Consider the following 44,756-nt stretch of genomic DNA (forward strand, 5'->3'; position numbering starts at 1 on the left):
GGCAGCGTCAGATGTGTATAAGAGACAGATCCTCCCCCTGCAAACCCGCCATGAAAGCCGCGTTGTGCGGAAGCTGTGCCCGGTGCGAGAGCAAGGATCGCAGCAACACCGAGCGCAAAAAGCGCCTTCTTGGCCATGAGAACCTCCGTAGGTCGATGAATTGCGCGAAGTAAACGGCTTACCGTCTCGTTGGTTGCAGTCCTGCCGTCAGTCCCGCGCTGGACCACGCGTATGGCGACCCGCGGCGTGCGCTCCATTCCCGCGATCCCACGGCCAACAAGCTGCTGCTCGCTGCGGCCTGGCCGCGCGGCACCAGCGACCCCGTTTGCGACGAGATGCTGGCGATGATCAGGGCAGGGCTTGCGGCTTACGTGAATGAGGCGTGAGCTTTGCGTCTGCGAAATTGATAGTATCGAAAGGCCTGCGTTGCGGTGACAGATTCGTGGATCAATTCGCGGCTGAGGGGTGGAACGAATTGATCTCGCATCCGGGTATTCTGAGCGATCTCGCCGCCTTCCTCGTCGAGGCCAAGCGGCGCACCTATGCCGGTCTCGATGACGACGCGACCATCGCGGCGCCTCTGCTCGCCGGCTCGAAGCAGCTCGAGCATCGCGCACCGCCCTACGCCTATCGCGACATCTATTTCGGCATGGAGTTCTTCGTTGGCCAGGAGACCGTGTCGCGGGACGACAAGATCATCTGGTCGATGTGCTACAGCGGGGGTGCGCGCAGCGATGTCCGTGATCACGACACGCTGCTCCGGATCTACAAATTCCTGCGACAGGCGCTGCTTGGCGTTAGCGTCGAGTTGCCCTATCGGGGACCAACTGCATTCGCCGCTGACGGCATGACCTATCGTAACGAAGCCACGGGTTCGCTCGACCGCTTCCACGGCGTCGAGGTGATCGCTCAGGGTGGCGGAATCCTGTACGAGCTGCGCTACAGTGGCGGGTTGGTGAGATAATGTAGATAAGGTAGGCCGGATGAGCGGAGCGACATCCGGGTACTCTTGGTTGAAGCTTTCCCGCATGTCGCTGCGCTCGTGCGGGAAACAGGAATAGCTTCAGTGAGCGAACAGACACCTCTACACCGCACGACATCGCCCTTCAGTGCCATCCATGCGATTGACTACACCGTCATCTTCGTGCGCGACATGGTCGCCATGCGTCGCTTCTACCAGGATCTCCTCGGCTTTTCGTTGTTGCGCGAGCTCTCTCCCAACTGGATCGAGTATCGGGTCGGCGGCAACACGCTGGCCCTGGCGCGGCCAAGCCGAACCGCAGGCGATACGCCGACGCCGAGCGGCAGCGCATCGCTTCAATTGGCTTTTAAAGTGTCCGCGCCCGAGGTCGATCTGTGCGCCGATGAGCTTGTGAGACAAGGAGTCGCGCTGCTCTCGCCGCCGACGGACCAGCCCTTTGGGCATCGCACGCTGTTCTTCCGTGACCCCGATGGTAATTTGCTCGAGGTGTTCGCGGAAATCTAGAAGTGCACCGGTACCCGTCTGGCTTGTCGCCGCTACGTGCGTCCGAGGTCAGTCTCCTTCGCCACCGTCGCGCCCACCACCTTGGTGCCGTCGAGTTTCCGCACGATCCGTTCGTCCGGACCGACGATACCCAGATCGAAACTCCCGATCCGGCGTAACGAGAATCATCCGCTGGCCGACGATCACGACCACCGTCATGTCGTTCGTCTCACCCGCGACCGCCCATTCACGGATTTCGGCGGCGTAGGGCTGCTTGCGCCAGGCGTTGGGAAAGCCCGGATCGCACCTGACCTCGAGGCCGTCTTCCGACGTTGTCAGGACGAGCTTTGACCTGCTCGGCTTCCATTGCTCGTCGAGGAGGTCATTGACGAGCCAGAGGCAGCTGAAGCTTTCGCATTCGGGCGGCCGTTCAGCGTAGATTGCGCAGCCGCGGCCGGGCCGGCAATGTGCGCACCATACATTCACGGGTTTGGACAGCGCCTCTATCGCCATCACCTTGCAGCAGAGCGTGCAGTCGCCGCACTGCCGTTTGATGGAGGAGGTCACGCGCGCGTTCCTGCAATATCCGGTTGCGCACAGCTTACAGGAGGGGACGATGAAAAGCTTCCACCTTGTCATGACCGAAAGTAAGCCTCCGCCGGAGCACACCGGCGGCGTCGTGTTCGGTCACGTCAGGTGAACTCAGCGGCCGCCACCACCGCCACCACCGCCGCCACCACCGGCATTGGCAAAGGCCTGGTTAATCACGGGTGGAGCGATCAGGACCGTCAGCAACGTCGCTAGCACGGCAAGCTTGATCAGCAATCTGAGCACTTCTGCCTCCTGATCTTTAGGCCAAGCAAATGCTGCCGGACTTCCTAACTCCGACGGTGTGATAGATTTCCAGACTGAAAATCGGCGCAGCGCGCTGGCCATAAGAGGAATTGGCTGCGTGGTATGGTGTGAGATGGATCGAGCCACGCCGTTGCAGCATCGCGCGGAAGCGGAGTGCCATGTTGAGGGTGAGTGCCATGTTGGGGAAGGCGAGCGGGGTCTTGCCAGACAACAGACAAGAAGAGCTGCTCGCTGAGTTGCATCGGAATGGGCACGACCCAAAGCGGCCAGCGAAGTTCTGACGACCATGCGACGGTCGCAGGCTCTTCATATCGATCACCGTCGTTAGACTGACGGGCATGGCCGTCCGTCCGGTGAGGCACGCGAGATCACAACAGAAATGGAACCGTGCTTACATCCGGCAGCGGGACCGTCTCAGGCTACAATTGGAGGTCGAAGCTGACCTACTTCCGCACTACGAAGAGGTTCCCGCTATAACTTTAGATAAGTTTTCTCCTCAGCTGCGACAGGCCAATGCAGGACGGGCCAGCAAGCTTGACCCCTTTCCAATCCAAGAGCCGTGGCGCGAGGCTACACCGCGCTATGCATCGAGGTGCTCGCTGGAATCGGCAGCCAAGAGGCAGTGCCGGCGGCCGCGTGTGTTTGCGGCAGGCACCTGCTGGATCGCGGCTGGGGCCTCGCGCTAGGTTCACGCGGGCGAGGACAGCGGCGACATCCGCGTCACGATGCGGCGGATCATCCGATGAGACAATCGGTGATTGATCAATCCGCCGCTTGCCGCGAAATAGCAAGGCATGGTTTCGCGGTGGTCCCAATCCCTTGACCGAGGCCGGAGATCTGAATTGCGCTAATATTGCGCAGTTCGACCGTGCCGGCGCGGGTCTCCCAGGTCCGGTCGCGGTAGCCGTTGCGTTGGGCCAGACGCTCGGGATTCTTCTCGCCGTAAGCCGCTCCGGTCTGGCCTTCGACTTCCAACTCCATCAGCCTTTGGGCGGCAAAGCCGATCATCTCGCGCAACAGATCGGCATCAGGGGTCTTCTCCACGAGCGTGCGCAGGTTCATCATATCGTCGGTCATCGGTGGTTCCTCGGTTGCGTTGGCGTGTCGCAACCCGATCCTACCGGCGAATCGCCGGTGACCACCGCAAAGCCGCCCGCCCGCTACGGCGCTATTTGGGGGCGCGCGTACGGACGGCTTTGCTCTACCGAACTACACCACCACTAGGGACACGACCTCTCTCAGATGTATCATTTGCGCCCTTGGCGCTCGGACGCGTCTGTTCCCCGCTCCGAGGCAGCCAATTATGGGCACGTATGGAGCTGTCCGTCATAGCCCCTGTAAGTCCCGGATGATGGATTATAGGTTCGATACTGCTGGCAGTTGAGGCCAGCGTTCTGGCTCACGGCACGATGCCGTCGAGGGCCGGTTTCCGTTGCTGTGTTCTCTGGTTCACTTTGCTCGACCGCAACGCCGGCAGACGGCCTGACGGCTGGCGAGTCTTCAACCGCAATGGCATTCTTCTCTTCCATGGCTTGGCGTACTTGTGCCAATTCAACTGCCAGGGCCTCGGCCCGATCGTGCTCCTGCTGGAGAGACTGCCGCAATTGCGCCGTCATGCTCTCGATCGACTGCTTGGATTGTTGCGCCACTTCGTTGGCCCCGCTGCTGCCGCGTGAAACTGCTGATCCCGTCGTCTCGGTATGGCCGTCAGGTCGGCCCGTGCATCGTCCTTTTCGAGGCTTGCTCAGCGTTCACTCGCGTTACGGCCTGCACACTCGCGCTGTCACCGTCGAAATCGAACTAGCGGAGGTGGTGGCGCACGAGATGGGACTAGGGCTCAGAGTGACTTGGGTTCGAAACGCCGGTGATACGAAGAACTCGGGTTGCGATGCTTTGATGAGCGTCGTCGCCTCTGCGCCAAGCTACGATCAGGAGGGACTTACCGGACCGCTGACAACCCGCCTACCTCTTCGCTTTTCGAGACCATACGCAGAAAGTGGTGTTGTCATCGTTTCATCTCGCTCATCGGTCAGGCTTGACGATTTGCACGGCCAGAAGATTGGTGTCGTGGTTAGCACGGTCGAGCACGAGTGGCTGGCCAAACACGGCTTCCTCGTTTCGGTCTTTCCCTCTCAGGAAGACATAATTGCTGCGATTGAGGCAGGTGAAATCGAAATCGGCGCCACCAACCCAGTGACTATCGGCTGGTATCGGCACGAACATCCGAAGACGGCAGTAGGAATACCAGACGGATACGAGCCTGAACCGGCACTGCGCTGGAACGTTTGTATCGGTCTTCGCGGAGCGGACGATGCGCTGGTAGCAGCGATAGATACAGCGGTGGCACGAGTGGTCGCGCGGCGGATACCAGCGCAGATCTATGCAAAGTATGGCATTACATACCGCTTCCCTTCCGCAGAAAGTCGGCATTAACTTCGTGAGCGAGATCGGCCCGGCCCTGTTCGGCCATGCCTAGAAGCTGGAGCTGGAAGGGCTCGTCTCCAAGCGCCGCGACCGGCCCTATAGCGGCGGGCGGTCAAAGGATTGGATTAAGGTGAAGAACCGAGCCCATCCGGCTTACACCGGGTGCTGGATCAGTTCTAAGCCGCGGCGAGGTCGGTTTAGAAACGGTTAAGCCGCCTCTGCCACGTTGTGCAGCAGACCACCTGAAGCGGAGGCACTGCCATGCTGAGCCTGAGCGAGGCCGCCAAGGAATCGGGGCAATCGAAGTCCACAATCTGGCGCGCCGTTAATTCTGGTCGATTGCCGGCAACGAGGACCTACACCGGCGACTATCGGATAGATCCCGCCGAACTGCATCGCGTATTTTCTCCTGGAGCGAGCGACGGACAGGCCACCAGCTTCTCGATGAAACGGGACGCAACCGACCTGGCAGGAGCTGATGAGACCTCGATGCAGGCGCAGATCGAACGGCTGTTCCAGGTTGGCGAGTTGATCCGTAACGAACTCGAAAATGATCGAGATGCCTGGCGCAGTCAGGCTGACAGGCTGCGCCAGTTGGTCGGCTGAACCCTCCCGCTTGGCGGGTGCCCATGCCGGCGTGCGGAAACTTCGGCCTCAGCTCGGCGTCACGCTTGCCGCAGGCGGTGCAGACGAAGTTATCCAAAACGTGATCGCCTTTGCCAAACTTTGGCGCTCCCTGTGCTCCAAGCTGGTTCGCGGAACGGGAGGAAAGGCATGACGCAGGTACGAAGTGAGGCCCTCTGGCAACGGTTCAGGAGGGTCTTCAGGACGCCTCGTGATGGGCGTGATCCCAATGCAGCATATGAGATGCCGCCCGACGACGAGCAGACGCTTACTGCCGACGATCAGCTGGATGCAACGATGTCTCCATCGGATCAGATGACAAAACTGCTCGACGAATGGGATCATGAGCTAAGAGCCAAGAGAATCGGCAGAACGTAGGGTGTGCCTTCATCGCGTTGTGGGAACAGCGCCGTGCTCCCACCTTGGTCTCGAAGCATCGCGAGCGGCCGTATCGCGGCGCGCGATCCGAGGACTGGGTCAAGGTCAAGAACCCGACCATCCGGCCTATCCGCCGGGTGCAGGATCAGTTCGGGTGAGCAGAAACACGGAACGCTGGCAGGCGTAGCACGGGCTTGTCCTTCAGCGTCCCTGCGGCCGGAGACGTTGCAGCCAGAGGCGCCGGGACCGCCGGATGCCTTGCGATCCGTCCTGCGCGCCCCGCCTTGACCGCGGCTTGCCTGGCCTGACGCGACGCCAGGGTCTCGGCGAGCTTGGCTGCCGCGTGCTCAGCGTCTGCGGCGCTCACTTCGCCGGCCTGATTGCCGTCGAGATCGACGCGGGCCGCGCCGGCAACCATGGCCTTCCGATACATGATGCGCTGGGTGTAGGCGCTTAGCACCGCGCCCAGCTTGCGGCGGCCAAGTTCCGGGCAGCGTGCCAAGAGATCGGCGGCGATCCCGACCTTCAGCGGCCGATGCGGCTGGTGTCCTTCCAGCACAAAGGTTTGCGGAAACCGTTCCGCCAGGCACGTCAAAGCGGCGCGCAGATCTTTCTTGGCGATCGTCATTCAGCCCCCAGCGGTGATGTGAGATCCGCGAGGATATCACGGCTTTCTTCTGATTCGTATGACGGAGACCCGCAGGTCATCCGGCCCAGCCGTCCGGCGCTGATCTCGACCGCTCCGGGGGGCATAGTGTGTCCCAATTCCCACACTTCGAATGAAAAGGCGGCTATTTGTCGGGCTTCGGACAGACAAGCGAGGGGCCACCATTCAAACCTTGGGGCAGCGTTCAGACAGTGAAATTTGCTATCCGCTACGGGCGACTGGGATGGCCCTGCAATTCCAACGCGTCGTCGAGCACTTGGGAATATGGAGCGCAAGCGGCGACTGCTTTTCGTTTGTAATCACCTATGGCAGCCGCACTGGCCCGGGCTTTCGCGGGCGCGTTGGCTATTTGGCGTCATGGCGTCCACTTCATCTGAGCCATGGCGCGATTAAGATCGGCGGTTCGCCCTTCAACACGTTCGCCGAGGCCGAGGAAGCCTCCAACGCCATGCTGAAGAATCTGACGGGTAAAAACTGAGGCACGTGCGCGAGGCGCTTGCTTCGGAGATGCCCCAAGCGGGCGAAGATCGCTCTCCCGTGGCGGATATCTTTCGCCAACGTCTACGCCAAATGTGTCGAGTTTCTTGCCGGCCGGGCGGCGGAGCGAATGCTGCTTGACGGTGAACCTGCCGCGCCCGCTGACGATGTCCGGCAGGCGCGCGAGCTGGCCCTGCTGTTCTGCAAGAGCGAGGAGGCAATCGATAGTTTTCTCGCGCACTGCAATGTTGCCGCGCGCGATCTGCTGATGCCCTATGGCGATCTCGTGATCGTGCTGTCCACCCTGTTGCGCATCAAGCGCACGCTAGACGGTGCCGAGATCGACAAGATCATCTGGGAGTTTGAGGCGCAGAAGGCGTTGGCGGTTGAGCACCGGCGGCGCGCAGACTGGCGCAAGGGCGAGTTGGCGGCCGAGCGCTTTCGAGCCCAATGCGCTCAGATGGATGCCGCAACCTTGCCACACTCTGCGCCAGATCGGGAACGCTAATCGGCGACATAAAGGATCGTGAGGCTACGGCGGACGTAACCGACCTCATGATCTTGAAGGCCCCGACGTGCAACATCGTCGGGGCCTTTGTTTTAGGGCGTACTCGTCAACAAGGTCGGCTCTTGGACGCGAAGCCGAAATCATATACTCGCCCCGAGCCTTAGCGGTTTTTGACGCGAAGCAGACATCAGGCTCGGGTGAAACTCAGAAATTGCTTGATCCAGATCAATCGGTGTCGGGTTCGAGATCCCCCACCGTGTGCCACATGGCGCGGTACGACTGGAACCTTGCGAAGGCAATAAGCAGCCCGGCGGAAATCGGGCGTCGGCACGCAACCAAGCCTATCCGGGTCCAAGCGCGGGATGACGCCTGCTCTCAGGGAGACTGGCTCATGAAGATCAGTCGCAGACAAGCAATGGTGCTGCTCGGGGGCAGTGCCGCTCTTCCTCTCTTCAGCACCGCATCACTTGGACAAGCGGGAGACGTGCCCGACGACAGGACAATTGCCGACGCTTACATCTATCTGCTCGGCCGGATGCTGGTGATCCGCCAGGAGCACATCGAGCGAGGGGCGCCCGGCTTCTCCTACAACACCATCAGTGCCACGCCGATCGGTGCCACAGATTTTGTGAACCCCAATTTGGATACCGCCTATTTACAAGCGTGGTTCGCGGTCGATGAGAACACCCCCATAATACTGGAGGTACCGGAAATCAGGGGTCGCTATTACACCGCGCAGGTACTCGACGAGTGGGGGGAGGTGATCGCCAATATCAACGAGCGGATGTTCCCGTCCAAACCATTCGGAAACTTCGCCTTGGTCTACCCCAATTCGAGGCCGGCAATTCCGGCTGATGCCGCCCGCATCGAACTGCACTCCAGCAAGGCAAAGCTGCTTGGCCGCGTGGAGATCAAGGACGACAGGGAGGGTGCCGAGAGGCTGTATCGGGCATTTAGGGCGACGGTACCCGGGACGCCAAGGATCACTCCCGCGCAACCCATCAAGATGTTCGACAATAAAGATTTGATGGGCGTCGAGATTTTCGATGATGTCGACGCCACGCTGGCCGGCGCGCTCGACGTCGCACCCAACGCCGCTGCCTTGCAGCAGAAAGCGCGAGCCGTGGCCGCCCACGTTGCTTCGGGCCCGCAGGCGCGCAGCGCCGTCGATGCGCAAATCCGCAAGGTGGCCCCGGAATTCATCGACTATGTCTTCACCAGGAGCACCCCCTATCGGAACCATTGGGCCGGCGGCGGCGGTTCGGTGGGCGGCAATTACGGCCCGAACTACCGGGTTCGTACGGCGGCTAACTACTTGGGAATTTGGGCCAATACAAACGACGAAGCGATCTATTTCTTCACCACGCGTGATGCCAATGAGCAGGCGCTGAACGGTTCGAACAGCTACGTCATGCACTTTCCCGCCGACAAGCTGCCAGAAACCGTCGTCAACGCCTTCTGGTCCATCATATTGGTCGACGTGCCCGGATATCGGGTCGTTCCCAATCCGCTGAACCGTTTCAATCTGAACAACTACTCGCCGCTCCGGAAGGAGACCGATGGCTCGCTGAAGATTGCGATCGGCCCGAGTCCCGTCGCTGGCGTTGCGGAGACAAATTGGCTGCCGTCGCCCGACGGCAAGCCGTTTCAGCTGACGTTCCGAACTTACGTACCGAAAGACATTGTTACTCGCGGAGAATGGACGCCGCCGGCGGCGACCAAGGTGACTTGAAGCGGAGGGCGATCATGAAACTCGCATCCATGCTACACGCCATGGCTGCGCTTATGGTGACAATTGGCCAAGCGCAAGCCCAATCGACATCGCAAGGCAACGTGCCCGTGACAGTCGACAACTTCGCGCGCGCCGAGACCGATATGTATTTCGACTTATTCACGAAGCGCGGTGGGTTCGGAAAGTTTGTTCATCTTCGCGAGCTGCCGCTGGAGAACACCGGCGTGCGCCCAAATCGCGATACGCTCTATTCCGAAGGAGTGTTCGATCTCGATGCAGGCCCGGTGACGATCGCGATGCCGGATGCGGGAAGGCGCTTCATGTCTCTGATGGTGATCGATCAGGACCACTACGCGTACGAGACAGCTTATGGCGCAGGCAGCCATACCTACTCAAGACAACAGATCGGCACGCGGTATCTGTTCGCGGGAGCCCGCATCCTCGTCGATCCCAATGATCCGAACGACTTCAAGCAGGTCCACGCGTTGCAGGACACGATCAAAATCACCCAGCCCGGCGGCCCAGGCCGGCTGGAGACCCCAAACTGGGATCAGGCCAGCCAGAAAAAAGTGCGCGATGCGTTGCTTGTGCTGAGCGAAACGCTTCCCGATCTCAGGCGCGCGGGCGGCCGCAAGGATCAGGTCGATCCGGTGCGGCACCTGATCGGCACCGCTTCGGGCTGGGGGCTCAATCCCGACAAGGATGCAACCTATCTCAATGTAACGCCGAGCCGGAACGACGGCACCGGCAGTTACAAGCTGTCGGTGAAGGATGTGCCGGTTGACGGCTTCTGGTCGATCACCGTCTACGACGCCACCGGCCATTTCCAAAAGAATGCGCAGAATGCGTACTCCCTCAACAACATCACCGCCAGAAGGGAACCGGACGGTTTCGTCGCTGTGCAATTCGGTGGCTGCGACGGCAAAATCCCGAATTGCCTGCCTACCATGCCAGGCTGGAACTACATGGTCCGGCTCTATCGTCCGCGCGAGGAAATCTTGAACGGCACGTGGAACTTCCCGGAGGCCCATTCAGTGAATTGAGCACTGTGGATTTCGCGCCAATCACCTCGTGACAAGGCGGCGCAAACTCCGCTTCTGCCCATCGCGCTGGTTAGCAAGTGTCCGCTTTAGCGCCGCTTAGGAGAATTAAGCGGACCATCAACCAACGTGGCACTCTCTCCGTGAGCAAAGTGCAACGGCGGAGGCTCCCGCGCTCATAGCTCGCGCCCCATTGCGGGTGCTTCCGGTTCTTCACCTTGATCCAGTAGCGACAGCGTCCAGCTTCGTAGGGCCGATCTCGTCGCTTCGACACCAACCCTTCAAGCCCCATGTTGCAGGCTGCTCGAAATAGATCAGGCCCAAGCTCGCCGCGTTCAAAGGGGTTGATGAAGATGCCTTCGGGACGCCGGGCCAGCAGGCGCGCCAAGTTCGCCTTGCGCCTCGACAAGGGGAGCATGCGGGGGTCGTCACCGCCTTCGGCAAGAATATCGAAGGCGCAGAACTGCACTTCGTGACCGTACTTGCGTGAGTGAAGCGCGTTAAAATCCGAGATGCCATCGAGGCCAAGCACAACCGCTTCGCCGTCGAGCACGGACTGTTTCTGACGGACCTTACGCGCGGCCTCGACGATCCAGGGATAGCGGCTGGTCCAATTATAGCCGCCGCGCGTGATCAGGCGCACGCGATCGCCGTCGCGCTCCAGACGGAGGCGATAACCGTCGTATTTCACTTCGTGGAGCCAATCGGGGCCGTCCGGGACCGTGGTGCCCTTGACGGGTAGGCAAAACTCAAATGAACGCATGTGGGAAAAATAGGCATGTTCGGCCGACTTTTCGAGGTGCGCGGCCCAATTCGAACTGTCTTTGTCGGACCTAGTTCTCGTTAGATGGCCCGTATTTTTTCGCACGGAAGGCACTTGTCCACGCGCACGTACGGCCTGTTGCCCGTCCTTGGCAGTACGGCCAATAGCATCATTAACCGGCCGCACGTCTCACAGACCGGGGCTTGTGCGATCATATTGTCAGAGCCGGTGGGCGTCGTCGAACGTTGAACACTCGGCCAGCGGCGTTGCCTCCGCAATCGCAACATTCGCACGCGCCATCCTCACAGCACGATCTAACAGAAGGCAACAACGATCATTAAACTCCGCGCACGGCGTCGCCGACCCTGACAAGGCCGTCCTCTATGATCTTGCAGTACAGGCCACCGCGATTAATTAGGTGTTTGGAGATCGTCTTGCCGGTGATCTTCTCGACGTGCCCACATGGGTCCACGAGCCCGGTCCCTTCCAACATTGCCTCGCCGAGCCAGAAGCGGCGGCCGACCAGATGGTTTAGCGGCACGCCCTCGACCGTCACGTTGCGCCGGTGCTCCTCTGGGCCGAGTTCGATCTCGGCCTCGTGCTTGAGTGCGATCAGCGTCTCTAACTCGAACAAGGTGATCTGGTCGCCCTCCTTGCGAAGGGGCGAATAAAACCCTTCCTTCATCAAGTAGCGATCGCCCTCAATGCCTTTGCCAGCGATCAAAGTGACCTCCGACATCGAGCGCATTGGGAGAAACGCGCGCGAAGTGATGTGGATGAAGCGGACTACGCCGGTCCATCCGAGTTTGACATATGTCTTCGCCCGTCCGTCGATGGTCTTGTCCAGCATGGCAACATCCCCTCAGAACAGTAGCCTACGCCCAGCCGCCACCGGCGCAGGAGAAATAGGTAAGTAATCCTTGAGGGTTAGTGACGCTTCCTGCCGCCTATTTGGCTGCGGGTCCAGGAGGGCTGGGCTCCCACGTGGAGCTGCTTGCGTAATCGCCAAGCCCGCGCAAAAAAGACCGCCCGAAGGCGGTCTTTTTAGTGCAACGCACCGGGCCAAAATCGATCGGGATCAAACATACTCGGCCCAGAGTACCTGAGCTAACCATCACGCAACGAGCGCTGCCTCACAAAAATAGTTGCAGTTCTGAAATGGTTCGGTTGTCTTGCACGCACGCGTCCGGGCAATGAAAAAACGGCTCCAGTCGCGAGACCAGAGCCGTCACCTTCCTAACAGCGCGCCTCCGATGCTGTGGGGGCTTGGGGATCGGAAGAGCGTCCTCATTCTGCGCTGCGTTTCTCGATGCCGTCGATGTCCGCACTCAAGAGCGAAAAGTCAGACGATTGCGCTGTCATCAGCCAGTCAAACACCGGACTGTCAGTCGTCATTTCAATCTGCGAAGTTTTGACTTCGGCACATCACAACAATACGCTTGTGAAAAACAAGTCCGACGGGAGGCTCGCAATGGAGACGGTGCGACGCTTGCGCGCGATGGGTTCGCTGTGCCGTCAACAGGCCGCGTACAACAGCATGAATAGATGGAAGCTCCTCGCGGAAGCAGAATACTGGGAGCACCTAGCTCAGCTTGAGCTGTCGTCCTACTTCCGAGAATGCAACGCCATTAGCTCAAACGAGATAGCACCGCCTCAAGCACTCACAGACACGAGTGATACTCGATGGGAGAATGCCGCCGAAAGAACTGCGACCACGAATGACGCGCAGTGGAGCGCATGAGCCGGTGCCGCAAGCGCGATCGCGCGAGGGTGGTCCCGACGAGCCTGGTTCAGACGACGGCGCCGTTTCGGCTTTGGATGTCTCCTAGAGGCCGCAAGCGACGCAGACAGGAGCTTAGCCGAGCCAGTCTCGTTCGAACGAGGATCTTTTCGCCTTTTCAACTAATGGTGAATTGGGTCCGCTCCCTGCGTGGGTCTACATCAGGGCTGGGTTGATCGAAACGGTCTCTCGCACCACGAGCGCCACGGAAGCAGAGCCGATAGTGCCAGTGCCCGACGGGGCCAGCGCCGACAGTGCAAGCGTCCTAGCGGCCAGAGAAAGCGAGCATCAACCTCCGCGCCCCACGCGGCGCAAGCGCTTGCGCTCGCGAGGGGGCGCGGCTGGCGTTGATGTAGAGACCGCTAACGAGGCTCCGACGGCTCTTGCTTGTCAGTTGCGTCGAGCGCGGCCAAGCGAAGCTCCAGCTCTTTGAGCTGTTCGATCAGCACATCCACGATTTCTTCGTTGTCAGAGGGCGTCAGTGAATGCACGCCGCGCAACGCCCTGGTCGTTTACACCGCTGCACGATAGAGCCCGCTAAAGCGGACGGCCCTGTGCACTAGTGGGAAGAAACGATAGCCGCCACGCTGAATGCCAATATGCATGCAGCGGCCAATGATCAGAGGGCAATGACAACCTCTTTGGGCAGGCGATCAACACCGCCCTCTATTCAGGGTTCCTGCTTCCAACGAGGCGGCCTCAATCGTCCCAGAGGCGCTCACCGCATTGACATTCAAAAATGTGGATGAAGTTCCCTGTTTCTTGATCCACGAAAGTCCGGATCAGTTTCAGTCTTTGTCCGCAACAGTGGCACGTTCTCGTTGACTTGCTGGGACGAAACTCCGCAACTTTTTGAGCACCAAACAATTCCATCCTTTGCCTCCGGCAACAGGACTTGCGATGACTAGAGCAAAACTCACACCCTGCTCGAATTTAACCTAGAACACTGTGGTTGTTCTTTTCGGGGGCTGGAAGCCGAACCTGCGTTAACAGGATGGTCGGAACTTAAGGTCGCGTCCGATGATCAGCGTCCGTGACTACCAAGAGCAGCTTCTCGCGACCCACAACGACCGTCTTGCTCGCATCGAACGAGGCGAGGTCTGGGGCAGCGACCATGCCAACCGATACGGCGTCGAGGAGCAGGCGATTGAAATCCGGCGCATCAAGGTGGCGACTACGCTCCTTGTGCAAGACTCGGGAAGCGGACACTGAGCCCTAGAACCTGTCGGTCGGCGATGGCGGGCCTCAGCGCGCTGTCAGGCCAACAGTGGTCAATTTTGGCTTCTCAATTTTGGCCTCGATTACCCTCGATCGCGGCGTCAGGACCACGATCTGATGGGGCGAGGCGGGCATGCCGTCGAATACGAGCGTGGGGGTGGGCGACTGCTCCTGAACATTTATTCCTCCCAGCAGCGCAACTTGGTGCTGCGAGATCGGAAAACCTGCCAATTCAAATGTTGGAAGCTCTGCGGCCGATGCGGCCACGTCTAGGACCACAAGTGCAATGCCTGCGAAGAGCAATTTCTTCATAGCAATCCTCCTCTGAACGAAGATACTTGCACTACAAATTCGGTGGGGGCCCTAAGCCCGGCAACCGGCACTCTGTGTGAACTTGTTCACAGGCCGCGCCAATTCCAGATGCAAGCGGATGGAGGGAATTCTTCTGCTGTTGAGCCGGCAAAAGCCGGACGCAAGATTGCCAATCCGTCTATAAAAGTTAGCACAGCTCGGTTTCAGGAAGATTTCGTTGGACAACTTGAGAGAGCGCCGCGCCAACCACAGCGGGAAATCCGATCCCGCTCTCAAGTGAAGAGCTGGCCGTCGCGCGATACCAGGCCGTCTGCTCTTGGTTCGCTTCTTGGGACCAAGCGGACAGATCATACTGCTGCACGATCTTGCTTCTCCGCCCCGTGCATCACGATCTTGAGCACATCGTCCGGCAACCGCCGTTGCGCGCCTTGGCCTCAACCCAAGGCGCTCTCATCCAGACATCGCTCCTCATCGGTCGTGAGGATCACGGGCATCGCCTTGGGAAGGATCGGCGGTCACTTGTTCACGGTTAGAGGATAGGTGAAGTGAAGAGTTATCGGTGATCTTGACCCGTCCAACACGATGCGGAGACTCTTCGGATGATAGCCAAGACCAATCACCGTCCCGGTCTTGCCACCCAAACGCGGCCCCGCTGAGGGGTTTACCTCTATGCGAGAACCAACCGCAAACTCGTCTTTGATCGAGGAGCGGTTATTCATCGCTGTCGATGCGCCTAGAATCTTTGTGCGAAATATCATCGGTGAAGCCGCTGGTCTAACACTCTAGAACACAAACAGCCGTTACGCCGCGCGTTTGGCGACGTCGCGACGGAGGGCCGTGGATGGATCGCATTGTCAGCTTCGGTCACTAGCAACTCCATCGCCCGCATCGCTTGTCGTCTTCGTCGCAAAGAACTTGGTAGGTCCAAATCGGGCATCTGAAGGTTGTCGCGTCACCCAACGAGGTCAGCGACTTGCGTTCATCCGGCCATGTAAGGCCGGACCTCTCCAACCAGTCATCATACTCAAACCTAAGCTGCTCGTTGTTCTCCACGTGCGATAGATCAACCTCGTTGAAGAAGGGAGCGAGCCTTTCCCATTTTCGGCGGACTTCATAGGAAGCAAAATCAGCAGCCTGTAGCGGCTTAATTGTCTTCGCGCTTTCATTCTCCTTCGCCGGGAAGAGAGACGACAAGTCAGGCTTTCCCTTCATGACGGGGCTACTAGCCAGATATTCCTTAGCAATTTGAATTGCTCTGTCTGGCTTGCTTATCCGATCAAGCATGGCCGCAATGGTTTTGCCCTTGAAGTAGTCCTGCATGATGATATCGCAGGTGAAAATCGCCAGCGGTATCGCCTCAACCGATCGGCCTCTCTCCGCATTGAACCGTTTCAATTCATCGATTGGCACAAGGCATCCGATCGCCGCAAACTCGCGCAGCGACCAACAGCTATTTAGCGCACTCGCTAGGTCGGCCAACAGTACGCCCAACGCTTTTGCGTTCTCTTTGCCGTTGAATTTGTGCAGCGGGCTGCCGGGACGCGGTATTTCCTTCATGTGGAAGTACGGAATTGCATTCTTCGTTAAGGCTTTGGTCCATTGGAGCTCAAAACACTGCCAAAGACGCTCGGTCCCGACATATCCCGCGATAGATAACGCAGGCAAGGAGTTGTCACCGCTATCATCGAAATAGCCGTTTAGGTCCGTCATTGTCAAAAATCGCTCCAGTAATCACCACGAGCCGACCAGCATGGCCGTTCACCGGATCGCAGGCGCATCTGTATATCGCGCCTAATGCGGGGGAATTCGCCGGGCATGGGCTGCAAGTTGCCGACGTAGCGGTTGACCACGCGGAATAGCGCGAGGATGGCGGCTTGGTTGGTGGTGCTGCTGTAGAGGTTGCACATTGCGCGCGGAGACTACCGAGAATGGCCGCAAACGCCAAGAGCACCGGGCGTCGTTTAGGTGATTGCCTGATGCAGAACTTTGCCGCATTTTGACCGAACTGCGCGTTAGACAGGTTCATAGCGGAGCATCTATTCAGCCGAGCGGGAGGCGCGACTGCTGAGGGATGAGCCGATGTCGAGGAATGATTTCGATGCACTGGCTGTGGTCGTTGATTGGCTTGATGCGTGCCGATCTGGACGACTGAATGGGTTGCTTGATCTCTACGACAAGCAGGCAACATTGGTCTGCGATTGCGAGCACGTGACTTTGAGCGGACGGAAATCCATCGCCGCCTATTGGGAGCCTAAGCTCGCCAGCGGATCGGCGTCCGCGTTCAGGCTCAATGACGTGATCCTAACGGAGGACGGCGTTCAGGTCGATTATCAGAGCTCCGAAGAGAAGCCCGTCCGCATTCGCTTCCGCTTCTCGCCGGACGGCAAAATCCGCCACACAAGCTGCGAGCCACGGTCTGATTGCTGGGCTCCGGGCAGGCGTCTCAACTAGATGCGATCGGGCCGGTATCGCTGTTGACTTCGTCTCGGAGATTCTCGCTCACGAGCAATGAGATCGCCACGGGCGGGCTCAGACCAGCTAGGAAAGCTTGCCGCTGCCGGGCGCGATGACATTGGGCACGGGCGACTGCGATCCGATCAGACAACTGGTCCTCTAGCCGCCGGGCGAGCGCGATCGCGGCATCCGCCCGAACTAGCAGCAAGTCCCTCTCGACAGGCCCATGCATAGCGCAGAACGAACCCAAATTGAGCAGGTTGGTTCCCCGTCACGCGCCGAGTTGCTCTTAATTTCGATTTTGAACGGAACCTTCTTCCTGCTAATTTCGAGACATCACGGACCGGCAGTAAGTGACGGACCGCGAGGAAGTTTTGGAGAAGCAACGCAATCAACCTGAACGGTGGGTTCACGTTCGATGAAGACACCAGACTATCGCTTTCCGATTTTCCGCCCCCGTAATTCGGTCGCTGCTGAGCTCGTGGCCCAAATAGCGCGCACGAGAGAAATATCGGAACAAGCATCCGAGCTTCTCAACATATCCGAGCCCGACACCTTCTTGGGCAGGCAGCACTACCCGCTGATCCCGTTGCCCCACGAACAAGATAATCCGCTCCCTAGCTAGAACCACTCGGCACTAAGGGCTAATATCGTCGCATCACCGGCCAAGGCTCTGTCCGTAGGCGTCGGTGGCTGAGAGACCGATTGCGCTCCCGCCTATAGCGAGGAGAGCAAGATGGATCGGTCTAGGGAGCTTCAACACTTAGAGGAAGCCGAGAAGCACATTTTGCGGGGCGAGCAGGCGATTTCTGATCAAGAGCGGCGCATAGAAGAACTTGATCGTCATGGGCATGATACGACCTTCGACCGCGCCCTATTGGAAACATTCCTCTGCACGCAAACGCAATTCGTTGCGCACCGCGATCAAATCCTTCGAGAACTCGACGACGCTTGAGGGCCTCCCGGAACAGCGTCGCTTCACCTCCGCCGCCGTGACGGACTTCCCGCTGGATTATCGGACTTGGTGCGGAAAGCCGCGACCAACCGATCAAGCTGCCATAGCTCAATGTCGTTGTGATCCATTAATCGCTTGGCTCGCTCTTTCGCCAGTTCGTCGTTCGGACAAGTCAGACCGAGACGGCCGATGATATGGCCGCTCTCGTCGAGAGTGTAGGCGTAATTTAGTCAGCCATCGACGTACCCCTGCGCCAAGAAACTTACCTCAATCGCGAGCCGCGCAAATTAACATGGGACATCTCGATGATGCCTCCATCGGCATCAGGCGTCCAAGGAAGTGGCCGTAGGAGGCCGTACGGCGCGCCGGGAGGCAGGGCACAGAACATCGATGGCGTCGGCAGCAGCGGCACGCGCTACACGCAAGCGGTTGCTTCTCAGCCCTGTCAATAAACGGAGGTAGCCTCCGCAACGCAAGTCAGGAAACCGTCAGTTCAAATATGCTGAATGTGCGCCGTCGCGCGTACCCCCCGTTTTCTGCGCGCCCCAGAGGACCCCAAGGTGCCGTAACGCCCGGTGCCTATGTTACGCCTCGATAGCTTTTCCAGCTTGCCAGTCGCTCAGCCGCATCGGCGATCTCCTGCGGCGCGCTCAGTCCCAGCTTGGCGAGCAAGCGCGCTCGCTGCTGTCCGACTTGCTTGGCGGTCCCACCAAGTCGCTCGGCGATCTGAGCATCAGTTTTCCCGGCGGCCAAGCGTCTCAGGAACTGCTTCTCGCGCGAGGTCAGCGGCAGTTTGCTCATGACCATCTGTCTGGGTTCGGCAGCCTCACGGATTCTGCCATGCACTGGCCGAGCGTCAATTCATGGTTGCGAGCAAGGGCTCGCTCGGCCAACGCGCGCTCGTGCGGAGATAGCTGGCTAAGCAAGAACTCGCGCTCCTCAGGGACATCGGTGATAGGGATGGCCGGGCCTAAGGCAGCCCGTCCGATGCCCAGCATCTGAATGGCCTGCTCTGCCGTTACGGCTTGCTCTTGCATGGTCCCCTGAACACGGCGGCGACCTTCGGGCGAAAGCTGTCCGAGCAGAAATTCACGTTCGACCGGCGTTTCGAAGATGGGTCTGTTCATAAGGCACACCCGCTTGCAGGCGAGCAGCGAGTATCATAACGCCAATTTGTGAGGACCGATTATTACAGTTTCCGCGCGAGCCAGTTGCGCTTCGTTCTGCGGGTCGGAACACAGAGGGACGCCCCGTGGTGCGTGGTCTGCCCGTCGCGCGTCAAGGACACGCCCAGCCGTTGAACGCACCAGCGCCCGTCCCTGCGAAGCCCATAAAGAAGGGAACCCTGCGCAAGGGACACTATTGGGACACCCGTTTTGGTTTCCCTTGATCCTTCAAATGGTTAAGGTGACCCTCATATTCCCACAAGGGGAAAAGGAAGGCACCGTCTTTACGGATTGGACTGCGGCACCAGGACCAGCGGCGGTTTCGGCTTGGGCCTTGGCGGTGGAGGACCGGGCGCCGGCCTGACCTCGATCGGCGGCGGAAGCGGCGCCACCTGCTGGCTCGCGATCGGCGGGCTTGAAATCGAAGGATTTGAGACCGAGGGGCTCGGTGCAGCCGGTGCAGCCAGCGGCGGCCGCGGCGTTGGCGGGGCCTTGGGCTCGACCTTGGCTTTGGGCTGGGCGCGGCGAGGATCGCGGCCGGGCAGCGGCACGTCGACCGGCGGCGACAGCTCGGGCGCGGCGTCAGGTGACACCAGACGCGGTAGTACCGCGGTCGCCGGCGGCGGCTCGCCGCGCTCGATCGCATCGAGCCGCCGCGTCTCGCGATCGATCGTCCGCACCGCCAGCCACGAGGACAGCGGCGTGAGATCGACGGTGCGTTTGAGCTTGTCCGGCGGGCCCGCCGCAAAGAGCTGGATTTCCGGAGGCGCGCCGGAAAGGCCGGTCATGATCGGCGTCAGGCTGGCGCGGATGTCGGCCTGATCGGCGGGAATGTCATAGCCGCCGGAGACGATGGCGCGGGCGTTCTTTGCTTCCAGCGTGGTCGCGCCGACACGCAGGCGGCCGTCGCGGATCGTGAACGGGATCTGCGCCGAGCCGATCGCCAGAGGGCCTGCCGACAGCGCCGCCTCGACGAGCTGCCTGAGCCTTGCGTCGTCAGCGACCTGGCCGCCATCGCTGGCCCGGATCGCGAGCTCGAAGGCGAGCGGATCGAGCCCGGTAAGCTCGGCCGACTCGAGCGTCACGGTACCGTTGCCGGCGAGCGCACCGGTCAGCGCCGCAATGCTGCGGCCCTGGGCGGACAGCGCCATCTGCACCGAGGCGCGGCCCTTGGGGACGGCGAGATTGCGATAACGCAGCACCTTCGCATCGACGTTGGCGAGCTGGATACGCGCGTTCAGCGACAGGCCGTTGGGACTGTCGCGTGCATCGATGCTTGCGGTCATCTCGCCGCCACCGATGCCGCCCTTCAGCGAATCCAGTGCCAGCGACTGGCCGTCATTGCGGATCGTGCCGCTGATGGGCCGCATCTCGATGCCGCCGGGCAATCCGCCGCGCAGGGCCTGGAAGGTGATGCGGCCGCGCCAGCCGTTGACAAGCCCTGTCGCGAGCGGCTGGTCGGCATCGCGCCCGACCGCGCCAATGGCCACCGCCAGCGCGGGGACGAGATCGAGCGTATCGAGCCCGACCTCGCCATCGATGCTCTTCTCCGGGTCCAGCGTCACCGCAAGACGCCCGCGCAGGTGCGAGCCCGCAGCCGTGCTGTCGAGATCATCGAAGGTCAGCCTGTTGCCGGACAAGGTGAGGCGCGAGGACAGGTTGACGGTTTGCACTGACTTCTCGCCCGCACCGATCCCGAGCAGCGGCGCGAGGTTCGCGTTGCGCACGCGCAAATTCACGCTCGCTTTCGGATCGGGCGAGGACAATTCGAAGCTGCCCTGGGCGTCGGCATCAAGTCCGCCGCCCGCGACCTTCGCGTTGAGCTGAAGCGGCCGGCCCCAGGTGCCGCTCACCTTGCTTTCTGCCTGCGAAGCCCCCTCGCCTGCCGCGACCACACGGTCGAGGCCGAACAGCGTCAACAGCGAGCTCGCCTGCGGCGCGGAGAGTTTTGACTCCAGCGTGAAGTCGCTGTTGCGCAGCTTGTCGAGATCGAGGCCGTTGATCGCCGCCGCCAATGTCTGCGCCGACAGCGTCGCCGTTCCCTTCAACTGCGGCGCATCGAGATCGAGCGCGGCGCGCGCATTGGTGCGATCGGCATGCTCGGCGTTCTTGTCCAGGCTCACATCGAGCTTCAGGCGCGCTGGCCCTGGCAGCGCGTCGACGCGATCGAAGCGTGCACCGAGCGCCGGCGCGATCGGGTTGATCAGGGCCGTGAGTTGAGACAGGGAATTGGCCGCCGACTTCAGCGTCAGCCTGCCGGTCGCATGCGCACGATCGAAGCTTCCGTTCGCGTCCGTCGTCACTCCGCTTGCCTGGCCGAATTGCAGCTGCTCCAGCGACAGCGTGGTCGGGCTGTAACCGAATTTGGCGGTAAACGGCCGCAGCTCCTGCCCGGCCGAGATCGCGCGGCCGACGTCGAGCGACAGTCTTGCCTCGTCCGGCCATTCGCCTTGCGGCCCGGCGAGGCCGCGCACGAAGCTTGCGGCCGCATCGAGGTCGAGCCGGTCGGCCTTCAGCTCGGCGTCAAACCGCGAACCCTTGTTGGCAGCGGTCTGCACGAAGGCGATGTGGCCCTCGACCGCGCCGCCCTCGATCTCTGCCTTCAGCTTGTCGATCGCAAGGTGGTTGGCGGCGACCGTCACGTCACCGCTCAGGCGCAACGGCTTGGTGCTGCGGCGATTGATCTCGCTGCGGCCCTGAAGCCAGGCCACCAGCGTATCCGGGTCGGAAGATTCGATGCTGAGCCGGCCGCTAAAGCTGTCGACGCCGGGGCTGGCGCCGTTGAGCGCGACCTGGGTCATGCCCGGCGCGCGCAGATCGAGCCGCTGAAAGGTCCAGGACCTGCCGTCGGTCTGCAACTCCGCGGCGATGTTTTGCAGCGGCCGGCCGCCGAGCATGATCTGCTCGGAGCTGAACGAGATCTGCGCCGGGATCGGCGCCTGCGGAATGGCGGCGAGCCCGGCGCGCAGCGCCGGCAGGATGCGCAGCGGCTCGGTATTGTCCTTGGCCGCGAGCTTGTCGGCATCGAGTTGCCGCGCCGCCAAATTCGCGCGCAGCAGGGGCGCGGCGCCGAATTTGAGGTCGCCGACGCCGGCGACCTTGAGCGCGGTGTCCTCGGGACCAAAACTCGCCTCGATCTGGTCGAACTTCGCAAGCGACGGATCGGCCTTGAGCTTCGTCGTCAGCTTCCACGGCGTCGGTGCGGGGGCTGCCGGCTTGTCCTTTGACGTCTCCTTGGGTGGAGGTACGGCCAGCGTGAGCGCGCCGTCGAATTTCGGCAGCCGGCCGTCAAAGGCGAGCACACCTTCGAGATCGGCCAGGATCGCGCGCTCGCCGGGATCGATATTGATGTGGAGACGGGTGGCGGTGCCGTCGGGGCTCGGGCCGGAGGAGATGCGGAATGGATAGCGCGTGCCGGAGACGGTGACGTTGCCGTCGCCCCGCACCGAGCCCGCAAGCGAGCGGACGTCACCGGCAAACGCGATGTCGCTGAGCTCGAGCGTCGAGCGGCTGGCGGCATCATGAAGCGCGATGCGGCCAGTGAGGTTCAGCCGCTCGATCGCGAGCGAGGCGAGATTGAAGCTGCCGCTTGCCGTCGACGGCAGGTCGACCCGGCCCTTGGCATCGAGGCCGAGATCGGCCGCCACGCCATTGACCGTGAGCTCGGTGGCGCGCCATTCACCGCGCATCAGCGAAGAGAGGCTGAACTCGACGTCGAGCTTGTCGGCGCGGAGCTTACCGAGGTCGTTGTTGCCGCCGAAGGTGACCGAGCGCAGCCGCAGCGTCGGCGCCGGCAATAGCCGCGCATCGAGCTGGCCGGCAACCCGCACCGGGACACCGATGATTCGGCTCGCCTCCGCCTCGAACTGGGGCCGGAACTGGTTCCAGTCGATGAAGTAAGGCCCGATCAGCGCGGCCAGCAGCGCAATAATGAAGGCAATCGCCAATCCGAGCAGCGTCGTCTGCACGGGTCTCCCCTCGGCCAAAACCGGCACCCGGGCCAAACCCAAGCCTACGTCTAAGCCAAATCGAAGCCTAAGCCGCGCCGGAACAGCCCCTTATATAGGGGCAAGTGTGGCGATGTCACAGCGACTGTTGCGCACGGAGGTTAACGCTACCAGCTCGCCGGCAGCCGCTTCAGGCCGCGCAGGACGAAGGTCGGCCGCCATTCGGGGTTCTCGACGTCGTCGATCCGCAAGTCCGGCAGCCGCCTGAGCAGGGTGTTGATGGCGATTTCGGCCTCGATGCGCGCCAATTGGGCGCCCAGGCAGAAATGGATGCCGCCGCCGAACGACAGCGGCTTGACGTTCTCCCTGACGATATCGAGGCGGTCGGGGCTATCAGGATAGACGGCTGGATCGCGGTTGGCCGAGCCCAGGAGGCACAGCACGGTCTCGCCCTTGGGGATCCGCTTGCCGCCGAGATCGTCGATATCCTCCAGCGTGACGCGCCCGGTCATCTGCACCGAGGAATCGTAGCGCAAGAACTCCTCGATCGCGTTGGTGATCAGCTCCGGCCGCGCCTTGAGCAGTGCGAGCTGGTCCGGATTGCGGTGCAGGGCCAACAAGCCGTTGCCGATGAGATTGACGGTGGTCTCGTGGCCGGCGCCGAACAGCAGGATGATGTTGGCGGTCAGTTCCTCATTGGTCAGCTTGTGGCCGTCTTCTTCGGCCTGCACGAGCTGGGTGGTGAGGTCCTCGCCCGGATTGCGGCGGCGCAGCTCGAAGAGCTGCTGGAAGTACATCTGCGCCATCAGGTTGCCGGCGTTGCCCTGGCGGATCTCCTCCGGAGAGAGGGGCACGGGATCCAGAATCCGCCCGCCATCGCGCGAGCCCTTGTAGAAGGCCTCGCGATGATCTTCGGGGATGCCAAGCATGTCGCAGATGATCGTGACCGGCAGGCGGAAGGCATAATCCTCGATCAGGTCCATCCGCCCACGATCGATCACCTCGTCGAGCGTCTGGTCGACGATCTCCTGGATCCGCGGCCGCATGTCCTCGACCCGGCGCGCAGTGAAAGCTTTCACGACCAGACCGCGCAGGCGGGTGTGGTCTGGCGGATCGGCCTGCAGCATCCAATGGCTCATGCTGCGGAAGACCGGCTGCTCCATGATCTTCGGACCGTAGCGGCGCTTGCTGCGCTCGACGAAATCCTTGCCGAAGCGCCTGTCGCGCATCACGAGGCTCACCTCGGCATGCCGGCTCGCCACGAAGGAACCGAACGGGGTCACATGCATCGGATCGATCGTGCGCAACCGCTCATAGTGGGGATAAGGATCCCTGATGAAATCGGGGGCCAGTGGATTGAACAGCTGGTCGCTTGCCGCCGCCTGCGCATGCTCGTTCATGGTGACCTCAAATCGTTCACGACATCGAACACGCCGGAGCCGAAATAGGCGGCGTGACCATCCTGAAATCTGAAACTCGATACGTTATTGTATTGAGTTGCATCCTGAACTAAAATGCAGCGATGTCAAGAGTGAGGACCAGGCCGACCCGCGACGACACCCGCGACCAGCTGTTCGAGGCGGCCGCGCGCGTGTTCGAGGACCAGGGCATCGGCGGCGCCAGTATCGAGGCGATCGCAGCCGCCGCCGGTTTCACGCGCGGCGCGTTTTATTCGAACTTCGCCAGCAAGGACGAGCTGATCATCGCCATGCTCGAGGACCATGTCGAGCAGTCGATCCGGCGCAATCTCGACCTGCTCGCTGAGCATACCGACCTCGACGATTTCATCGCGGCGCTGAAGGCCATGGAGCGCAACCGCCGCGACCCGCTCGGCCGCTCGCCGCTGCTGCACATGGAGATGATCCTCTACGTCGCGCGCGCAGAGAAGCGCCGGCCGGAACTCGCAAAACGCCTGCGTGCGCGGCGCAAACTGGTCGCCGACATCATTCAGGGGGCACAAGTCGGCCACGCGAACAAGGTGAAAGATCCGTCCTGGGCCGCCGCCGTGGTATTGGCGCTAGATGACGGTTTTCGCCTGCACCGGCTGATCGATCCGGAGACCACGCCGGCCGACAGTTTTTTCCGCGCCATAAGCGATCTTCGCCGCGCGATGGGGCTTGTCTCAGGCTAGGAATGCCTGGCCACAGATCGGCGCGCGGACGTTCGCTGGCCCTGATCGCGGCGGAATAGCGGAGTTTCCCCAACGGCTGCCAAGGGCGAATCTCGGACCTCGGCACCTGCACCGGGCGGGATCTCCGAACTAAGAGTTTCCTAGAGGGACTCAAAGAAGATGTAGTTCTGCCAGCTTCGCATCCGCAGAAGAATCTTCCGCAGCAATGAAAGTTCGTGAAAGTGCTCGGTGTAGATGGCGGCTTCGCCGGCCGCCCCGAGCGGAATTTGATAACCCGAGATGTCATCGACGATCTCGAGGACGGCCAGAGCGCGGTCTCCGGGCAGCGCTCCCCCGACATTTACTAGCGTCCCCGTGGTTTGAAGCTGGCCACCTGCGATCGCATCGATCACCACTTGGACCTTGGCCTTGAATACGCGGCCCGGTATGCCCTTGAACAGAACTTCGGCCTCATCGCCGGCGCGAACCCGCTGCAGGGCGTTTTGCTGGAACGCGGCTGCAAATTTCCGGTCCCTTTGGCTGTCGTTGACGAAAATCATGGCTGGACGGAAGGGCGCCGGGACCACATACACGCCCGGCCGCAGCGCGAGCTCGGTGACAAAGCCACTGGTGGGTGCGCGAACAGTGGTCTGGTCCAGATCGAATTGAGCATCAGCAAGTTCGTTGCGAAAACGCACGATCGCCGTATGTTCGCCATTAACAGTCGCGCCATACGCCTGCCGGGCACGATCTTCCGCAGCATTAGCTTCGGCCACTGTCTGTTTTGCCGCGTCGAGATTGCGCGTTGCGGTATCGAGCGTCGCCTGCGCGACGACTTGTTTCTGGAACAGCGTCGCCTGACGATCGTAGTTCTCTTGGGCCAGCTCCAGTTGCGCCTTAGCCTTTCCGGTCGCCGCCGCGGCTTGATCAACCGACGCCTTGAGCTGGGCAACATTGGCCTCGGCATCGGCCAGTCCCGCCTTTTTTTCGGCGACGGTGTACTCGTATGGCTTGGGATCGATCTTGAACAGAACTTCGCCGGCCTCGAGATGTTGGTTGGTGCGGTCTTCGACTGGCACCTCGACCACGCGTCCGCGGACGCCGGGCAATATCGGCGTCACGGTGAAGTAAATGCGTGCATTCGTGGAGAACGGGTGGTTGTAGGCCATCGTGATGAACAACAGCGAAAGCCCAAAAATGCCGCCGAGCGCCGCTGTCGCAAGTGTCCATTGATTGACCGGGATTCTGAAAAGCTTGAACGTGGCATAACAGAGCGCCACGTAAGTCAGGGTGAGCAGGATTTCCATCAGCGGCCTCCCGTCCCGACCTTGGAGAGCGCCTCCGCTATCGTATTTCGGCTCTCGGCACTGGCGGCTTCTGTCGCGGGAACTTTCACCTTATCGACAGCCGAGACTGCTTCCTGCGGCGGCTCTGAGTCGACCCTGCCTTCCTGAACGTGAACTGCTCGATCTTCGATGCCGACCTTGGCCTCGATCGCTGCCAATCGATGCTTAAGCTCCTCCAGTTCAGCCACAGCCTCCTTGGGCGAGGTCGGTTCGCCCGGCTTGTGGCCGAAGCCCCAGCCACGTTCCGGCTGATACATCATCGCCCAGATCCAAAGGAACGGCCACAGCAGGTGCAGCAGGAAGAGGCTGATCCATCCGGCGGCATGGATTGCGTCCTCGTGCGGATGATGGCGGGCCTTGGCGATCCGGGCCGGAATGTCGTGGATCGCGATGATGCCGTAGACCAGCACGATCACCACGAAAAACAGCAGACCAAGCGCGAAGTAATTCAGGAATGGGTCTTCCATGGCGATCCCCATCCGGGTCCAGAATTGCAAGGCTCCGGCAATACCTCGCGCTCGGCGCGAGAACTCAATTGATCTAGATCAAGTCAAGTCTTCCATTGCCATGGCGCTGAACGGTCTCTGCGGTGGAGTTGGCTGTCAATTTAGAACCCCTGCCGGGCAGCTATCCTTCCGTTTCGCACCGCAGCCTTGAGCGCCGCATGATCACGTTCGGCCTGATCTGCATACGCCAACGCGAATTTTCCCATGGCCGCATCGAACGCCTCGTTCGAACCACCGAGGTATCCGCTGATGGTTGCTGAAATCTCGCTCGCCTTTGCGTGGGCGCGGGCGAGTACCCAGCCGCAAGCTTGCGCGTAGACATCCAGCATTTCGGCATCAAAGGTTTCCACCAAGGGCTTGATTTTGGCATCGTGCAACTGCCGCACGTAAAACTGCCGGCCGTTGGGAGCGGTCGTCCACCCGAGAAAAATGTCTGACACGGGCTGCATCAAGCGCTGCCCCATCACGACGCGCTGTCCGTGATGGGAGTATGCGCTTCGTCCGGCGTAAGGTTCGAGCACCGATTGCGCCGCTTCCTTGAATTGCAGAAACAAGGGATCGTTGCCCTCTGACATCATCAAAGCGATCCAGCACCTCCGGCCGACGCTGCCGACACCGACCACTTTGATGGCAACGTCGACGAGGCGGTATCGATCAAGAAGCGTGCGTCGGTCGGCGGCCAGCGATTCTCGGTAGGTTTGAAAAAGCTCCTCGAGTGTTGACGCCGCCTCGAGGCTGGCGGTGCTGTCGGGATGAAAGATGAGCGGCGGCTGATCGGTAATGCGGATCTGCCCGCCCACCGAGCCTGCAAGCTTCGGAAACTCAAATTCCGAACCCGTGTGAGCTGCGGCCTTGTCGATCCGCTTCCTGACCTTTTTTTGCAAAGCTTTCGGTAAGGATGCGATGAAATCCGCGGCACTGGTTTCGGCGTACCAGATTTGGAGCGGGTCCATCCTGGAGAATTTGCGCATGTGTTCGCGGTACATGCGGGCAGAACTGATGGCGCAGTCGCGGCCCTGGGCGTCGGACAATCCGTTCGATCTCGCAGCGAGCACAATCGATGCGACCAATCGCTTGACGTCCCATTCCCAGGGCGCGGAAGAAGTTTCGTCAAAGTCGTTGATGTCGAAGATGATGCTGCGTTCGGGCGTGGCAAACCCTCCAAAATTGAGAAGGTGACAATCGCCGCAGGCCTGCACCTTCAATCCGGTGATTGGCACTCGCGCCAGGTCCGCCGCCATGATGCCGGCAGACCCGCGATAAAACGCAAAGGGAGACTGCAGCATCCGGCCGTACCGGATGGGTATGAGCTTTTTCAACCGGCCAGCGTCCGATTTGAGCAAAAGCTCGATCGGGTCCGCCCGTCCCTTGAGGCTATTCCAGCGCCCGTGCTGCTCGCGTCGGACCTTGTCACGCAACGCCTTGCCGGCCGCTATTCGCGCGTCTGGCGAGACGATATGCAGAGCAGGCAACGCAAGGGAAGTTGCGGGTTCAACGATGTGCCTCGTGTGTTCCATCTTAGGGTGACCGCATGCCAATCAACGGGTTTTCCGGCGGCGCCTAGGCAACGCCGCCTTGCTGCTGCCAAGCTCGGACGCAATCCGTGGTCCTTTCATAGAAATTGTCTGCTCCGACAATTGCCTCGATCCCGGCACGTTTCATATCGTCTCGAACCGCATCGCGAACACGGACAAAGGCGACGCTCATCCCCATCTTCTCCAGCTCCTTGATGAGACCAAGGAGTTCATCTCCCGCACTGACGTCGATGAAGTTGACGGAAGAGCAATCCAGAAGCACACGCTTGACGTCTGGCCGTGCGGCCAGTGATGCTTTCAAGGCGGAACTCATGTGTTCAATGCTGGCGAAGAAGAGGTCGCCGCCCGTTCGCCAGATCAGCAGGCCCGGAAACGTAGCAGCCTCGGGATGGTGCCGGACGTCGCGATAAGCCTCCGTGCCCGGAAGTTGCCCAAGCTCCGCTCCCCTTGGATGGCTCGCAAGGTAGACCAACGTCAGCAACGAAAGCACGACGCCCAGGGCGATGCCCTGGAGTACGCCCAGAGTCAGTTCGCCGAGGATGACAATCACACAATTGGCAAACGACCAGCGGCTTCGGGCGAACAATTCGCGCAGGTAGCTCGGCTTTGTCAGATGCAACATTGCTGCAATGACGATGGCCGCGAGCGCCGGCTGGGGCATGTTTCGGAAGAGGGGGGTCAGAAAGATCAGCGTGAAGAAGCAGAAGACCGCCGCGATGAGGTTGGCGACCTGGCTGCGGGCGCCTGCCGCCGTGGCCACCGAAGTCTTCGACAGGCTGCCTACAACGAGGAATCCGCCGAACAGCCCGCTCAGCATGTTTGCCGGCCCGTGCGCAATCAACTCCTGGTTCGGATCAATCTTGCCGCCGCTTTGCAGGGCTGCTGCCTTGGCCGCGCCGAGCGCTTCTGCATAGCCGACCAGGACGATGGCGAGCGCGCCTGGCACAAGCTCGCTCAGGGTGGAAATCTCCAGAGTCGGAACCGTAAAGTGGGGCAAGCCGGATGGGAGGTGGCCCGCCACATGCACACCAGTCGCCTCTCCGCCGAGCAATCCGATCACGATTGTCGCGGTGGCCATGACCACGAGCGCCGCCGGCACAGCGGGCGCGATGTGGCGGAGCAGGAGCATGGCGGCAAGCGACAATATGCCGGTTACGACAGGCGCGGCCGAAGCGTCCGGTAGATGCTGCAAGATATGCCAAAGCTTCGTGAAGAAATTGCCCGACGCGCCGCTGATGCCGAGCAGATGTGGCACCTGGCCGATGATGGTGACGTAGACCAGACCTTCGATGAAGCCCCGCATAACGGGCGTGGGGATGAAGCTTGCGACCCACCCCATGCGCAGAATTCCAAAAGAGAGGAAGAAGAAGCCGATCAGGACAGCCAGGGTGGAGGTCAGCGAATTGTACTCCGCAGTTCCCTGCGTTGCGATGGCGCCGACGGTCACCGCGGAGATCAGGCCGGTCGCTGTGTCGGGTCCTACCACGAGCTGTCGCGACGTGCCGAGCAGCGCGTAGGCGAGTAACGCCGGCACGATCGTGTAGAGACCCATGATCGGCGGCACGCCGACGATGCCCGCATAGGCCATTCCCTCGGGCACCATGACGGCCCAGAGCGCGAGGCCGGCAAGAACGTCAGGCAACAGCCAATCGCGGCGATAGCCTGGAATCCAGTCGAGGATCGGCAAAAATCTGTGAGTCACAGACGCAACGTCGGAGTTGGCCATGGCCCGGCCTCCCGCGTATGAACCCGTTCACTGCATTTAAAAGTAGATCGAATGACACAAAGCGGCTGAGACCCGATGAACTGGGTCTGGCCACCCGCTGCTCCCCGATAGTGACTTCGAGCAATTTAGCGTCCAAATCCGAGCGTTTCAGTCCGCCTTCCTTAATATTTCAAAGCCATTGGCCTTGAGTTCTCGCAGGATGACCGTGGTCAAATGCGAACATTCTTCAGGCTTGATCCAGCATGGACTCCTCCAGTCGGGATCGTCTTCCTTTGGGTAGTTGACAAAAGCGGAGCGAATTGCCGCCTGAATTACCTCTGCGGAATCTGGCATTGGAGGCCTCTCAACGGGACCGCCGCAAGCAGCGCCGAGTTATGCATCGTTGGTGTTCGAGCGAATTTAGAGGGCGGCTCTTGAGCCGCCCTTCATCGGTGCAATGAGGATCTACTGACAGACGTGCATCAGGCCGTCATCGCCTTTGAACATGCTGCCAGGATCGCAGACGATTCCATAACGCGCCTTGTAGCCAGCCCATCCATCAACGCCATACCAAGGGCCATTCGCAGGATAAGCCCTTTGCAGGTAGAACGGACTGGTCTGGATGGCGCCGCCGCCATAATAGGCATTGGCCGCCAAAGCCCCACTGCCGACGTATGGCCGGCCGCCATAGTAACCAGTACCACCCCAGCCCCAAGGCTGGGTGGCGGCGACGGTTGCCGTGCCAGCGGCGCTTGCAAGGCCGGCGTAGTTAACCGCCATCGGGCCTGCAATGCCGGCCGAGTCGTACTGGTACGCAGCCCGCCGGTTTTGCCGGCGTGCGACACCCGCAACGCTCACCGGAGTGAGCGGACGACCGACTCGCGCCTGGGCACTCTCGATCGACAGCGAGACCCCGCGTTGCTCGGACCAGCCGAAGGAGAGCAATGCCGCGCATGCGAAGGTCGAGGTTGCTATCGCAACGTTTCTCAGACTCACCTGCTTCATGGATTGACTCCACTATTTGCTGCCCGACTGAGGATGCGCCGTCGGTTCCAGAACGAGCATTGCGCCAGATCAAAGGTTTTCCAGAAGATTGCTTGCATGAGGCAACGATGCTGACGCACTGCCGTGCTTCGCCAAACGGACCGACCTCCAAGCCTGTTCGATCACGTCTGTTCAATTGGATCTTTCGGGAATAGAACGTTGCGTACATTCCGAATGTCGGTCGTGTTGGCGCTGCATTCCGGTGAGCCATTGATGTGATCAATCGATCCGGCTCGGAGGAGCAATGGCCATTCTCTTCGAGATCAAGCACACCACCACCTACAGCTATGCAAACCCGGTGGCGTTCGGTACGCATCGGGCCATGTTCCTGCCGAGGCCTGCAGCACGCGGGCGTTTAATAAGCTGGTCTGCAAGGACCAATCTCTCTTCCCGTATCCGCTGGATCAGCGACGGCCTTTCCAACAATCTAACGGAGATCGAGCTCGACGAACCCGGCAAGGAATTGACCTTTACGTTCGAGTTTCAAGGCGTCCATTTTGGAGCCAAGGGCGTTGAGCAATTTGCGCTGGAACGAAGGGCCGAACTCGTACCGGTGCAATACACGCAGGACGAATGGACCGACCTTGCCGGCTTCATGCGCCCGCATACCGGCGATCCCGACCTGGCCGTTGCAACCTGGGCCAGGAGCTTCGTCGCCGATGGCAGGGGGCAAACGATCGATGTCCTGCAACGGATGCTCGACGCTTTCCGCGATACCTTCACCTACGAAGCGCGGGAAACGGAGGGTACCTTGGCTCCGGGTGAAACTCTGCGTTCGAAATCAGGAACCTGCCGAGACTATGCCTGGCTCATGATCGAGGCCTTGCGCCGGCTCGGCTTCGCCGCTCGCTTCGTCAGCGGTTACATCTATGACGCCGCGCTCGATGGAGGCGACGCAGGGATGACTGGGTCGGGCGCCACCCATGCCTGGGTGCAGGTGTTCCTCCCCGGTGCCGGCTGGATGAATTACGACCCGACCAATCATATCAACGCCGGCTTCGATCTCATCCAGGTGGCGGTTGCCCGACATCCGGGCCAGGCCGTGCCGCTGGCGGGGGCGTGGTTCGGCAACGCGGGGGACTATCTCGGCATGTCAGTCCATGTCGCGGTCCACAAACTTGGCGATGTCACCGATCAATCCGAGGGATAGAAGGCAACGCGCAAGCGCGTCATTGATCGCTCACCGTTCCAATCGGAACCGTCCCCCCAACATAGGTGGCGCTGCCCTCCACTATGCGAACGAATGCTGTTCGAGGCCCGCTGCCGAGAACTTCGATCCTGCTGGCCTGAAGCGCTTTGCACGTCAGCAGCGTCAACAGAAGGCTCTCATCGTTGGGCGTTGACCGTAATGTTGAAGAATGTATCTGTCGGCACCGAGTTGGATATCACGCAGGCAGCAGGCATCCTGGACATCGCAAGGCCGGTCGAGCCCGAGATCAATCAGTAGTGCGACACCGGTGAAGGCGACGCGCGTCAAGCGTGCTGAAAGCTCACGTAGCTGACCTTGTGAAACACGAGCGGGCTGCACGCAGATTCGTCGCTGGACAGCGCCTCGCCGAGAATGATGTCCTGGTCGCCGCCAGCCGTTCGAGCCGCGCAAGTATCGAGACAGGGGCGGCTGAGAAGCGCTGAATCCGACCGGGAACCTCGCCGCACCAGCCTGGATTCCCGCGATAGTTGGGCTAAGGTGACGCTGCCTGCGCAGAAAAATTGCAAACGACATCCGGGAGGAAGTGATGCTCGACACAACGCTTGCCGCGCGCGTTCAGGTTTTCCTCGACAAGTTTGAAGCCGCGCTCGCGGCGGGCGATCTCGACGCCGCCGTGGGAATGTTCGCTCCGGAATGCTACTGGCGCGACCTTGTCGCCTTCACCTGGAACATCAAGACCATGGAAGGCCGGGATCAGGTCCGCGACATGCTCGCGCATTGCCTCGCGCATGCGAAGCCGCGCAACTGGAAGATTGCCGAGGGTGAAACGCCAACCGAGGCAGGCGGCGTGACCGAGTCCTGGATCTCGTTCGAGACCGAGCTCGCGCGCGGATATGGACTCATCCGACTGCAGAACGGCCAGATCTGGACGCTTCTAACGACGATGGCCGAACTCAAGGGCCATGAGGAAAGGGCTGGCTTCAGCCGGCCACTCGGCGCCAGGCACGGCTTCAATCCCGGCGCCAAGACCTGGAAGGAACTGCGCGACGAGGAAGTCGAGCAACTCGGCTTCAAGACCCAGCCCTACGTGCTTATCATCGGCGGCGGACAAGGCGGCATTGCGCTCGGGGCTCGACTGCGCCAGCTCGGGGTCCCGACGATCATCGCCGAAAAAAACGCACGCGCCGGGGATTCCTGGCGCAACCGCTACAAGTCGCTCTGCCTGCACGACCCCGTCTGGTACGACCATCTACCTTATATCGATTTCCCCAAGAACTGGCCTGTGTTCTCGCCCAAGGACAAGATCGGCGATTGGCTGGAAATGTACACCAAGGTCATGGAGCTGAACTACTGGACGAACACCACGGCCAAACGCGCCAGCTGGGACGACACCAAGAAGGAATGGACCGTCGTCGTCGAACGCGACGGCAAGGAGATCACGCTGCGGCCCAAGCAGCTTGTGTTCGCGACCGGCATGTCAGCCAAGCCGAACATGCCGAAAATCAAAGGCATGGAAACCTTCAAGGGCGAGCAACACCATTCCTCACGTCATCCCGGCTCCGACGGCTACAAAGGCAAGAAGGTGGTGGTGATCGGCTCGAACAATTCGGCTCATGATATCTGCGCTGCGCTGTACGAGGCCGGCATCGACGTAACGATGGTGCAGCGTTCGACAACCCACATTGTGCGCTCGGACTCGCTGATGGAGACGCTCGGCGATCTCTATTCCGAACGCGCCGTCCGCGCCGGAACGACCACGGCGAAGGCCGATCTGATCTTCGCTTCACTGCCCTATCGGATCTTGAATCAGTTTCAGAAACCGGTCTACGACAAGATCCGCCAGGACGATGCCGCCTTCTATGCCGGGCTGGAGAAGACCGGCTTCAGGCTCGACTTCGGTGACGACGATTCCGGACTATTCATGAAGTATCTGCGCCGCGGCTCGGGCTATTACATCGACGTCGGCGCCTCGCAGCTCATCATTGACGGCAAAATCAAACTGTTCGCTGGACAGGTCGAGGAAATCACGCCCAACGGCGTCAGGCTCGACAACGGCAAGGAATTGCCTGCGGACGTGATCGTCTATGCCACCGGCTACACCTCGATGAATGGCTTTGTCGCCGATCTCGTGAGTCGGGAAATGGCTGACAAAGTCGGCAAGGTCTGGGGCCTCGGCTCGGATACGACAAAGGACCCCGGCCCATGGGAAGGTGAACAACGCAACATGTGGAAGCCGACGCAGCAGGAAGGCCTATGGTTCCACGGCGGCAATCTGCATCAGTCGCGACATTACTCGCAATTCCTTTCCCTGCAGTTGAAGGCGCGCTACGAGAGCATCCCGACGCCGGTCTATGGCCTGCAGACCGTCCATCACAAGGCCTGAGGTTGCCGAGTGCACAATGGGGCGTCAGGCCGTGCGCTTGACCGGCCTGGCATCGCCCTGCGCGCGATCGAGATGGTCGTGCATCGCCTTCGCCTGCTCGGCGCTGTGATCGAGCAGCCAGCGTTCGAACGCGACAGGCGTCAGCGCCGGTGCGTAGAGAAAACCCTGCACGACGTCGCAGCCGAGCTCGGCGAGCACCTTGCGCTGCGCCTCGGTCTCGACGCCTTCGGCAACCACGGTCATGCCGAGGCCCTGACCGACGCGGACGACGGCGGTGGCGATGGCGAGCGCACCAGCATCAGCTTCGATGTCGCGCATAAAACTGCGGTCGATCTTCAGCTCTCGGATCGGCAGATGCGCCAGCCGGCTCAGGCTGGAATAGCCGGTGCCGAAATCGTCCAGCGAAAGCCCAACGCCGAGTTCGCGGATCGCCTTCATGGTCTCGAGCGCAACCGCCCGCTCCTGCATGAACGCGCCCTCGGTGATCTCGAGCATCAAGGCGTCCGGCGGCAGCTCGTGCGCGGCGAGGACGTTTCCGACATGCTTTGCCAGCACGACGTTGCGGAAATTGATCGGCGAGAGGTTGACCGACACGCTGGGGATGTCGAGCCCGGCGCAGCGCCAGCCCGCCATCTGGCGGCACGCCTCGCGGATCGACCACAGGCCGATCTGCTCGATCAAGCCGCATTCCTCGGCAAGCGGAATGAATTTGGCCGGTAAGACCTCGCCGAGGTCGGCGTCATGCCAGCGCGCCAGCGCCTCGACGCCATGGATGGCGCCGTCAATGGTGCGGATCTGCGGCTGGTAGCGCAGGCTGAGCTTGTCCTCCGCGATGGCGCGCCGCAGCGCGGCAGTGAGAACGAGCCGCTGCTCGGCGAGCCCATTCATGTCGGCGCTGAAGAAGCGATGGGTGGAGCGTCCCGCCTGCTTGGCCTTGTACATCGCCGCATCGGCCTGCTGCATCAGCGTGTCGATATCGGTGGCGTGATCGGGATAGAGGCTGATGCCGATGCTGGCGGACATCTGCATCTGCCGCGCGCCGAGCCGCAGCGGCTCGGCCAATGCCTCGGTGATCCGGCGCGCGATGCGCGCGGCACCCTCGGCGTCGCGGTTCGGCAACAGGATGACGAATTCGTCGCCGCCGAGCCGGCCGAGCATGTCGCTGGGCTCGATCTGCGCGCGCAGGCGATGCGCCAGCTCGACCAGCAGCTCGTCGCCCGCGGCGTGGCCGAGCGTGTCGTTGACGTCCTTGAAATGATCGAGATCGAGAAACGCCAGCGCGACGTGGCTGCCCGGACGACAATCGTCGATGGCGGCCGTGATCAAGTGGCGCAGCTGCACGCGGTTCGGCAGGCCGGTGAGGATGTCGTGATAGGCGAGCCGCGCGATCTCCGCGCGCGCTTCCTTGCGCTCGATCGCGAGCGCGCCGAGATTGACGCAGGCATCGACGATGCGCCGGTGCCAGCGGCTCGGTGCGCGCGGCTCCCTGTAGTAGAAAGCGAAGGTGGCGATGACCCTTCCGTCCTTCGCCTTGACCGGGGTCGACCAGCAGGCGCGCAGGCCGACCGACAGTGGCATCGCCTTGTAGGGCTGCCAGCGCGGATCCCTGTCGATATCAACAGCCAGGACCGGCTTGCCGTAGTAGGCGGCCGTGCCGCAGGAACCGACATCGGGTCCGATCGCGACGCCGTCCAGCGCGCGTGAATAGTCATCGGGAAGGCTGGGACCGCCGAGCGGATGCACGAAGCCGGCGGCATCGACGTGAAGCAGCGAGCAGACGACATCGGGCGCGATCTCCTCGACGCGCCGGCACAGCCGGTCGGCGATCTCGGTGATCGGCACCTCGTCGGCAAGCGCGCACGTGATCAATTGCTGGAGCGATCGCAGCTGCTTGGTTTCGGTGATGTCCTCGAGCAGGGCGAAGATATGCTTGACCCGGCCCTTGCGATCGCGGAAGGCGTCGATCCTGGCAGCAACCCAGATCTCCTCGCCATCCTTGCTGTAGAGCATCACCTCGGCTTCGCCGCCGCGGCCACCCGCCATCAGCCGTTTGCCGAGCCTTGCAAGCGCCCTGCGGTTGGTATGGCGGCCGGCCACGAGCTCGCTCACGGGCCGCCCCTCGGTCTCACCGGAGGCATAGCCGAACACGGTGGCGAAGGCCGCGTTGGTGTAGCGGATCTTCAGTTCGGTATCGGTGATGATCACCGCGCGATTGGTCTGGTCGGACACGGCGTTGAGCAGTCCGATCCGCACGCGGCGTTCGGCCTCCTCGGTGACGTCGCGAACGAAGACCGCGTAATGGGTTGTGCCGATGGACGAAAGCGATATCGCAGCCCTGATCCGCGTGCCGTCGCACCGCACGAGGCTGATCTCGTCGCGAAACCCCGCCGCGATTGGCTCGCCCAGGCATTTGAGCGCGAGAATGCGGGCATCGCGTCCAAGCGCGTCCGTGCGCGGGAGCTTCCAGAGTCGCTCCGCGGCTGCGTTGAAATGCGTGATCCTGCGGTCGGCATCGACGATGACAAAGCCGTCCTCGGCCAGCTCCAGCGCAGCCAGCAGGACTTCCGGAGTTCCGATCGCAGGGCAATCGTTGGCGGACATCGTTGGACCCGGGCGCGTCGCAACCAGATGCGACAAGGACGGCAAGCCTAGCGGTCCGATGGTGTCCAAGAGGTTGGCTCAACCTGGCATGGGCTCGCCAAGATGAGACATGCTTAAGATTCCGCGAAGAAGAGCCGAGGAATTGCGAAGGGAAGCGGACCTATGCGGCGCCGGTTCCCGGCTGAAGCTTGTGCAGCCGGCCTGCGACCGCCCTCACCTTGCGAGGTGCGGCCTGCCAGATCGACAACGCCGACAGTCCGCTCGCGACCATCGCGATGACAAAGGCAAGCGTGTAGTCGCCGGCAAGATCATAGAGGAAGCCCGTCACCCAGGGCCCGGCCGCGCCGCCCGCCAGCGCGGCCAGCATGATCATGCCGAAGATGCTGCCCTGATTCCTTCCCCCGAAGATCTCGAACACCACCGCGCCCATGATCGAAGTCAGCCCGTAGCCGAGAGCCCCTTGCGTAAACACCATCAGGTAGACGAGCCAGAGTGAGGCTTCGAATTTCAGCGCGATCAGCGCAGCAAAGCAGATCGCAAAGCCTGTGCAGCTCATCGCCCAGACCCATTCCCGGCCGATCCGGTCCGAGACATGGCCGAACAGGATCTGGCCGGGAATGCCGAGCAGGCTGACGGCGCCGAGCGCCCACACTGCGACGCTCGGGCTGAAGCCGATGTCGAGCAGGAACTTGGTCTGGTGCACCTGCACCGCGTACCAGATGTACAGACCGCAGAAATAGCCGAGCGCGATCCACCAGAACCGCGCCGTCCGCAGCGCAAGCTTCAGGGTCCAGTCGGTGCCGGCCCAGACGGGATCGACGATGTTGGAGACGGGCTTTGCCGCGCTTGCCGACGGCGCGGCATCGCCGTCCGGCCGCAAACCGAGATCCTCCGGCCGCTTGCGCAGCAGCAGGTTGATCGGCGCTAGCGCGATCAGCAGCAAGAGTCCCATCGCAGTGCAGGCGGTGCGCCAGCCGCTCTGCTCGATCATGTGCTGCACCCAGGGCAGCAGCGTCACCGAGCCGATGCCGACGCCGGCAAAGGCGATACCGATGGCGAAGCCACGCTTGCGGATGAACCAGTTCGGCAGGAACAGCGACTGGCCGGAATAGCCGAGGCAGACGCTGCCGGCGCCGACCATGACGCCGATGGTGACATAGAGATGCCAGGGCTGGCTCGTCAGCGGCGCCAGCAGGAGGCCGCCCGCCATCAGCGCGACGCCGACCTCCATCACCGCGCGCGGACCTGCGCGATCCATCAGCCGGCCGATCAGCGGGCTGACCACGCCCGAGACCACGAAGCCAAACGAGAAGGCGCCCGCGGTGATGCCGCGATCCCACCCGAACTCGGAGATTATGGGAGGAAAGAACAATGAAAACGCGGTGCGCGCGTTGACCCCGATGGCCATGGTGACGAACGTCACCGCGACCACGACCCAGCCATAGAAGAACGGAAGCCGCATTGTGTTGGTTTCATCCCTGGACGATCTTTCCGATCATCCGGGGATGTCCGGGTCAAGCGCTTTTCGCGCATGCCCGGGCCACGTTTGCATGCGACGGACCTTTGCGCGGCGATGCGTCTCAGGCCGCGTCGAGCTGCGAGCGGGAGACCGGCGCCTCCGGCGCGATCCGTTCGATCGGCTGCGGCCGTCCGAGCAGATAGCCTTGCGCGAAATTCACGCCGAGCCCCTTCAGCCGCTCGAACTGTTCACTGGTCTCGACGCCCTCGGCGGTCACCGACATGTCGAGGCCGCGCGCCAGCGTCACGATCGAAGAGATGATGGCCGAGCTGCGCGGCCGATAGCTGAGATTGCTGATGAAGGACTTGTCGATCTTGATCTTGTCGAACGGAAACGCCGTCAGGTAGCTCAGCGACGAATAGCCGGTGCCGAAATCGTCGAGCGCGAGCTCGATGCCGATGCTCTTGAGCCGCTCCATGAAGGCGTGGTTCTCGATGCCGCGCTCCAAAAGGACGGACTCGGTGATCTCGATCTCGAGGCGCTCCGGCGGCAGGCCGGAATCTTCCAGCGCCGCGCAGATCACGTCGAACAGCTCGGCTTCCTTGAACTGCACCGGTGACAGGTTGACGGCGACCCGCGCGTCCGAAGGCCACGACGCCGCGTCCTCGCAGGCGCGCCGCAGCACCCATTCGCCGAGCGCCACGATCAAGCCGGTCTCCTCCGCGAGCGGAATGAACTGGTCCGGCGGGATCAGCCCGCGCGTCGGATGACGCCAGCGCACCAGTGCCTCGAAGCCGCGGCGCTCGCCGCTGGCGACGTCGACGAAGGGCTGGTAGTGCAGCTCGAACTGACAGCGCGCGATGGCGTCGCGCAAGTCACCCTCGAGCATGTTGCGCGCCTCGAGGTCGGCCGACATCGCCTCGTCATAGATGGTGAAGCAGTTGCGTCCCGCACCTTTCGAGCGATAGAGCGCGAGGTCCGCCTTCTTCAGAAGCTGTTCCTGGTTGCTGCCGTGCTCCGGCGCGATCGCAATGCCGATGCTGGTGCCGATCTCGACGCGGTGGCCGGGCAGGAAGAACGGCTCGGTGACGAGCTTGGCGATCCGGCCCGCGAGCTCGGTCGAGCACACCCGCTGATCGTCGCAGCCTTCCTGGATGATCGCGAACTCGTCGCCGCCGAGCCGCGCCAGCACGTCGTTCTGGCGCAGCGCGGATTTCAGGCGCTGCGCGACCTGGCGCAGCAAGAGGTCGCCGGCGCCGTGGCCGAGCGAGTCGTTGACGTTCTTGAAGCGGTCGAGATCGAGCATCAGGATCGAGAAGGTCAGCCCGTCCTCGCGCATCTGGCGGTTGATCTCGTCCAGCCGCGCGAGGAAGAAGGCGCGGTTCGGCAGCCCCGTCAGGATGTCGGTCTGGGCCAGCTCGAGCACCCGGCGGTTGGCGAGCGACAGCCGCCGCGAGTTGCGGCTCGCGAGCACGAGGTAGCTCGCCAGCGACAGCGTCAGAAGCATGCCGACGACCAGCACCGTGAGCGCGCGGTCATAAGCGGTTTCCAGCGGACCACCGGCGGTCGGCACGGCACGCACCTGCCAATCGGTGTCGCCGATACGCAAGCCACCCGACCAGTGCACGCCCTTCGACACGTCGCTCATCGATTGCGGCGCGGTCGCCGAGGACGCGAAATCCGGCAGCGACTGCTCCAGGCTGACGATCTGCCCCGTGAAGGGCGGATAGACGTTGACGCTGATCGCGGGACTTGCCGCCGTCGTGGTCCGGATGGCGCGCAGCAGCAGCGGCAGATCGAACACGGCGACGATGACGCCCGCCTGGTTGCGGCGGCGATCGGCAACCGTGTCGCGCGAGGTGCCCTTGGCGTAGACGGGGACGACGACGAGGACGTTCGGCAACTGGCCGCCTTCCCGCGGCTCGTAGAGTCGCGTGCGCAGCGCCGCGATCCGGTCATTGTCGCGCGCGCGCTCGATCGCGGCATAGCGATCCGGAATGGTCGCGTAGTCCATGCCGTAGACCGGCGAGGTCTTCGGCTGCGTGGAATAGAAGACCGGGAAATACTCGTCGCCCTGCGGCGCGGTTGTGAAACCGTCGCCCTCGCCCTGAAGCGATTTGATGCGATAGCCGGACACACCGTCCGCGACTGCGGCGGCTTCGTATTCGGCACGCTCCTTGCGGTTGATCCGCGGCAACCATGCGACGCGGAGCATGCCGGGGTGATGCTCGAACAGCCGTCCCGCGAACGTCTCGAACTCGCTGCGAGAGACGTCCTCGTTGGCCGATTCGAACAGGGTACGCAGCGCCACGAGCCGGCTGATATATTCGTTCATGCCGTTCTGCACGACGATGGCTTCGGTTTCGGCCGCGCTCTCGAACTCGACCTTGTTGACGCGGTCCTCCCAGCGCGCGACCGCAGCCGCGCCCACCACCGAGAACGACAGGCCGAGGATTGCGGCGACCAGCGCAGGGCGATAGAGCCCGAACAACGGCGCAGGACGCCATCGCGCGATCATGCGCTTCCGATCCTGATCATTCTGATCGCGATCGCCCATCTCTCTTAAGCCGTCCCTCTGGCGTGACGGATCGAACTTCTGGTTGAGCCGTCAGAACGACGATCGGACATGGGGCTCGGTTAAGAAGTGCACAATTTCACTGCGGCGCCGGCCGCAACTGCGGAGCTTAGTTAACGTTTCCCCCGCACGTCGCTGCATCATGGAAACAATCTGCACGGATTCACCGGAGTAATACGGAGCACGATCAGCCTTGCGGTTAGCGAGACCGTGGCACTATCGTTCTTCCGTAATTCCCGCAAATCCCCTATCAGCTTCGCCATGACACGAGTCCGTTCCGCGACACGCATCATTCTGGCCGTCGTGCTGGCTGCATTCGTTGCGCCGGCGGCCCGAAGCGAGGAGGCTGGCGTCAGCACCGACGCGATCCTGTTCGGCCAGGCTGCGGCGCTCGAGGGGCCCTCCTCCGCGCTTGGCTTACGCTTGCGGCAAGGCATCGTTGCCGCCTTCAACGAGATCAACGCCAAGGGCGCAAGCTGCAACTGATCAGCCGCGACGACGGCTATGATCCCGACCGATCGGTGGCGCAGACGCTGCGGCTGATCGACGAGGACAAGGTGTTCGCACTGATCGGCGCGGTGGGCACGCCGACCGCGATGGCGACCATCCCGATCACCAGCCTCAGGAACATCCCCTTCATCGGTCCGTTCAGCGGCGCGGAATTCCTGCGCGATCTGGAGCTCAGCAACGTCGTCAACATCCGCGCCTCCTACGGCGCGGAGGCCGAGGCCTGGATCAAGCATCTCACCGAGGATCGCAAGTTCAGCCGCATCGGGATCTTCTACCAGGACGACGCCTTCGGCCGCGACGGTCTCCTGGGCGTGAAACGCGCGCTCGCCAAGCGCGGCCTCGAGCTTGCCGCCGAAGGCACCTTTGAGCGCAACACCAAGGCCGTCGCGTCGGCCTGGCGGATGCTCAGGCGCGCCGAGCCCGAAGCCATCGTCATGGTCGGGACCTACGGCCCGTGCGCGGAGTTCATCAAGCTCGTGCACCGCAGCGGTCTCAATCCGACCTTCGTTAACATCTCCTTCGTCGGCGCCAATGCGCTCGCAAAGGAGCTCGGGCCCGAGGGCGAAGGCGTCATCGTCTCGCAGGTCGTGCCGTTTCCCTGGGACGCATCGCAAAAGCTCGTTGCCGACTACCAGGCGGCGCAGAAGGCGTTCGAAGCGACGCTCACGCCGGACTTCGTGTCGCTGGAAGGCTATATCTCCGGGCGCCTTGCGGCCGCCGCACTGGAGAAGACGGGGCCGAACCCGACGCGCGCCGAGCTGCTACGGGTGATCAACGACGTCGGCCGCTTCGACATCAGCGGCAACACCATCACCGTCGGCGTGCACATGATCGACACACCGCCAAAGGTGTTTCTGACGATGATCCAGAAGGACGGGACGTTCAGGCCGATCGACTAGGGCGCCTACTTATGAACCCGCACCATGGGCCCGAGCTGGGCCATCAGCAGCCTTGCGGCACTTGGCGCCGCTTTCGGGTCAGACCTCGAGCTACAGCCTCGCCCTCCTCCGCCGGGATTTTAGCCGACCCAAGCCGAGCTGCCGCCTGAGCAGCGGTCGCAAGAACTGCAAGGCACGGCGAGAGCGCTATTTTTGAATTCGCACAATATTTGATGTGAAAGAAGATCCGTAGCGGTACCGCCGCGTTATTGTCCCCTCACGCGTTTAACCAGCAGCGGTCGGCCTGACGATCGTGTGGCGACCGTTTTCCCGCAGAAAGCCGACATGGCGGTGGCTCTTGCGCTGTTCGGCTCAGGGCCATCGGCGGATGCTCAGGTGTTTGGCTGAAACCAGCCGAATATCGCAACGACGGAGCATCCAAGCAGGCCGACTGTCTTCAGGCCCATTTCCAGTCAGTACCGGACAAGAGCGGTATCTCTATGAACAACCATCTGCCGACATTGCTCGATCACCTCTTGAAGGGCGAGCGACCCCGAGAACACGGTTGGAGATCAATCCACCTGCTCGTAGAACGCATCCTCGTCGGGCAATGCCGGGGGCCTACCGGTCAGTTCCTTGGTAACGCCCTTAAAGACTTCGGTGAGAAGTTGCGATTTCGACATCTCTGCTGCCAAGCCATCAATTCGCTTCTGTAATTCGGCGACCTTTTCAGGATTTTGCCCTGCAAGGTTGCTCTTTTCGTAGGGGTCTTGCGCCAAGTTAAAGAGCTCAATTTTCGATGGCAACGTCGTTCGCCAGACCAGTTTCCAATCCCCCTTGCGAACTGCACCGCGAAACATTTCAACGTTGTACACCACCTCGTCGCGCGGCGATGCTTTGCCATCGCTGATGGTCGGCCACATGTCGAAGCCATCAAGCGGCTTGCTCTTGCCGAGGCTCGCGCCGCCAAGTTTGGCCAGCGTCGGGTAGTAATCCACCACATGCATCATCTGGTCGACGATGGTGCCCGGCTTGATCCTGCCCGGCCAGTTGATGAGAGACGACACCCGCGTGCCTCCCTCGTACAAGTCTCCCTTTCCGCCACGATAAGGCCCGTTACTCGCAGGCAGCGGTCCCTTCACCTCGGTCTCGCCCGCCAGATGGGCCGATTGATTGCCGCCATTGTCGCCGTGGAAAACGATTATCGTGTTTTGCCGCAATCCCTTCTTTTCTAGCGCCTTCACGACCCGGCCAATCTGGTCATCCATGGCCGTGATCATCGCAGCATAGGTGCGGCGGTTAGGGTCACTGATTTGCTTGTACCTCTCGATATACTCCTGCGGAGCCTGATAGGGCGTATGGGGTGCAGTGAAGGCGAGATACAAAAAAAAAGGCTTCCTGGTGTTCTGTGCGTCGATGAAGCGAACCGCGTCATCGCCCAACAGGCTCGTCACATAGCCCTTCTCATTGACTGGCTTGTTGTCCCGATACCAATCAAGCTTGCCGTGGACGGAGTGCGTGAAGTAGTCGATCTCGCCAAGTTGCGCGCCATACTGATAGTCGAAACCGCGTTGCTTTGGCCAAAACTCGCGTTTGGCATGACCGAGATGCCATTTGCCCACAATCGCAGTTGTGTAACCGGCCTCCTTCAGCGCTTGAGGGAGGAGCCATTCATCAGTCGGCAGGCCATAGGACGAAGATGCGGGAATGACCAAGGTTTGCAGTCCGTAGCGTAAGGGATAGCGACCAGTCATCAAAGCCGCTCGCGTAGGCGTACACATGGGCTGTACGTAGAATTGTTCGAGCCGTGCCCCGGTCTTTGCGAGCTCATCAATATTGGGTGTCAGGATGTCGGAGCCGTGAAATCCGACATCGGCCCAACCCAGATCGTCGGCCAGGATATAGATGATATTGGCCTGCGACTGCTGCGCAGCAGTTGGCGCTGCGGCGCCGAAGCAAGTCGCTAGACCCACGAGCACGGAAGCCACCGCGAACAGTGTTCTCTTCATATTGTCATCCCCAGCGCCGGAGGTCCCCGGCAAAAATTAGATCACCTGAAACTATGGCGGTTGGACCTAGCAAAAGGGTTGATTATGCAAAGTGGGCGCTGAGGGTCGTGGTAGGGACGAGGATTGCTCCTCGCCCCCCACCCAGATCCCGGCGAGCGCTGCTAACGCACCGGGCTCCTC

At 61.5% G+C, this 44,756-nt stretch carries 38 protein-coding genes and 3 pseudogenes; 16 read left to right on the forward strand and 25 right to left on the reverse strand.

Annotated elements, in window-relative coordinates; genetic code table 11:
• The first annotated feature begins 442 nt into the window (after positions 1-442).
• Together Q2941_RS34655 and Q2941_RS34660 are read left to right on the forward strand one after the other, a co-directional pair.
• Positions 443-964, forward strand: coding sequence for a DUF5680 domain-containing protein (locus tag Q2941_RS34655; RefSeq protein WP_458195241.1), 522 nt, complete (start codon positions 443-445; stop codon positions 962-964).
• A gap of 102 nt (positions 965-1,066) precedes the next feature.
• Positions 1,067-1,486, forward strand: a complete 420-nt coding sequence (locus Q2941_RS34660) for a VOC family protein (RefSeq protein ID WP_458195276.1) — start codon at positions 1,067-1,069, stop codon at positions 1,484-1,486.
• 48 nt (positions 1,487-1,534) lie between these two features.
• On the opposite strand, the gene Q2941_RS34665 is transcribed toward Q2941_RS34660, so the two are convergent.
• The 4 genes and pseudogenes from Q2941_RS34665 to Q2941_RS34680 all read right to left on the reverse strand — a co-directional run bounded on the left by Q2941_RS34665 (position 1,535) and on the right by Q2941_RS34680 (position 3,936).
• Positions 1,535-2,032, reverse strand: coding sequence for a hypothetical protein (locus Q2941_RS34665; RefSeq protein WP_254111794.1), 498 nt, complete (start codon positions 2,030-2,032; stop codon positions 1,535-1,537).
• Between the two features lie 135 nt (positions 2,033-2,167).
• Positions 2,168-2,299 (reverse strand): hypothetical protein, encoded by a 132-nt coding sequence (locus tag Q2941_RS34670; RefSeq protein ID WP_458195242.1) that lies wholly within the window; start codon positions 2,297-2,299, stop codon positions 2,168-2,170.
• Between the two features lie 876 nt (positions 2,300-3,175).
• Positions 3,176-3,397, reverse strand: a pseudogene (locus tag Q2941_RS34675) (transposase); the annotation flags it as partial.
• Between the two features lie 224 nt (positions 3,398-3,621).
• Positions 3,622-3,936, reverse strand: a complete 315-nt coding sequence (locus Q2941_RS34680) for a BA14K family protein (protein WP_458195277.1) — start codon at positions 3,934-3,936, stop codon at positions 3,622-3,624.
• A gap of 280 nt (positions 3,937-4,216) precedes the next feature.
• On the opposite strand from Q2941_RS34680, the gene Q2941_RS34685 reads away from it, so the two are divergent.
• Entirely contained in the window at positions 4,217-4,753 is a 537-nt protein-coding gene (locus Q2941_RS34685; protein WP_458195243.1) for a substrate-binding periplasmic protein, read from the forward strand.
• A gap of 252 nt (positions 4,754-5,005) precedes the next feature.
• Positions 5,006-5,350: a helix-turn-helix domain-containing protein gene (locus Q2941_RS34690; RefSeq protein ID WP_458195244.1), complete on the forward strand. Its 345-nt coding sequence runs from the start codon at positions 5,006-5,008 to the stop codon at positions 5,348-5,350.
• Positions 5,351-5,891: 541 nt separating this feature from the next.
• Here the strand turns inward: Q2941_RS34690 and Q2941_RS34695 are convergent.
• Positions 5,892-6,374, reverse strand: a complete 483-nt coding sequence (locus Q2941_RS34695) for a ProQ/FINO family protein (protein ID WP_458195245.1) — start codon at positions 6,372-6,374, stop codon at positions 5,892-5,894.
• A 262-nt stretch (positions 6,375-6,636) separates the two neighbouring features.
• Here Q2941_RS34695 and Q2941_RS34700 point away from each other — a divergent pair, with 262 nt between their 5' ends.
• The 4 genes from Q2941_RS34700 (at position 6,637) to Q2941_RS34715 (ending at position 10,173) form a co-directional block, all read left to right on the forward strand.
• On the forward strand, positions 6,637-6,891 hold the full coding sequence (locus Q2941_RS34700; RefSeq protein ID WP_458195246.1) for a hypothetical protein: 255 nt from the start codon (positions 6,637-6,639) through the stop codon (positions 6,889-6,891).
• 129 nt (positions 6,892-7,020) lie between these two features.
• Positions 7,021-7,398 carry a hypothetical protein gene (locus Q2941_RS34705; protein ID WP_458195247.1) on the forward strand — a complete coding sequence of 126 codons (378 nt, stop codon included), beginning with the start codon at positions 7,021-7,023 and terminating at the stop codon, positions 7,396-7,398.
• Between the two features lie 391 nt (positions 7,399-7,789).
• Positions 7,790-9,130: a DUF1214 domain-containing protein gene (locus tag Q2941_RS34710; RefSeq protein ID WP_458195248.1), complete on the forward strand. Its 1,341-nt coding sequence runs from the start codon at positions 7,790-7,792 to the stop codon at positions 9,128-9,130.
• A 14-nt stretch (positions 9,131-9,144) separates the two neighbouring features.
• Positions 9,145-10,173: a DUF1254 domain-containing protein gene (locus Q2941_RS34715; protein ID WP_458195249.1), complete on the forward strand. Its 1,029-nt coding sequence runs from the start codon at positions 9,145-9,147 to the stop codon at positions 10,171-10,173.
• A 70-nt stretch (positions 10,174-10,243) separates the two neighbouring features.
• On the opposite strand, the gene Q2941_RS34720 is transcribed toward Q2941_RS34715, so the two are convergent.
• Positions 10,244-10,933 (reverse strand): ATP-dependent DNA ligase, encoded by a 690-nt coding sequence (locus Q2941_RS34720; RefSeq protein WP_458195279.1) that lies wholly within the window; start codon positions 10,931-10,933, stop codon positions 10,244-10,246.
• Between the two features lie 337 nt (positions 10,934-11,270).
• On the reverse strand, positions 11,271-11,783 hold the full coding sequence (locus Q2941_RS34725; RefSeq protein ID WP_458195250.1) for an MOSC domain-containing protein: 513 nt from the start codon (positions 11,781-11,783) through the stop codon (positions 11,271-11,273).
• 468 nt (positions 11,784-12,251) lie between these two features.
• Between Q2941_RS34725 and Q2941_RS34730 the strand changes: the two genes are divergently transcribed.
• The gene (locus tag Q2941_RS34730) at positions 12,252-12,674 is read left to right on the forward strand and encodes a hypothetical protein (protein WP_458195251.1); all 423 of its coding nucleotides are present in this window, start codon (positions 12,252-12,254) and stop codon (positions 12,672-12,674) included.
• A 401-nt stretch (positions 12,675-13,075) separates the two neighbouring features.
• Here the strand turns inward: Q2941_RS34730 and Q2941_RS34735 are convergent, their stop codons facing one another.
• Positions 13,076-13,213, reverse strand: a complete 138-nt coding sequence (locus Q2941_RS34735; protein WP_458195252.1) for a hypothetical protein — start codon at positions 13,211-13,213, stop codon at positions 13,076-13,078.
• A gap of 520 nt (positions 13,214-13,733) precedes the next feature.
• On the opposite strand from Q2941_RS34735, the gene Q2941_RS34740 reads away from it, so the two are divergent.
• Entirely contained in the window at positions 13,734-13,925 is a 192-nt protein-coding gene (locus Q2941_RS34740) for a hypothetical protein (protein WP_458195253.1), read from the forward strand.
• A 33-nt stretch (positions 13,926-13,958) separates the two neighbouring features.
• Here the strand turns inward: Q2941_RS34740 and Q2941_RS34745 are convergent, their stop codons facing one another.
• From Q2941_RS34745 to Q2941_RS34755, 3 genes and pseudogenes are all read right to left on the reverse strand, one after another.
• Positions 13,959-14,243 carry a hypothetical protein gene (locus Q2941_RS34745; protein WP_458195255.1) on the reverse strand — a complete coding sequence of 95 codons (285 nt, stop codon included), beginning with the start codon at positions 14,241-14,243 and terminating at the stop codon, positions 13,959-13,961.
• 867 nt (positions 14,244-15,110) lie between these two features.
• Positions 15,111-15,959: a hypothetical protein gene (locus tag Q2941_RS34750; protein WP_458195257.1), complete on the reverse strand. Its 849-nt coding sequence runs from the start codon at positions 15,957-15,959 to the stop codon at positions 15,111-15,113.
• Between the two features lie 65 nt (positions 15,960-16,024).
• Positions 16,025-16,150 (reverse strand): annotated as a pseudogene (locus Q2941_RS34755) (SOS response-associated peptidase); the annotation flags it as partial.
• A gap of 172 nt (positions 16,151-16,322) precedes the next feature.
• On the opposite strand from Q2941_RS34755, the gene Q2941_RS34760 reads away from it, so the two are divergent.
• The gene (locus Q2941_RS34760) at positions 16,323-16,694 is read left to right on the forward strand and encodes a Cif family virulence factor (RefSeq protein ID WP_458195258.1); all 372 of its coding nucleotides are present in this window, start codon (positions 16,323-16,325) and stop codon (positions 16,692-16,694) included.
• A gap of 739 nt (positions 16,695-17,433) precedes the next feature.
• On the forward strand, positions 17,434-17,652 hold the full coding sequence (locus Q2941_RS34765) for a hypothetical protein (RefSeq protein WP_458195259.1): 219 nt from the start codon (positions 17,434-17,436) through the stop codon (positions 17,650-17,652).
• 579 nt (positions 17,653-18,231) lie between these two features.
• On the opposite strand, the gene Q2941_RS34770 is transcribed toward Q2941_RS34765, so the two are convergent.
• The 4 genes from Q2941_RS34770 to Q2941_RS34785 form a co-directional block, all read right to left on the reverse strand.
• A complete protein-coding gene (locus tag Q2941_RS34770; RefSeq protein ID WP_458195260.1) occupies positions 18,232-18,453 on the reverse strand; it encodes a LuxR C-terminal-related transcriptional regulator in 222 nt (73 codons plus the stop codon).
• A complete protein-coding gene (locus tag Q2941_RS34775; protein WP_458195261.1) occupies positions 18,450-18,779 on the reverse strand; it encodes a hypothetical protein in 330 nt (109 codons plus the stop codon). Before Q2941_RS34775 ends, Q2941_RS34770 begins: the two co-directional genes overlap by 4 nt.
• A 323-nt stretch (positions 18,780-19,102) precedes the next feature.
• A complete protein-coding gene (locus Q2941_RS34780; RefSeq protein ID WP_458195262.1) occupies positions 19,103-22,786 on the reverse strand; it encodes an AsmA family protein in 3,684 nt (1,227 codons plus the stop codon).
• A gap of 146 nt (positions 22,787-22,932) precedes the next feature.
• The gene (locus Q2941_RS34785) at positions 22,933-24,165 is read right to left on the reverse strand and encodes a cytochrome P450 (RefSeq protein ID WP_458195263.1); all 1,233 of its coding nucleotides are present in this window, start codon (positions 24,163-24,165) and stop codon (positions 22,933-22,935) included.
• Between the two features lie 122 nt (positions 24,166-24,287).
• On the opposite strand from Q2941_RS34785, the gene Q2941_RS34790 reads away from it, so the two are divergent.
• Positions 24,288-24,896 (forward strand): TetR/AcrR family transcriptional regulator, encoded by a 609-nt coding sequence (locus Q2941_RS34790; RefSeq protein ID WP_458195264.1) that lies wholly within the window; start codon positions 24,288-24,290, stop codon positions 24,894-24,896.
• A gap of 140 nt (positions 24,897-25,036) precedes the next feature.
• Here the strand turns inward: Q2941_RS34790 and Q2941_RS34795 are convergent, their stop codons facing one another.
• The 6 genes from Q2941_RS34795 to Q2941_RS34820 form a co-directional block, all read right to left on the reverse strand.
• A complete protein-coding gene (locus Q2941_RS34795; RefSeq protein WP_027522287.1) occupies positions 25,037-26,182 on the reverse strand; it encodes an HlyD family secretion protein in 1,146 nt (381 codons plus the stop codon).
• Positions 26,182-26,688, reverse strand: a complete 507-nt coding sequence (locus Q2941_RS34800; protein WP_458195265.1) for a DUF3302 domain-containing protein — start codon at positions 26,686-26,688, stop codon at positions 26,182-26,184. Before Q2941_RS34800 ends, Q2941_RS34795 begins: the two co-directional genes overlap by 1 nt.
• A gap of 140 nt (positions 26,689-26,828) precedes the next feature.
• Entirely contained in the window at positions 26,829-28,244 is a 1,416-nt protein-coding gene (locus Q2941_RS34805) for a DUF2252 domain-containing protein (protein WP_458195266.1), read from the reverse strand.
• 43 nt (positions 28,245-28,287) lie between these two features.
• Positions 28,288-29,988: a SulP family inorganic anion transporter gene (locus Q2941_RS34810; protein WP_458195267.1), complete on the reverse strand. Its 1,701-nt coding sequence runs from the start codon at positions 29,986-29,988 to the stop codon at positions 28,288-28,290.
• A 147-nt stretch (positions 29,989-30,135) separates the two neighbouring features.
• Positions 30,136-30,321 carry a hypothetical protein gene (locus Q2941_RS34815; RefSeq protein ID WP_084801399.1) on the reverse strand — a complete coding sequence of 62 codons (186 nt, stop codon included), beginning with the start codon at positions 30,319-30,321 and terminating at the stop codon, positions 30,136-30,138.
• A 111-nt stretch (positions 30,322-30,432) separates the two neighbouring features.
• Entirely contained in the window at positions 30,433-30,972 is a 540-nt protein-coding gene (locus Q2941_RS34820; protein WP_458195269.1) for a hypothetical protein, read from the reverse strand.
• Between the two features lie 283 nt (positions 30,973-31,255).
• Here Q2941_RS34820 and Q2941_RS34825 point away from each other — a divergent pair, with 283 nt between their 5' ends.
• Both Q2941_RS34825 and Q2941_RS34830 read left to right on the forward strand, forming a co-directional pair.
• Entirely contained in the window at positions 31,256-32,161 is a 906-nt protein-coding gene (locus tag Q2941_RS34825) for a transglutaminase family protein (protein WP_458195270.1), read from the forward strand.
• Positions 32,162-32,747: 586 nt separating this feature from the next.
• Positions 32,748-34,544: a flavin-containing monooxygenase gene (locus tag Q2941_RS34830; RefSeq protein WP_458195271.1), complete on the forward strand. Its 1,797-nt coding sequence runs from the start codon at positions 32,748-32,750 to the stop codon at positions 34,542-34,544.
• A 24-nt stretch (positions 34,545-34,568) separates the two neighbouring features.
• On the opposite strand, the gene Q2941_RS34835 is transcribed toward Q2941_RS34830, so the two are convergent.
• The 3 genes from Q2941_RS34835 to Q2941_RS34845 all read right to left on the reverse strand — a co-directional run bounded on the left by Q2941_RS34835 (position 34,569) and on the right by Q2941_RS34845 (position 41,122).
• A complete protein-coding gene (locus tag Q2941_RS34835) occupies positions 34,569-37,145 on the reverse strand; it encodes an EAL domain-containing protein (RefSeq protein ID WP_458195272.1) in 2,577 nt (858 codons plus the stop codon).
• A gap of 160 nt (positions 37,146-37,305) precedes the next feature.
• Entirely contained in the window at positions 37,306-38,607 is a 1,302-nt protein-coding gene (locus Q2941_RS34840; RefSeq protein ID WP_458195273.1) for an MFS transporter, read from the reverse strand.
• A 118-nt stretch (positions 38,608-38,725) separates the two neighbouring features.
• Positions 38,726-41,122, reverse strand: coding sequence for a bifunctional diguanylate cyclase/phosphodiesterase (locus tag Q2941_RS34845; RefSeq protein WP_458195274.1), 2,397 nt, complete (start codon positions 41,120-41,122; stop codon positions 38,726-38,728).
• Positions 41,123-41,440: 318 nt separating this feature from the next.
• On the opposite strand from Q2941_RS34845, the pseudogene Q2941_RS34850 reads away from it, so the two are divergent.
• Positions 41,441-42,588, forward strand: a pseudogene (locus tag Q2941_RS34850) (ABC transporter substrate-binding protein).
• Between the two features lie 551 nt (positions 42,589-43,139).
• Here the strand turns inward: Q2941_RS34850 and Q2941_RS34855 are convergent.
• Complete coding sequence (locus Q2941_RS34855; RefSeq protein WP_458195275.1) at positions 43,140-44,576, reverse strand: arylsulfatase B; 1,437 nt, start codon at positions 44,574-44,576, stop codon at positions 43,140-43,142.
• Positions 44,577-44,756: the final 180 nt, after the last annotated feature.

This window comes from Bradyrhizobium sp. UFLA05-153 (genome assembly GCF_054185185.1).

Coding starts and splice junctions, on each gene's coding strand:
- Q2941_RS34725 (WP_458195250.1), bottom strand. CDS start 11,783: ATGCTGGACAAGACCATCGACGGACGGGCGAAGACATATGTCAAACTC.
- Q2941_RS34690 (WP_458195244.1), top strand. CDS start 5,006: ATGCTGAGCCTGAGCGAGGCCGCCAAGGAATCGGGGCAATCGAAGTCC.
- Q2941_RS34845 (WP_458195274.1), bottom strand. CDS start 41,122: ATGATCGCGCGATGGCGTCCTGCGCCGTTGTTCGGGCTCTATCGCCCT.
- Q2941_RS34830 (WP_458195271.1), top strand. CDS start 32,748: ATGCTCGACACAACGCTTGCCGCGCGCGTTCAGGTTTTCCTCGACAAG.
- Q2941_RS34820 (WP_458195269.1), bottom strand. CDS start 30,972: ATGAAGCAGGTGAGTCTGAGAAACGTTGCGATAGCAACCTCGACCTTC.
- Q2941_RS34765 (WP_458195259.1), top strand. CDS start 17,434: ATGGATCGGTCTAGGGAGCTTCAACACTTAGAGGAAGCCGAGAAGCAC.
- Q2941_RS34835 (WP_458195272.1), bottom strand. CDS start 37,145: ATGTCCGCCAACGATTGCCCTGCGATCGGAACTCCGGAAGTCCTGCTG.
- Q2941_RS34855 (WP_458195275.1), bottom strand. CDS start 44,576: ATGAAGAGAACACTGTTCGCGGTGGCTTCCGTGCTCGTGGGTCTAGCG.
- Q2941_RS34790 (WP_458195264.1), top strand. CDS start 24,288: ATGTCAAGAGTGAGGACCAGGCCGACCCGCGACGACACCCGCGACCAG.
- Q2941_RS34775 (WP_458195261.1), bottom strand. CDS start 18,779: ATGAACAGACCCATCTTCGAAACGCCGGTCGAACGTGAATTTCTGCTC.
- Q2941_RS34740 (WP_458195253.1), top strand. CDS start 13,734: ATGATCAGCGTCCGTGACTACCAAGAGCAGCTTCTCGCGACCCACAAC.
- Q2941_RS34730 (WP_458195251.1), top strand. CDS start 12,252: ATGTCCGCACTCAAGAGCGAAAAGTCAGACGATTGCGCTGTCATCAGC.
- Q2941_RS34770 (WP_458195260.1), bottom strand. CDS start 18,453: ATGAGCAAACTGCCGCTGACCTCGCGCGAGAAGCAGTTCCTGAGACGC.
- Q2941_RS34705 (WP_458195247.1), top strand. CDS start 7,021: ATGCTGCTTGACGGTGAACCTGCCGCGCCCGCTGACGATGTCCGGCAG.
- Q2941_RS34815 (WP_084801399.1), bottom strand. CDS start 30,321: ATGCCAGATTCCGCAGAGGTAATTCAGGCGGCAATTCGCTCCGCTTTT.
- Q2941_RS34800 (WP_458195265.1), bottom strand. CDS start 26,688: ATGGAAGACCCATTCCTGAATTACTTCGCGCTTGGTCTGCTGTTTTTC.
- Q2941_RS34785 (WP_458195263.1), bottom strand. CDS start 24,165: ATGAACGAGCATGCGCAGGCGGCGGCAAGCGACCAGCTGTTCAATCCA.
- Q2941_RS34795 (WP_027522287.1), bottom strand. CDS start 26,182: ATGGAAATCCTGCTCACCCTGACTTACGTGGCGCTCTGTTATGCCACG.
- Q2941_RS34715 (WP_458195249.1), top strand. CDS start 9,145: ATGAAACTCGCATCCATGCTACACGCCATGGCTGCGCTTATGGTGACA.
- Q2941_RS34760 (WP_458195258.1), top strand. CDS start 16,323: ATGTCGAGGAATGATTTCGATGCACTGGCTGTGGTCGTTGATTGGCTT.
- Q2941_RS34695 (WP_458195245.1), bottom strand. CDS start 6,374: ATGACGATCGCCAAGAAAGATCTGCGCGCCGCTTTGACGTGCCTGGCG.
- Q2941_RS34745 (WP_458195255.1), bottom strand. CDS start 14,243: ATGAAGAAATTGCTCTTCGCAGGCATTGCACTTGTGGTCCTAGACGTG.
- Q2941_RS34720 (WP_458195279.1), bottom strand. CDS start 10,933: ATGCGTTCATTTGAGTTTTGCCTACCCGTCAAGGGCACCACGGTCCCG.
- Q2941_RS34700 (WP_458195246.1), top strand. CDS start 6,637: ATGGCCCTGCAATTCCAACGCGTCGTCGAGCACTTGGGAATATGGAGC.
- Q2941_RS34810 (WP_458195267.1), bottom strand. CDS start 29,988: ATGGCCAACTCCGACGTTGCGTCTGTGACTCACAGATTTTTGCCGATC.
- Q2941_RS34680 (WP_458195277.1), bottom strand. CDS start 3,936: ATGACGGCGCAATTGCGGCAGTCTCTCCAGCAGGAGCACGATCGGGCC.
- Q2941_RS34685 (WP_458195243.1), top strand. CDS start 4,217: ATGAGCGTCGTCGCCTCTGCGCCAAGCTACGATCAGGAGGGACTTACC.
- Q2941_RS34805 (WP_458195266.1), bottom strand. CDS start 28,244: ATGGAACACACGAGGCACATCGTTGAACCCGCAACTTCCCTTGCGTTG.
- Q2941_RS34840 (WP_458195273.1), bottom strand. CDS start 38,607: ATGCGGCTTCCGTTCTTCTATGGCTGGGTCGTGGTCGCGGTGACGTTC.
- Q2941_RS34710 (WP_458195248.1), top strand. CDS start 7,790: ATGAAGATCAGTCGCAGACAAGCAATGGTGCTGCTCGGGGGCAGTGCC.
- Q2941_RS34825 (WP_458195270.1), top strand. CDS start 31,256: ATGGCCATTCTCTTCGAGATCAAGCACACCACCACCTACAGCTATGCA.